General features: G+C 48.8%; 54 protein-coding genes (1 of these 54 running past the window's edge). 44 read left to right on the top strand and 10 right to left on the bottom strand.

Annotated elements, in window-relative coordinates; translation table 11 throughout:
* The 15 genes from IXB50_RS12815 to IXB50_RS12745 form a co-directional block, all read left to right on the top strand.
* A protein-coding gene (locus IXB50_RS12815) for a phage major capsid protein (protein ID WP_215609370.1) crosses the window boundary here: on the top strand, positions 1 to 740 show its 3' portion. It extends 226 nt beyond the left edge of the window; only the last 740 of its 966 coding nucleotides appear in the window; its start codon lies beyond the left edge, outside the window; it ends in the stop codon at positions 738 to 740.
* 17 nt (positions 741 to 757) lie between these two features.
* On the top strand, positions 758 to 1,285 hold the full coding sequence (locus tag IXB50_RS12810; RefSeq protein ID WP_215609369.1) for a hypothetical protein: 528 nt from the start codon (positions 758 to 760) through the stop codon (positions 1,283 to 1,285).
* Positions 1,286 to 1,288: 3 nt separating this feature from the next.
* On the top strand, positions 1,289 to 2,626 hold the full coding sequence (locus tag IXB50_RS12805) for a hypothetical protein (RefSeq protein WP_215609368.1): 1,338 nt from the start codon (positions 1,289 to 1,291) through the stop codon (positions 2,624 to 2,626).
* A 3-nt stretch (positions 2,627 to 2,629) separates the two neighbouring features.
* Entirely contained in the window at positions 2,630 to 3,385 is a 756-nt protein-coding gene (locus IXB50_RS12800) for a hypothetical protein (protein ID WP_215609367.1), read from the top strand.
* A gap of 33 nt (positions 3,386 to 3,418) precedes the next feature.
* A complete protein-coding gene (locus IXB50_RS12795) occupies positions 3,419 to 3,916 on the top strand; it encodes a hypothetical protein (protein WP_215609366.1) in 498 nt (165 codons plus the stop codon).
* Positions 3,897 to 4,127 carry a hypothetical protein gene (locus IXB50_RS12790; RefSeq protein WP_215609365.1) on the top strand — a complete coding sequence of 77 codons (231 nt, stop codon included), beginning with the start codon at positions 3,897 to 3,899 and terminating at the stop codon, positions 4,125 to 4,127. Before IXB50_RS12795 ends, IXB50_RS12790 begins: the two co-directional genes overlap by 20 nt.
* Positions 4,105 to 4,701 (top strand): HK97 gp10 family phage protein, encoded by a 597-nt coding sequence (locus tag IXB50_RS12785; RefSeq protein WP_215609364.1) that lies wholly within the window; start codon positions 4,105 to 4,107, stop codon positions 4,699 to 4,701. Before IXB50_RS12790 ends, IXB50_RS12785 begins: the two co-directional genes overlap by 23 nt.
* Positions 4,701 to 5,447, top strand: coding sequence for a hypothetical protein (locus IXB50_RS12780; RefSeq protein ID WP_215609363.1), 747 nt, complete (start codon positions 4,701 to 4,703; stop codon positions 5,445 to 5,447). The genes IXB50_RS12785 and IXB50_RS12780 overlap by 1 nt, the downstream gene beginning before the upstream one ends.
* 9 nt (positions 5,448 to 5,456) lie before the next feature.
* Positions 5,457 to 8,111, top strand: a complete 2,655-nt coding sequence (locus tag IXB50_RS12775; protein ID WP_215609362.1) for a hypothetical protein — start codon at positions 5,457 to 5,459, stop codon at positions 8,109 to 8,111.
* A 15-nt stretch (positions 8,112 to 8,126) separates the two neighbouring features.
* Positions 8,127 to 8,678: a hypothetical protein gene (locus tag IXB50_RS12770; protein ID WP_215609361.1), complete on the top strand. Its 552-nt coding sequence runs from the start codon at positions 8,127 to 8,129 to the stop codon at positions 8,676 to 8,678.
* Positions 8,679 to 8,756: 78 nt separating this feature from the next.
* Positions 8,757 to 9,203: a hypothetical protein gene (locus IXB50_RS12765; RefSeq protein WP_215609360.1), complete on the top strand. Its 447-nt coding sequence runs from the start codon at positions 8,757 to 8,759 to the stop codon at positions 9,201 to 9,203.
* Between the two features lie 47 nt (positions 9,204 to 9,250).
* A complete protein-coding gene (locus IXB50_RS12760; protein WP_215609359.1) occupies positions 9,251 to 9,442 on the top strand; it encodes a hypothetical protein in 192 nt (63 codons plus the stop codon).
* Positions 9,443 to 9,633: 191 nt separating this feature from the next.
* A complete protein-coding gene (locus tag IXB50_RS12755) occupies positions 9,634 to 10,146 on the top strand; it encodes a hypothetical protein (RefSeq protein WP_215609358.1) in 513 nt (170 codons plus the stop codon).
* 33 nt (positions 10,147 to 10,179) lie between these two features.
* Positions 10,180 to 12,453, top strand: a complete 2,274-nt coding sequence (locus IXB50_RS12750) for a tetratricopeptide repeat protein (RefSeq protein WP_215609357.1) — start codon at positions 10,180 to 10,182, stop codon at positions 12,451 to 12,453.
* A 150-nt stretch (positions 12,454 to 12,603) separates the two neighbouring features.
* On the top strand, positions 12,604 to 16,203 hold the full coding sequence (locus tag IXB50_RS12745) for a M23 family metallopeptidase (protein ID WP_215609356.1): 3,600 nt from the start codon (positions 12,604 to 12,606) through the stop codon (positions 16,201 to 16,203).
* Between the two features lie 34 nt (positions 16,204 to 16,237).
* On the opposite strand, the gene IXB50_RS12740 is transcribed toward IXB50_RS12745, so the two are convergent.
* A complete protein-coding gene (locus tag IXB50_RS12740; RefSeq protein WP_215609355.1) occupies positions 16,238 to 19,990 on the bottom strand; it encodes a HEAT repeat domain-containing protein in 3,753 nt (1,250 codons plus the stop codon).
* A gap of 437 nt (positions 19,991 to 20,427) precedes the next feature.
* Here IXB50_RS12740 and IXB50_RS12735 point away from each other — a divergent pair, with 437 nt between their 5' ends.
* The 18 genes from IXB50_RS12735 to IXB50_RS12650 all read left to right on the top strand — a co-directional run bounded on the left by IXB50_RS12735 (position 20,428) and on the right by IXB50_RS12650 (position 38,533).
* Positions 20,428 to 22,125 (top strand): hypothetical protein, encoded by a 1,698-nt coding sequence (locus tag IXB50_RS12735; RefSeq protein ID WP_215609354.1) that lies wholly within the window; start codon positions 20,428 to 20,430, stop codon positions 22,123 to 22,125.
* Entirely contained in the window at positions 22,112 to 22,771 is a 660-nt protein-coding gene (locus IXB50_RS12730; RefSeq protein WP_215609353.1) for a hypothetical protein, read from the top strand. The genes IXB50_RS12735 and IXB50_RS12730 overlap by 14 nt, the downstream gene beginning before the upstream one ends.
* A gap of 5 nt (positions 22,772 to 22,776) precedes the next feature.
* Complete coding sequence (locus IXB50_RS12725; RefSeq protein WP_215609352.1) at positions 22,777 to 23,220, top strand: hypothetical protein; 444 nt, start codon at positions 22,777 to 22,779, stop codon at positions 23,218 to 23,220.
* Positions 23,221 to 23,238: 18 nt separating this feature from the next.
* Positions 23,239 to 24,387: a hypothetical protein gene (locus tag IXB50_RS12720; protein WP_215609351.1), complete on the top strand. Its 1,149-nt coding sequence runs from the start codon at positions 23,239 to 23,241 to the stop codon at positions 24,385 to 24,387.
* Positions 24,384 to 24,896 carry a hypothetical protein gene (locus IXB50_RS12715; RefSeq protein WP_215609350.1) on the top strand — a complete coding sequence of 171 codons (513 nt, stop codon included), beginning with the start codon at positions 24,384 to 24,386 and terminating at the stop codon, positions 24,894 to 24,896. The genes IXB50_RS12720 and IXB50_RS12715 overlap by 4 nt, the downstream gene beginning before the upstream one ends.
* A gap of 5 nt (positions 24,897 to 24,901) precedes the next feature.
* A complete protein-coding gene (locus tag IXB50_RS12710) occupies positions 24,902 to 25,222 on the top strand; it encodes a LysM peptidoglycan-binding domain-containing protein (protein ID WP_215609349.1) in 321 nt (106 codons plus the stop codon).
* Positions 25,215 to 25,649: a hypothetical protein gene (locus IXB50_RS12705; protein ID WP_215609348.1), complete on the top strand. Its 435-nt coding sequence runs from the start codon at positions 25,215 to 25,217 to the stop codon at positions 25,647 to 25,649. The genes IXB50_RS12710 and IXB50_RS12705 overlap by 8 nt, the downstream gene beginning before the upstream one ends.
* A 43-nt stretch (positions 25,650 to 25,692) precedes the next feature.
* Positions 25,693 to 26,190 (top strand): hypothetical protein, encoded by a 498-nt coding sequence (locus IXB50_RS12700; RefSeq protein ID WP_215609347.1) that lies wholly within the window; start codon positions 25,693 to 25,695, stop codon positions 26,188 to 26,190.
* A 2-nt stretch (positions 26,191 to 26,192) separates the two neighbouring features.
* Positions 26,193 to 29,363, top strand: coding sequence for a hypothetical protein (locus IXB50_RS12695; RefSeq protein ID WP_215609346.1), 3,171 nt, complete (start codon positions 26,193 to 26,195; stop codon positions 29,361 to 29,363).
* Positions 29,360 to 29,533 carry a hypothetical protein gene (locus IXB50_RS12690; RefSeq protein ID WP_215609345.1) on the top strand — a complete coding sequence of 58 codons (174 nt, stop codon included), beginning with the start codon at positions 29,360 to 29,362 and terminating at the stop codon, positions 29,531 to 29,533. Before IXB50_RS12695 ends, IXB50_RS12690 begins: the two co-directional genes overlap by 4 nt.
* The gene (locus IXB50_RS12685; RefSeq protein WP_215609344.1) at positions 29,530 to 29,889 is read left to right on the top strand and encodes a hypothetical protein; all 360 of its coding nucleotides are present in this window, start codon (positions 29,530 to 29,532) and stop codon (positions 29,887 to 29,889) included. The genes IXB50_RS12690 and IXB50_RS12685 overlap by 4 nt, the downstream gene beginning before the upstream one ends.
* Positions 29,886 to 30,977, top strand: a complete 1,092-nt coding sequence (locus IXB50_RS12680; RefSeq protein WP_215609343.1) for a baseplate J/gp47 family protein — start codon at positions 29,886 to 29,888, stop codon at positions 30,975 to 30,977. The genes IXB50_RS12685 and IXB50_RS12680 overlap by 4 nt, the downstream gene beginning before the upstream one ends.
* Positions 30,977 to 33,178: a hypothetical protein gene (locus IXB50_RS12675; RefSeq protein ID WP_215609342.1), complete on the top strand. Its 2,202-nt coding sequence runs from the start codon at positions 30,977 to 30,979 to the stop codon at positions 33,176 to 33,178. The genes IXB50_RS12680 and IXB50_RS12675 overlap by 1 nt, the downstream gene beginning before the upstream one ends.
* Positions 33,179 to 33,247: 69 nt before the next feature.
* Entirely contained in the window at positions 33,248 to 34,054 is an 807-nt protein-coding gene (locus IXB50_RS12670; RefSeq protein ID WP_215609341.1) for a hypothetical protein, read from the top strand.
* A gap of 3 nt (positions 34,055 to 34,057) precedes the next feature.
* The gene (locus tag IXB50_RS12665) at positions 34,058 to 36,301 is read left to right on the top strand and encodes a hypothetical protein (protein WP_215609340.1); all 2,244 of its coding nucleotides are present in this window, start codon (positions 34,058 to 34,060) and stop codon (positions 36,299 to 36,301) included.
* An 8-nt stretch (positions 36,302 to 36,309) separates the two neighbouring features.
* Positions 36,310 to 36,681 (top strand): hypothetical protein, encoded by a 372-nt coding sequence (locus IXB50_RS12660; protein ID WP_215609339.1) that lies wholly within the window; start codon positions 36,310 to 36,312, stop codon positions 36,679 to 36,681.
* Positions 36,682 to 36,685: 4 nt separating this feature from the next.
* Positions 36,686 to 37,627, top strand: coding sequence for a hypothetical protein (locus tag IXB50_RS12655; RefSeq protein WP_215609338.1), 942 nt, complete (start codon positions 36,686 to 36,688; stop codon positions 37,625 to 37,627).
* Positions 37,628 to 37,747: 120 nt separating this feature from the next.
* A complete protein-coding gene (locus tag IXB50_RS12650) occupies positions 37,748 to 38,533 on the top strand; it encodes an FHA domain-containing protein (protein WP_215609337.1) in 786 nt (261 codons plus the stop codon).
* A 398-nt stretch (positions 38,534 to 38,931) separates the two neighbouring features.
* Here IXB50_RS12650 and IXB50_RS12645 read toward each other — a convergent pair whose 3' ends face one another.
* The 6 genes from IXB50_RS12645 to IXB50_RS12620 all read right to left on the bottom strand — a co-directional run bounded on the left by IXB50_RS12645 (position 38,932) and on the right by IXB50_RS12620 (position 45,446).
* Positions 38,932 to 40,782 (bottom strand): hypothetical protein, encoded by a 1,851-nt coding sequence (locus tag IXB50_RS12645; RefSeq protein WP_215609336.1) that lies wholly within the window; start codon positions 40,780 to 40,782, stop codon positions 38,932 to 38,934.
* 12 nt (positions 40,783 to 40,794) lie between these two features.
* A complete protein-coding gene (locus tag IXB50_RS12640; RefSeq protein ID WP_215609335.1) occupies positions 40,795 to 41,814 on the bottom strand; it encodes a hypothetical protein in 1,020 nt (339 codons plus the stop codon).
* Positions 41,771 to 42,364, bottom strand: coding sequence for a hypothetical protein (locus IXB50_RS12635; RefSeq protein ID WP_215609334.1), 594 nt, complete (start codon positions 42,362 to 42,364; stop codon positions 41,771 to 41,773). Before IXB50_RS12635 ends, IXB50_RS12640 begins: the two co-directional genes overlap by 44 nt.
* The gene (locus IXB50_RS12630) at positions 42,361 to 42,741 is read right to left on the bottom strand and encodes a hypothetical protein (RefSeq protein ID WP_215609333.1); all 381 of its coding nucleotides are present in this window, start codon (positions 42,739 to 42,741) and stop codon (positions 42,361 to 42,363) included. The genes IXB50_RS12635 and IXB50_RS12630 overlap by 4 nt, the downstream gene beginning before the upstream one ends.
* A gap of 3 nt (positions 42,742 to 42,744) precedes the next feature.
* A complete protein-coding gene (locus tag IXB50_RS12625) occupies positions 42,745 to 43,806 on the bottom strand; it encodes a ParM/StbA family protein (RefSeq protein ID WP_215609332.1) in 1,062 nt (353 codons plus the stop codon).
* Positions 43,807 to 44,753: 947 nt separating this feature from the next.
* Positions 44,754 to 45,446 carry a hypothetical protein gene (locus tag IXB50_RS12620; RefSeq protein ID WP_215609331.1) on the bottom strand — a complete coding sequence of 231 codons (693 nt, stop codon included), beginning with the start codon at positions 45,444 to 45,446 and terminating at the stop codon, positions 44,754 to 44,756.
* 156 nt (positions 45,447 to 45,602) lie between these two features.
* Here IXB50_RS12620 and IXB50_RS12615 point away from each other — a divergent pair, with 156 nt between their 5' ends.
* From IXB50_RS12615 to IXB50_RS12585, 7 genes are all read left to right on the top strand, one after another.
* Entirely contained in the window at positions 45,603 to 45,809 is a 207-nt protein-coding gene (locus tag IXB50_RS12615; protein WP_215609330.1) for a hypothetical protein, read from the top strand.
* A 200-nt stretch (positions 45,810 to 46,009) separates the two neighbouring features.
* The gene (locus IXB50_RS12610) at positions 46,010 to 47,173 is read left to right on the top strand and encodes a helix-turn-helix domain-containing protein (RefSeq protein ID WP_215609329.1); all 1,164 of its coding nucleotides are present in this window, start codon (positions 46,010 to 46,012) and stop codon (positions 47,171 to 47,173) included.
* Complete coding sequence (locus IXB50_RS12605) at positions 47,170 to 47,877, top strand: hypothetical protein (protein ID WP_215609328.1); 708 nt, start codon at positions 47,170 to 47,172, stop codon at positions 47,875 to 47,877. The genes IXB50_RS12610 and IXB50_RS12605 overlap by 4 nt, the downstream gene beginning before the upstream one ends.
* Entirely contained in the window at positions 47,861 to 49,048 is a 1,188-nt protein-coding gene (locus IXB50_RS12600; protein WP_215609327.1) for a DUF4326 domain-containing protein, read from the top strand. Before IXB50_RS12605 ends, IXB50_RS12600 begins: the two co-directional genes overlap by 17 nt.
* The gene (locus tag IXB50_RS12595; protein WP_215609326.1) at positions 49,035 to 50,009 is read left to right on the top strand and encodes a hypothetical protein; all 975 of its coding nucleotides are present in this window, start codon (positions 49,035 to 49,037) and stop codon (positions 50,007 to 50,009) included. The genes IXB50_RS12600 and IXB50_RS12595 overlap by 14 nt, the downstream gene beginning before the upstream one ends.
* A 5-nt stretch (positions 50,010 to 50,014) precedes the next feature.
* Positions 50,015 to 51,376: a DNA N-6-adenine-methyltransferase gene (locus IXB50_RS12590; RefSeq protein ID WP_215609325.1), complete on the top strand. Its 1,362-nt coding sequence runs from the start codon at positions 50,015 to 50,017 to the stop codon at positions 51,374 to 51,376.
* On the top strand, positions 51,363 to 51,737 hold the full coding sequence (locus tag IXB50_RS12585; RefSeq protein WP_215609324.1) for a hypothetical protein: 375 nt from the start codon (positions 51,363 to 51,365) through the stop codon (positions 51,735 to 51,737). Before IXB50_RS12590 ends, IXB50_RS12585 begins: the two co-directional genes overlap by 14 nt.
* Here IXB50_RS12585 and IXB50_RS12580 read toward each other — a convergent pair.
* Together IXB50_RS12580 and IXB50_RS12575 are read right to left on the bottom strand one after the other, a co-directional pair.
* A complete protein-coding gene (locus IXB50_RS12580; RefSeq protein ID WP_215609323.1) occupies positions 51,730 to 52,914 on the bottom strand; it encodes a site-specific integrase in 1,185 nt (394 codons plus the stop codon). The two genes, IXB50_RS12585 and IXB50_RS12580, sit on opposite strands and share 8 nt — an antisense overlap.
* 379 nt (positions 52,915 to 53,293) lie before the next feature.
* Positions 53,294 to 53,683, bottom strand: a complete 390-nt coding sequence (locus IXB50_RS12575; RefSeq protein WP_215609322.1) for a DUF433 domain-containing protein — start codon at positions 53,681 to 53,683, stop codon at positions 53,294 to 53,296.
* 172 nt (positions 53,684 to 53,855) lie between these two features.
* On the opposite strand from IXB50_RS12575, the gene IXB50_RS12570 reads away from it, so the two are divergent.
* From IXB50_RS12570 to IXB50_RS12555, 4 genes are all read left to right on the top strand, one after another.
* Positions 53,856 to 54,074: a hypothetical protein gene (locus IXB50_RS12570; RefSeq protein WP_215609321.1), complete on the top strand. Its 219-nt coding sequence runs from the start codon at positions 53,856 to 53,858 to the stop codon at positions 54,072 to 54,074.
* A gap of 146 nt (positions 54,075 to 54,220) precedes the next feature.
* Positions 54,221 to 54,772 carry a Uma2 family endonuclease gene (locus IXB50_RS12565; protein WP_215609320.1) on the top strand — a complete coding sequence of 184 codons (552 nt, stop codon included), beginning with the start codon at positions 54,221 to 54,223 and terminating at the stop codon, positions 54,770 to 54,772.
* Between the two features lie 132 nt (positions 54,773 to 54,904).
* The gene (locus tag IXB50_RS12560; RefSeq protein ID WP_215609319.1) at positions 54,905 to 56,455 is read left to right on the top strand and encodes an ATP-binding protein; all 1,551 of its coding nucleotides are present in this window, start codon (positions 54,905 to 54,907) and stop codon (positions 56,453 to 56,455) included.
* Between the two features lie 53 nt (positions 56,456 to 56,508).
* Positions 56,509 to 57,219: a DUF4058 family protein gene (locus IXB50_RS12555; protein WP_215609318.1), complete on the top strand. Its 711-nt coding sequence runs from the start codon at positions 56,509 to 56,511 to the stop codon at positions 57,217 to 57,219.
* Between the two features lie 8 nt (positions 57,220 to 57,227).
* Here the strand turns inward: IXB50_RS12555 and IXB50_RS12550 are convergent, their stop codons facing one another.
* Positions 57,228 to 57,491, bottom strand: a complete 264-nt coding sequence (locus tag IXB50_RS12550) for a hypothetical protein (RefSeq protein WP_215609317.1) — start codon at positions 57,489 to 57,491, stop codon at positions 57,228 to 57,230.
* Positions 57,492 to 57,671 lie beyond the last annotated feature (180 nt).

Raw genomic sequence — 57,671 nt, 5'->3', positions numbered from 1 at the left:
GTCAGCCTGCACCTGAATTCCGGGCACGTATGGACTCTGTTCCCTTGGAGCCAGAGAAGATTATGGCTTGGTTGCCCATTGATAGTGAGGTCTTCGAAGACTCTACCATCAAGGATATTGAAGGCATCCTGAAAGAAGAGATGGCGAAGGAATTCGCCCAGGCAGAAGAGTTAGCCTTTCTTCTGGGTGATACCGACATCCATCACGATGATGGAGATCCCCGCAACGTCTTCGACGGTCTACTCAAGCAAGCTGCGGCTACTCCCCATGTCTACGACGCAACCTTAGACGATACAGAAGGGACGACTCCGGTTTCGAACATCATTCGCGCGATCGCAAACCTGGGTATCTACGGTCGTAACAAGCGTGAGCTGGTTGTGATGGTAGGAACTGGCTGGGAGCAAGCGCTGATCCGGAATAAGGCATTTCAGACGATGAGTGCTTATGCCTTTGGGTCGGGTGCTGGCATCTTCTCGGGTGAGATTGGTCGTATTGGGGGTGCTCCGGTAGTAGCAACGACCTTCCTGGATGCTCAGCCTGGTGAGTCAACCTCAAAAGCCTTTGTGATGCATCAAAGCTGCTTTGCGATCGGTGACTGGCAGAAGTTTTCGATTAATACCTATAACGAGATTTTGAGCCAGACTGACCAAGTTGCGATTCGGGCACGCGAGCGGATTGCGTTCACTGTTCGATATGCAGAGGCGATTTGTGAGATCTTAAATCCGCCTGCCTTCCTGTAATTCACCCTGGCAAAACAATGCATCAGCTAACCATTAGCAGCAACAAATATCCAGGCATTCAAATGAGGGTGCCTGACTTGCCGGGGTTCCCTGGTAAGTCAAAACCCCAAGAAGGGGTTGGTGGTGTAGTAACGTGGCATCGCGATCAGACATACCTTGTTACTGATGCCACCAAGGAAGCGATTGAACGAGAATTTGATCTCTTCCCTGGTCGCGTTTCCAGGCATTACAACCTGGTCTGGACTGCCTTAACGCCAGCACCAGCCGAGAACAAGGAAGCAGCACCGGAACCAGCTGCAGCGAAGACGCCTCCAGCTGAACTATCAGCCGAAGATAAAGATCTCATCGACATTGAAGTTGGTAAGTTGCTGGGTAAAACAATTGCTGAGGCAACACCAGTTCTGACCGCGACAGCCACCAATGTCGATATTGCCCTAAACCTACGGATTGCATACCTGCAAGCTGTCATTGCCCATGACGATATTCAGAAGGGTCTGCAAGACGAAGCTGAGGATCTTCTAGAACAAATCCAACCTGCTGCATAGACGATGGGCATCGAGTTTGGCGGTTGGACTCAAGTCAATTGGTGGGCTGGTTATCCAGTGGATTATCAGCTCTGGCAAGATACCAGCCACTCTCCCGGATCTGAAGTAAGTTTAGTGGCGACCTTGGCCAGAAATCTCACCCTTACAGTTCGGTCTGCGACTACAACAATCCAGGCATGGACTGAAGCGGATGCGGACTTCCCCGCTGTCATTACAGTGCCTGAACGTGGCTTAGTTCAGGTTTCATTGCCTAATGATATGTGGCTGGGTCTGAGTCAGGCTGAGCCATATTGGCTCGATATCTCAGCATATGGTCAGCTGCGGTTAAGCCAGCAGCTTAGATTGTCTCTTCCTGAGTCAGGCAGCCAGATAGTAAACGGGGTGGGGCAGTACGGCTCACCACGACAAGTACTTGAGGTGATTGGCCAGATACCAGGGGCATCAACACGGATTAGTGTTGATATCTCCAATGGGTGGACCCAAAATGAGCAAGGCTATTGGACAAGGACGTTCAGTACCCATCAGCCAATCTTCGGCCTGTGGGTGAATGACCGGCATTCGCTCAAAGTCGACTATGCCGATCTGGCAACGACTCATCGTGGTCATGCGATCGCAGAGAGTTCCGGGTCGTATGAGGTGTTTTATAACGGTCCTGAGGAGTTAGGGGCGTTTGATACGTTTGTCGAGACGGCATTCAGCATCTATGTGTGGCGCTGTTTGAAGGAAGCGACTGCAGAGATAGATCGAAAGACAGGACGGTTCTTTAATCAGCGGTTGATGGTGAGGGATCCGTATCGGGGTCGATACCGGCAGCACCAATTGATTCCAAAGGTTAGCCCGATCACTGCCGACAACCGATTTCGGCTAGATACCTATTCACGGTCCTATACGTTGGTGAGGCGATACACCCAAGAGGATCTGGTGCAGAACGCTGGTGGGCCAGCCTCTGTTCATCAACGGATTCATTTAGAGCCAAAGACCGGGATGATAACGGTCGCTGAAGCCTTCTGGGACTGGTTTGACCATGGGTTTCGGCTGGGCCTGGATGATGGCATTGGCGCTCTTGGACGGATGCCTCAAGGTGAATGGAACCTGGAGCTGACCTATACCGGTGGCTACGAAAAAACACCAGTCGATATTGACGAGGGCTGCGCCAACCTGGCAGCAATTCGGCAGGCGATCTTCTGGCAGCAGGCACTTACCCAGGGCATGAGTGCTATCTCCATTGGCTGTACCAATTTGAATTTTGGCGATATGACGTCACGTTGGTTTCCTTCCTGGCAAGCTGGCGCGGACGCTGCGATCGCAGCACATCAATCTATCTACATAGAGGAGTTTTAGGCTATGGCTTTAAATCCGCAAATCCATCCTTTTCCACCAATCCACCAGTCAGAACAGTCTTGGGACCATAGTCTACGGGCGTTGGCTCAACGGATGTTTCCAGGTGGCCGTATTGGTAATGGTCTGAAGCTGGGCATTCCTGCTACTACGGGGTTACTGCCTACCCTGACCGATGGATATATCAATTCTGGTGACAAGGTCATTGGCCCATTCGGTGCGCGATTGATTTCGACTGCTCCAGCGAGCGCTACTCGGGGACTTTACTATGGCTCCAAGCAGATGCGTTACCTGGCGGCGGCGGATGCCGATCCATCCGATATCTTGATCGGTACCGTAGTCACAGATGCCGACAGCATTGTCTCAGTCGTCCAAACGTTTTATCCGGCTCCGGGTAAAGTCGTCGTCCGGGCGCTACTGAACCTGCCCAAGGTAACAGCGGGAGCAGACGTTAGTCTGGGTACCGTCACCTTAGAAGGCTATGCCGGGTTCCGAGTTGCTCATGCCCACACCAAAACCGCTGAAGTTGCGGCGACTACTGCCGGTGGTGACGATGTAGTGATCAAGCATGGCTCCACCACTCTCGTTACCCATAACCAAGCTGCCCTAGATTCGGCTACCGGCCTTGCGATCGCAAGCCCAGGAGCCACTGAAGTAAGCCCAGATAGCAACAGTGTCGAGTTGTTCTACAACAGCACCCAGGGCACTGCCTTTACCGCAGGCATGGTTGAGGCCTACGTCGAAGTAGAAGGATTAGTGTAGGGCGCGTACTTTCTTGAGATGTACGCGCCCTCGATGAATCTTGGTTTTCCGAGTCAACAAGAGTTAATCGTCGAAGCGATTCGGGCACAGCTGCTCAACCCCCTACTTGCGGTAGATGTTGAGCATTGGGTTGCCTGTCATGTTGATTCGGAAAATTTCGAAGAGGGGCAATATCCCAATTATCTGGGGGATGATCCAGGTGAATTTCAGACTGGAGTGAGGTATGAGATTTCGGAGCACAGCCCGCTCAGGGGTGTTATTTGCGAAGCCAAGTTTAATCCCTGGCAGGCGATTGCGGGCATTCGATATCAGGCTGAAAATCGCCTTTATTTACCTGATCACCCTGGTGAGATATTTAAGCTTCACGACTCTCTTCCCAAGCTCCAAGATAAATTCATTATTCGTGGCCACACTCACTACGCAATGGGGCCTGCTACTCCCTGTCACTCTGGTGAAGTGGTAGCAATGTGGCAGGTCGATTTAGCTTCCCAACGTATCCCCGTCGAAGATCATGGCTATCAAGATTATTGATTCTAAAGGTGAGGCAGATTCTGTTACCCTGCCTGGCTTGGGTCGACTGTCAATCGGAACAGCTCTAAACGGAATTCCCGTCAGACTATTGCAAACAAAGCTCAGTGCTTCATTTGCAGACCGGTTCACCATTGAAGAGGTTGCCGACAAACCGGTAACTCCTAAGAAAACTACTCGTAGCAAGAAGCGTGGCGTACAGAGTTCAGATTAGGCCAAAGCAAGAAGCACTTGATCTCTTCCAGAGCTTAAAAGAAGGGCTTCCGGGTGTTCTTCGTGAAATTGTTAGAGATGCCGCAGACATCACAGCGCAATATGCCAAACAGAACGTTTCGGGCGTTCCATTTGAGAGTGAGACTGGCACGCATACTATCAATAAGCGATCTGGCCAGCTTGCGGCGTCAATTCAGTATCAGCATCCGTACGGGTCTCCCTTCCGGGCTCGGATATTTTCTAGCGCCAAGACCCGATACGCTGATAACCCAGAAGAGTATGACTATGGAGCCATCCTTGAATATGGGCGAGGGGAAATCGTACCTAGATATACACCCTCTGCCAAGGCAGGCAATACCGGGCAAGCAAAGCTTACTATTCCTGGCGGTGCGCATCAGCTCAATAGTGGTACGGGTGGTTTTCGTGGTGTGTCTGGAGGGTATGCTTTTGTCTCTCGCATACCTCCCATGGAAGGTAAATACTGGATGCAAGCCGCTCAGAAAGCCGCTCAGCCGGACATAACAGAAATGGCTCAACAACGGGTCGATAGCTTTATCGAGCAGCAAGGGTTCTGATGACTACCTATCCCGCTCTCGCTGGTCAACCGTCTCCCGTCTTTGGAGAACGGTTCACCTATCCATTTGATGGGAAAGCGGTTCTCCGACAAGTTACCGATGAGTTTGCGCGAGAATTTAATGCAGGTGCGATCGCATCGATTGAAACGTCTGGTGAGAGTGTTCATCAACGGATTGCGCAGTTTCGACGGTTGACGGTAACCAGTGCCTTTCCAACATCTAAAGATGACTGTCCACGGATTGCCCTACAGAGAACAGGGTGTGCGCCACAACCATCTGGCATTGGTCTGGATTACGACGAAGCGCTAGTAACGCTGGATGATGATACTGAAGCAGTTCGGGTCTCGTCTTCTGAGGTGGTCAAGGACACCATTGAAGTGTCTATCTGCACGACGAATGAGCGTCTACGGGATGATCTGTTTACCTGGTACCGGATGTACCTGATCGACTCAGTTCGGCATGTGCTACCGCAATTGAGAGACTATGGGTTCCATGATATTCGCGCCATTGATGCAGCAGACGGCACTGTTGAATATCAAGGTGGTCAAGGGCAGCCAGGGTTTCAGTTTTATACGGCTCAGATTATTGTCAACGCGACTTATGAGCTAACGGTCTTCAGGGATGTTGACGTTTTGAAGGGATTTTTTAATTGGCAAACTGCCTGGCCAGCTGAGCCATTAGCAACTGGTCAGGTTGGTGAAACCGGTGACGGTCAACCGCCAGATTCTGTCTTTCAACCTACATAGGGGTAAACCATGAGTGGTGTTTTATTTGGTCAGCCAAGTTCGCTGATCCGTCAGCCTGGTGCATACACTCGGGTCGATGCATCGGGTCTAGTTCTAAATCAGGCATTTGCCAGCAATATTGTTTGTATTGTTGGGCAAGCGTTGGGTGGAGATCCACTGCAGATCTATAAGTTCAATGATGCATCTCAGTCAGATGCGGTCTTTGGGCCAAAGTCGCCTTTAGCTCAAGCAATCAAGCTTGCTTTTCGGGGTGGTGTTAATGGTGGGGCTCCATTGGTCTACGGAGTGCGGGCGGATAATTCTGCTCAGGCTTCCGGGGTACTGACAGCTGTCAACGGTACCCAGATCCAGGGGACCATGAAAGACTTTGGCGGCTATGGCAATACCTTCTCAATTAACTTTGAGGATGGGTCTGTGCAGGGTACCAAAGCCACCGTCCTGGGCACCAACGTTCAGGGCAAGCCATACCGGCAGGTCATTGACAATGAGACTTCGTTCTCTCGCTTGATCCAGCGTCTATCGGATGAGTCCCCGATGGAGCTGTCCGTTTTGACCGGTGGCCAGAAGGCATCTCAGACGCTAACCATTGCGACATCAACCGATGATGGTAAAGCCACGATCACCGACCAAGGCAATACAACTGTATCGACTGAAGGATACTTCTACCAGTATCCTCAATCCCTTGGCATCGTTGACTCTCAGAAGTCTCTGCTATTTGCCTTTAATGCCACCATTAGTTGGAATATATCGGCACTTGCCACCAGTACATTCACAGCGCCAGGCCATAGCCTGACCGATGGCACTCCGATCAAATTTTCGGGAACCACCCTGCCGCCAGAAGTGAGTACCGACACCATCTACTATGTGCGGGATACTTCCGGGGATAACTTTGCGATCGCAGCCACCAGCGGGGGTGCAGCATTGACACTGACCGGGACGGTGGACAGTGCCACAGTGATTCGTGCCTTTGGGACTACGTTGATTGCGTCAGCGCTGCCAGCGGTTGTTGAAGGATCCTATGCAGCGGCGGCGGATGCGGTCACGGATGCCTATAGCCAGACGCCTACAAACAATATTTCGGTTACAGACACTGCCTATGGTTCGAACATCTACCGCATGCGGATGTCCGGTGTGGACCGGTGGGGGCACAATGCCGGTCAGGGCCTGATCGGTTCCATCTTTGCGGTGACCGGTGGCGACTATGCCGGTACTTACCAGATCATGCATCAGGAATGGGATGGACTCTCAACAGACCAAACACGGGTGGTACAAAAGCTGACCACAGGCGATCTAACACCGGGCACCTTTGCTGGCACGCTCGACTTTTGGCCCAGTCTACGATTGCCCAAAACACAGCCTGCTACCGAAGCAATCGAAACCCAGCTACCGGCCAATGGCAACATCTATCGCGGGGGACAGTTCCTCACTATCTCCTTAGATGTACCCGATGAAGACACAATTGCTGTCTTCTACTCAACCGAACCTGGTGACACTATCGAGTCCATTGGTGAGAAGATTGTCGGCCTGATTAATGAAGATGCTGCCTGGGATGATGTTGCGATCTCAGCAGCTACCTATAACGGGGGGACATTTACCAGCACCATTACCATTACTGCAGTTGATCCAGGGATAGTTGGGAATAGCTATAAGCCAAACATTTTGGTAAATACCCAGACAACGGTGCTCGTAGCTACCGGTGGCCTGACACTGGAAGATGGCGTTGATCCAGAACCGCCAAGAGATGCCCTAGGCAATACGACTGGGGCGCTGATTATGGCATCTGGATTTGATTCGGTGCCTAACTACCAACGGCACCTAGAAGCGTTAGAAGCTATCAAATTTGAGCCGCTACGGTGGATTGTCTGTCTATCGGATGATGCAGCAGTCCAAGCCGCATATTCAGATCATGTGACTCAGATGAGTAGCACTCCCCAGCGTCGAGAGCGGATGGTCATCATGGGCCATGGTCTGGGCTGGACTGATGCGGAAATCAGGGCACGGGCAGAAACGTTCAACAATGAACGAGTCGTGTTTGTCAGCCCTGGCCTGCGAATGGCCGATCTAGCCACTGGGGCCGGTGCCCGAACCTACAGCAGTGCCCAGGCGACAACCGCTGTTATTGCTGGGATGCTAGCCGCTGAAGGCAATGGCATTTCTGATCCCATCACTCATACATTCCTCACGAATGTACTGGCAGCCGAGAAAGAGTATGTCTCTGGCTCGATTGCACTCGATGAGATGCTGACATCTGGGGTGCTGACTATCGAGAAAGATCCCACCCTGGTTCGAGAGTCGCGAGGATACCGGGTGACTCGGGGGCTGACGACTTGGCGAATAGATAACAGCCTGGAGTCAATCACGGTCGTGAACCAGTCAGACTTCATCGCCCAGGTGATTCGCGATCTAGAAGAAACGTTGTTCGTCGGCAAAGCGTTGGTCCCAACAACACTGCCAGTCATTGTGGAGTCCGTTAATTTAGAGCTCCAACGTCGATCCGAAGAACAAATCATTTACGGATTTGAAGCAGGGGCGACGACCGCCACGATCAACCCAGATAACCAGGGTGCTGTAGATGTCGCTTACACCATCTACCCAGCACCCGCACTGGAATTTGTCTTGAACACCCAAATACTGCTGCCTATCCCGTCAGACAGCTCTAATTAGTACAGGATTTAACCCATGGCTTTTAGGCAAACTTATAGTCGAGTAGAAAACTCGGCCCAAACCCGTATTGAGCACTCGCTGGATATGGCAATCATCATCAACGGATTCCGAATGGGCCGAATCCAAGGGTTCTCTGCCTCTGGTCAGGCTTCTCCTAGGCCAGTGACTGAGATTGGATCAGATAGAGCCGTTGAACATGTGCCAGGTATCAAGATGTTCCAGGCGCGGATCCAGTCGATGTCTCTTCGTTACGGCACTCTGCCCAAACGATTAGCCTCAGTGGCAGGGGGTGTTATTGACCAGCGATCGCTGTCATCGACGCTCACCAATATGCCGGAATTTGATATTGGCGTATTCCGTAGAGGCTCAGCAGGAGCACCTGCGCCACAGTTGTATGCACCTGCTCAACAGCCTGCAAATCTGTCTGGGACTGGTGGACTAGTAGAGCTTTATCAAGGCTGCATTATCGATACGTTTGAACGGTCAATCTCCGCCCAAGAAGCAACGATTATGGAGAATGTCTCCATCCGCTATATCGATGTAATCCAAGGTAATCCCGGTGTTTAATAAGGTTTTCCCAAAGTGTTAAATCATTCCTCTGGGCATTAGTTCAGAGGATTTTTTCGTTGTAATCCCTCTAAAGCAATGCCCGACAATAACGAATGCCTGAATAACTCCCATGAGACGATGACGATTACCCATTTCGAGCATTTGGGGTCTGTCACCGTCCGTCCACGCACTAACAACGACATCATGAATGCCGTGCCAGCTGAAACCGATCGGCGGCTTGGTAACAACATGAACCCGTCGATGACTACCCGCTACAACGCAGCATTGCAAGCAACCATGCATATCGCTGTTGTCAGCCCTCCGGGATTGGTCGATATTATCCTGAACTCCGAAGATGTTCGAGATTTACGAGTTGAGGTACCAATCGACGATAGCGGGGATGCCAAAGATACTCGCGTAGTCAATGTATTTCAGCAGTTCTCAGAAGAATACGATGCCTGGTGTGCCGATCGCATTAGTCAGGCATCTGAAAAAAAGTCTGGGCAGGAGATGACGGAAAGTGGGACCGAATCTGTTTCGTAGTTCGCGATCGCTACGGTCTGTTGCCCACCAACCGTGACTGGTTGGCGATGACCGAAGCTCAGGTTATCTGGGAATATCGACAGATAGTAAAAGCAGAAAACGAAAAGGCCAAGGCGCAAAATCCAAACGCCATGACCTTTGAAGAGGAATATAAGGATCCAACCTACGTGGCAGGTGATCCGGGTGAAATAGTTGAGATTGATTACTCTGGATTGAGCTATTCATCAAACTCTAAATAGCAATGGGCTATGCCAATAGTTTGACGGCAATAAGCCCATGTCTGATTGGATATCTGCAAACATCGCGCAAGCAGGATTTTCAACTCAGATTAAGTAACCAGCCTATTTTATAAGTCAGCCATAGCAAATCGGCTCACTGCCGTTAAAGCATCCATAAGATATCCTATGAGGGTAAATTTTCCGCATTCGTCATGGAACCTCTCACTGCGGCGGCCCTCGCCACCCTCCTAGTTACCAAAATGATTGAGAAACTAGGTGAGTCCCTGGGCGAAAAAATACCTGAGCTGGGCAGCCACGTATGGGAGCAGGTTGCCAAATTAAAAGACGTCATGAAGGCCAAGTCGCCTGAAACGATGGCCGTTCTGACTGCAGCTGAAAGTGCCCCAGGTCTAGTAGACGCTCAGCCAGACGTCTTTGGGTTACCGGTACTCACACAAAAGGTAGAAACCCTGGCTACCGCCGAACCCGATGTGGCCGAGTTGATTGAGGCATTGGATGCTGACGTGCGCCCTCAACTCCCGACGGCGTTTCAGGAAAAGCTGGTCCAGCAAGTGTTATTAAAAGGGATCAAAGGGAAATCCATTAAAGCAACTGACTTGAACCAGACCGCTGCCGCATCGGCGACCAAAGTCAGTCAGGAAATGCTGGTGGATGTCGACGTTGAAGGAGGTATCGATGTGAGCAGTGCTAGTCAAACGGCTTAGGGAAGCCGTCACTGGAATGCAGCAAAAACGCCTATGACGTCATCGGACGTTCCACAGCCATCACCAAACCCTGCTCAAGAGGCCTTTAAAAATGTTAGAGCGGGGCGAGATATCAATGCCACGATTAATCAGGAACTCAACTACTACCCCGCACCGCGTGAGAAACCAGCGGGGATTCCCAATAATAGTCCGCCTGGAACGGGGAAATTTGTTGGGCGCACCCAAGCCATGACTGTGCTTCATACCCAACTCATGGAGCATTCGAGTGGGGTCGCGGCAATTGTGGGTATGGGGGGCTTAGGGAAGAGTGAATTAGCAATTCAATATGCCAGTCGTTATCAAAATTCCTACCCAGGGGGGATTTGCTGGTTGAATGCCCGGACGGGAGATGTGCTGACCCAACTGATTCAGTATTGTCAGTTGCAGTTGGGTATGGTGCTGCCCCAGAAATTAGCCCAACAGTCCTTGAGCGTTGTCGAGACCGCCACCTGGTATATCGCCCACTGGCGACTTGACGGGACTGTTCTGGTGGTGCTGGATGATGTGGTTACCCTATCTGACTGCAAACCCTTGCTGGACCTCTTGAAGCCGCCATTTCGGACGCTGATGACCACTCGCGATCAGTTGTTGGATGCGAGCTTCTTTAAGGTGCCGTTAGAAGTGCTCTACCCGGACGATGCCTTGGAACTCCTCACTGCTCTAGTCGGCAATCGGATTCAAGCTGAACAGACCACCGCCCAAACCCTCTGTGAGACATTAGGATATTTGCCCCTGGGGATTGAATTAGTCGGGCGCTATCTGAGCACAAACCCCTTCGTATCGGTTACGGAGGTGAGCCAAAACATATCGTTGCGGAGTCAACAGCTCATGCCTCAACCGGTTTCCATGATGGCAAACCAACGGGGGGTGTGGGCCGCGTTTGAACTGAGTTGGAATCAACTGGATGAGGCTGCTCAACAGTTGGGCGAACTGTTGAGCTTCTTTGCTCCAGGAGATATTTCGTGGGAACTCGTGGAGCAGGTTATGGCTCTAACCGATTTGGAGGAAGCCGCGTTAACAACGGCCCAAACAACGCTGTACCAGCAAAGCCTGCTACAGAAAGCTGACGGAGAAACGCTGCGACTGCATCCATTAATCCAGGAATTTTTTACGGCACAGCGACAGCAGCATCCTCACCAGGAGGACTGGCAGCAAGCTTACATTCAGGGACTGGCGAATTTTGCAAGCGACATTCCCTATGTCTTGGTGTTGGAGGATATCAACCGACTGACACCCGCTATCCCACACATTGTTGCGCTGCTGAGGCACCCCCTCGACTTGATCTCGGATGAAAATTTGGAGCCTTTATTCACGGGGACTACTCGCTTCTACCACAGCCAGGCGATTTATACCGAAGCTCAACACTGGGCAGAACAAGGCTATGCCGTTTTGAAAGAACGCCTTGGCGAGGAAAATCCCGATATCGCCCGAATTCTCAACGATTTAGCCAATTTATACTCAAACCAAAGGTGTTATAGCGAGGCCGAACCTCTCTATCTGCAAGCCTTAGAGATCACGAAACGGACTCTTGATGAGGAGCATCCCTATGTCGCCAGAAGTCTCAACAATTTAGCTATTCTATACTATGAACAAGGTCGCTACAGCGAGGCCGAGTCCCTCTATCTGCAAGCCTTAGAGATCACGAAACGGACGCTGGGTGAGGAGCATCCCAATGTCGCCAACAGTCTCAACAACTTAGCCATTCTATACTATGATCAAAGGCACTACAGCGAGGCCGAGTCCCTCTATCTGCAAGCCTTAGAGATCACGAAACGGACTCTTGGTGAGGAGCATCCCTATGTTGCCAACAGGCTTAATAATTTAGCTATTCTATACTCAAAACAAGGTCGCTACAGCGAGGCCGAGCCCCTCTATCTGCAAGCCTTAGAGATCACGAAACGGACTCTTGGTGAGGAGCATCCCGATGTCGCCAACAGTCTCAACAACTTAGCCATTCTATACTATGAACAAGGTCGCTACAGCGAGGCCGAGCCCCTCTATCTGCAAGCCTTAGAGATCACGAAACGGACTCTTGGTGAGGAGCATCCCAATGTCGCCAACAGTCTCAACAACTTAGCCATTCTAAGACGAGGGAAGCATTTTAGAAGAGCTCTTTCTATTGTTCGCTTAGGTTTGTTAGGGCTACTCCTTGGTATTTCTATTCATATATTGATTGTGTTCTTCGGAACTCTAAATCCAAAGGTGCTGTTTTGGCTTATTATCTTTTTAATAGTGGGAGTTTTCCTATGGAAATGGCATCCCAGATGATCGTGTACAAATCGGAAATGTACATGATCAATGAGATTTTTGTATTGATTCGCCAGACCGCATCTCCTCTCAATCCCAGGATGCAATGTTGGAACAGTCGCGGTTTCATTGCATAGGCGGTCTAATGGGATAGGTCTTGTGTAGTACTTCATGGATAAACGTAAAGTCGAATTAATTTTTGGTATAGATCTCAATTCGTTTGATGCAGATCGCCAGGAATTAGAGAGAAAACATCAAGACACTTTGCAAAAGATGCAGGCTGGCATTGATGTCGGCACTAGCATGAGCGGGGTGTTTCCTCCGACTCCATCACCATCAGCAAGCCATGATGCGTTGCAGGGTGCGTTAGGTGCTGCAGGAGATAATGTCCCGTGGCAAGAATTAATCAATGCAGTTCGTAATCTAACCGAGATTACGTCGCAGAGTGCTGAAACATCTCGTAAGGCGAATGAAACAGCTCAACGTAATCTTGCCTGGCAACAAGCCAATGCACTACTAAATCTGGGCAACCAAACTGTTAATCAAGTCGCTCAGGGTAACTTTTTTGGTGCTGCCGGTGGTGCGATCGGTGGGTTACTCGGTTTACCGTTTGGGCCTGCCGGGATGGCTGCCGGTGCCAGTATTGGCGGCATGGCTGGTAACTTCTTACAGGGGTTATCGACTGGGGCCGGTGGTGCTCGCGCCTACACTGCCGATGCCACGGACTTAGCCAGACGGTTTGGTGGCATAGATCAACTGTCGCCACTGCAAGACTATGGCCTGGGTAGTGAGCAAGGGTATAAGGCAGAAGAGACCCTATCCCAGATGGGACGACTACAGGCAACCCGTATTGCGGGTAGTGCTGGTGAAGCGGCTGAACTGGTCCCCGCTATTCAGCAGCTGACTCGGGCACTGGGCCTGAATGCTGAAGCAACCATAGACCTGTACCAGGGCTATGTACAAACCGGTGGCGATCGCGGGGGCGCAGAGTTCCGTGATTACATGGCTCAAGTGGTGGGCGGTGCCATCTCGGCTGGGTTTGAGTCCAATATCCAGATGTATGGCGAGCTGATGAACTCGGCTCGTACACAGTCGGTGGCTCAATCTGGCTCACTGATGAGCGATCGCGCCTTTGGTCAGCTGCAGGGCATTTTGGCTAACCTGACCGGGACGGATTCACGGGCATCACGACTCTTTAGAGAAAATCCCCAGTTTGCTCAGGCTGGGATGAACACCTATCTGTCCATGGGTGGGGCCGGTGATCCATATTCCACCCAGGCCGGTTACTTACGGCTGGCTGGTGTGGCTGAACATCAAATTGACCGTCGGTTTACTAATCAAGAAACCCAAATGGCCAACGCTGGTAAGGCCATGGATTTCTTGGGCGATCAGATGATGCAGTATTCCGGCATGAGTCGGGAGCAGTTTCAGGCGGCGGCCGACGCTGATCCTAATTTTGTTCGCTCTCAAATGGCCGGTAACGTCAACCTGCAACGGTTGATGGGTACCCAACTCCTACCTGGTCTCATCGGACGAGACGCCACTGCCCAAGATATGAGAGCCTTCGAGCAGCTATCTAATATTGCGATCGCAAACGGTGGAGCTTTACCAACGGGGACAGCCGATGGTGCGGGTCAGGTCGATAAGCTGTTGGCTCAGTTGAATATGTCGCCTGCAGACCAGGCGCGACAGGCTGAAGCAGAACGGCACAATAAGCAACTGGAAGTAATGGCCAACTTCCAAAACTTGATGACTAAGACCGATGAATGGATGGCCAATATCTATGGATGGATATCTGAGAATTTAGACCTAGCGGCCATAGAAGAGACCATCCTATCTGTGATGGACCGGTTTGGTACGTTTGTCGGTGAAACGGCCATACCGTTTATTACCGATCAGGCAATCCCATTTGTTCAGCAAGGACTGGAAGCAGCTCAGTCCTTGGCTCAATGGGCAAAGGATAACAATATTGCTGAGCGGCTTGGCGCACTTGGGAGCGCTGCCGGTGATGCCATTGGCGGCATAAAGAATAGTGCTGTTGGCCAAGTTATCCAGGATGCTAACCTGGGTCCCCTGGATTTTATTGGTGGCCCCATAGGGGCTTTCAATGTCACTCGGAAATTGGGCAGGGCTATTCATGGCCGATTTAATGACACACCTGGTGATGGGGTAACGGCTCAGCCTGGTTACAACACATTCCAGTTTGCCGAAGGTGATCAAGTCTTCGCGGTTCAGGGTGGTGGTAATACCCTGGGCGATCTGCTCCAGGCTTTAGAAAATCTCCTAGGGTTAGGCACTGAATATACAGAACTGACCAAAGAACTGCACGAGGAAAAACAAACCCTGGCCACAGAACAGTTTGATGTACTTGCCCTATCCGGTGAGCATCATGCTCAGATCACCGAATACCAAGCAGAACAAACTGAAAAGATATTTCCGTTAATGGAAGCTCATCTGGGTGCGATCGCAGATGCCGTCAACCTGATGCCATCCGTTGATCAATCACTTCGAGATTTGATTGGGGTAACGGTAGATATCGCCACGATGGTGAACACCCTGCAGAGTAATGGCGGCGGTGGCATGATGGGTGCTGCTATGGGTGGAGGTTCAGGTGTAGCGCAATTTCCCATTAGAGGGATGACCCTGGACGATGCCAGAATCACATCCGGATTTGGGTGGAGAAACATCTTTGGTCGTCGAGATTTTCATGAAGGCATCGACATCGGTGTTAGTGGTGGAACGGATGTCCTTGCCGCTAGGAGTGGTGTTGTCTCGCAAATTAAGCCCCTGGCCGATCAGCTGCAAATTGCGGTTGAGTCAATGGATGAACAAGGCCGAAAAATTGAAGAGTGGTACATTCACACATCGGATTCACTGGTCGAAGTAGGCGATAGAGTGACTGCAGGTCAAAAGATTGCAGAGGTAGCTTCAACGACCGCAGCGGCAAGGGCAGCGCAGGTATCTACAGGAGATCATTTGGATTATCGGGTCACTGTTGATGGTGACTGGGTGGATCCGATGACCATGCTAAAAGGTCTGCCCGCTGGTGGTACTGCACCAAGGTCGATGCCAAATGGTGTAATGCCAGAGGGTCTGACTGTTAAGGGTCAAGCTATCAGTTCCGATCAATTTTCTATTGCTCAGCGCATTTATCAGCACGGCAGTGAACTTGGAGCTAGTGATGATGAGATTAGGGCTGCGATCGCAACAGCTATTCAGGAGAGTACTTTAACCAACCTGAGTGGTGGAGATAGGGACAGCTTAGGAATTTTTCAACAACGTCCATCCATGGAATGGGGCTCAAGAGGTCAGATTCAGGATTTAGACTTTGCGATCGAATCTTTTTTTGAAGGGCGTGGCTCTAATCCAGGAATGATCGACAATCGAGGTCGAGCCGGTGGGGATGCTTATTATCAGTCCCATCTCACTCAACGCAGCGCCCACCCTGATGCTCCAAGACAATGGGATCAAGAAGCACAAAACTTGATGAATGCATTTCAAGGCAACAGCAGGGTGGCTCGTAACAACGCATCTGCCTATGTTCCACCTTGGGAAAGGAGTGGTGGTGGACCTGACGGAGGAACCAGAGGATCTTCCACTGGTGGGCCTGTGACTCTCAATATCACAGTGAATGTGAATGGGGCCGGTAGTAATGCGCGACAAGAAGCGTACGAAGGGGCTACCGCTGCTGTTGATGAGTTTGAACGACAATGGCGTTCTGGCTCTAGCAGAAGTCAACCAGAATCTGCCAGTGACTACAGTTACAGCTGATGCGATCGTGTACATTGCCGATTTGTACTAAAGCTTATTCTCTTCTCATCTCCATTACGACTTCCCGAATGCCTGCGGTAATTTCGCGAAAAGCTTCATCTTGATTAGCCCAAGTAGTGATGGGCTGGTGTTTTTTAGGTAAAACATCAAGCTGGCTAAAGGGAGCACCGGCCCAATCTACAGGACGAAGAAGAATAGGAATGACACAAGCCTTGCCTGCCTGGTGTCGTTCCATGGCTCTTTTGATTTCGAGGGAACAGGTGTCGTCAGCGAGAGAATTGGCGCTAATCAACAGCAGAATGATGTTGGCGATGTTGAGGTGTTGGTTGATGATTTTCGCGGATTCGTCGCCAGGAAGAATTTGACGGTTATCCCAATTTATAATCACGCCCTCTCGTTGCAAAAAACTGAGGTGGTCAATCAATTTATCTTTCAAATCTTTATCTTTTGAGGCATAGGAGAAGTAGAGCAAAATAGCTTTATCTGATTGGACGAAGCCACTGGCTATTTCATAGTTATAGAACTGGAAACGATCTTGAATGGCTTCAATGATAGGTGCAAAATTATCATCTGCTATGAACTGCCGTTGATAAAGAAAAAATAGGGTTGAAGGTGTCCCACTTGTCTTTAACGCTTCTGCAGCACTCCAGCGAACATCGTTGTCTGAGTGTTCCAGAGCTTTGAGCAATCCGGGAATTACGGCCTCACTGTCGCCTATTTGTCCTAAGGCCTGTGCAGCTCTCCTGCGGACATCAGTGTCTGAATCCTCCAGAGCTTTGAGTAATCCAGGAATTGCAGCCTCACTGCCTATTTTCACTAAGGCCTGTGCAGCTCTCCTGCAGACATCAGTGTCTGAATCCTCCAGAGCTTTGAGTAATCCAGGAATTGCAGCCTCACTGCCTATTTGCCCTAAAGCCTCTGCAGATCTCCTGCGGACATCAGTGTCTGAATGTTCCAGAGCTTTGAGTAACCCAGGAATTGCAGCCTCACTGCTTATTTGCCCTAACGCCTCTGCAGCGCACCAGCGGACATCAGTGTCTGAATGTTCCAGAGCTTTGAGTAATCCAGGAATTGCAGCCTCACTGCCTATTTGCCCTAAAGCCTCTCCAGCTCTCCTGCGAACATCAGTGTCTGAATGTTCCAGAGCTTTGGGTAACCCAGGAATTGCAGCCTCACTGCCTATTTGCCCTAAAGCCTCTGCAGCCCACCAGCGGACATCAGTGTCTGAATCCTCCAGAGCTTTGAGTAATCCAGGAATTGCAGCCTCACTGCCTATTTGCCCTAAAGCCTCTGCAGATCTCCTGCGGACATCAGTGTCTGAATGTTCCAGAGCTTTGAGTAACCCAGGAATTGCAGCCTCACTGCTTATTTGCCCTAACGCCTCTGCAGCGCACCAGCGGACATCAGTGTCTGAATGTTCCAGAGCTTTGAGTAATCCAGGAATTGCAGCCTCACTGCCTATTTGCCCTAAAGCCTCTCCAGCTCTCCTGCGAACATCAGTGTCTGAATGTTCCAGAGCTTTGGGTAACCCAGGAATTGCAGCCTCACTGCCTATTTGCCCTAAAGCCTCTGCAGCCCACCAGCGGACATCAGTGTCTGAATCCTCCAGAGCTTTGAGTAATCCAGGAATTGCAGCCTCACTGCCTATTTGCCCTAAAGCCTCTGTAGCTCTCCAGCGGACATCATTGTTTGCATCCTCCAGAGCTTTGAGTAACCCAGGAATTGCAGCCTCACTGCCTATTTGCCCTAACGCCTCTGCAGCTCTCCTGCAGACTGAAGTGTCTGAATCCTCCAGAGCTTTGAGTAACCCAGGAATTGCAGCCTCACTGCCTATTTGCCCTAACGCCTCTGCAGCGCACCAGCGGACATCAGTGTCTGAATCCTCCAGAGCTTTGAGTAACCCAGGAATTGCAGCCTCACTGCCTATTTGCCCTAACGCCTCTGCAGCGCACCAGCGGACATCAGTGTTTGCGTCCTCCAGAGCTTTGAGTAACCCAGGGGTTGAGGCTTGAGATACATCTAAGAACGTTGAAGCATTCTCTGAAAACTCTGAGGAATTCTCCTTCGAGTTCTGAAAGCTCTGAAATTCTCTAGGTCTGGTTTGTTTAATTCTCTCCAAACTTTCATTGGCGGTCCTTTGAACATAAGAAACTGGATGTTGTGATGCTTTAGCTAGAACCTCAATAGCAGCTCTTGAAGAAAGTCTCTCAAGAATATGTGCTGCTTGTCTTCGGATTTCAAACAATTCACTTTCCAGGGATTGAGCAAGCGATTCGACAGCGCTCTCTGGATAGACTTTAGTCAGAAGCTCAGTCTTAAACCAATCAGTTACTTGTAGCTGATTAATGACCTGAATGGTTTGCTCTTGAATAGTCGGTGGAGCACTACCTGCAAGTTTTGCCATTAAGATCAAATCAACAGCTTGAGCTAACTCAATAATGTTGATTGCCCTAGCTTTATCATTTGAATGTTCAAGCAATGCTATCAGAACAGAAAAAGGTTCTGTCCACTTTTGATAATTGAGATACTTCTTTTGCAATTCAGTATTGCTTATTTCTTTACGGTCTAACAGTTGCAGCACATACTCAGCTGCATAGTATTCCTGAATCAGTTGATGGCGAAATTCAAGTTGGTCACCAGTCTCTTGAATCAGATGATGCTCAAGTAAATCATCCAAACACTCTGCCGCCCTGTCTCCTGGATCAGTCACCTTTCCCTGAAAAAATCGCTCGAAAATGCTTCTGGCTTCGTTACAAGGAATAGACACCAAAGCTGACGGTGGTGAAAGCGGGTGAGGGGGATTGGCTTCTGGTTTACCTTCTATCATCACAAATGCTAGATATTGCATTAGCTCTGACCACCAGCGGCGTGACTCCTTCGAAACAGGCACATCTTGCTTCAAGTTGCGCTCATATCCTTGGGTAAACTGGCGAAAAACCATGCCCAAGTTGGATGGAAGCTTCCCCATCTGCTGAAACAGGCTACAAAGCATCCACAACAGTAAAGGGGTTTCTGCAAAGCTGCGCATCCGACCTTTTAACTGATGCAGTAGTTGCTCCCCTTGATTCGGCAAATAAGCCATGACAAACTGCCGCATCTGTGTGTCGCTCAGCGGCTGCATCTCCAGCTTTTTTGTTAGCCCAAAATCGCCACCAATGCTCAAATCACGAGTGGTAAAAATCATCGGGGCTTGGGGATAATCTGTCTGGAAACGGAGTACATCCTGTTTAGCTGCTGTGGAAGGCAACTCATTCAAACCATCCATCAGCACCAAAATGCGTCCCTGCCTCAGAAGGCTAGGCAAAGTGGATTCATCCATCTCCAGGGCTGGATCATGACGTTTAAAGAATGCCAGGATTCGACTCAATACCGACGTATTCCAAAATCGCAGCTCCACAAGTACCGGAATCGGTTCGGAGTCATCAGACCGTTGCTGAACCCGAGATGCTTCTTCTAATACAAGCCTCAGCAACGCTGTTGATTTACCGGACCCCGGACGTCCGACCAGCAATACATGGTCATTTGCATATTTACGAATGCCGTCCAATACAGGTAAGAGTTCCGTTGACTCTCGTTTTTCCTGGCATGAATTAACGTCAGAACCAGCCAGTTCTCCTTCTTGCTGAACTGTTTGCACCATTAACCCAAAGTCGAAAGGCGAAGAAATGACCTGCCCCTTTTCTGTTTGTCTAACTTGCCCAACGGCATCAGTTAAGGCATAGAGTTTCCACCACTGCTTATAAGTCGTGACCAGGGACCGTAAGTAGCACTCAAAATTAACCTTCATGGATTTTAGTAGCCGGATGAGCCACGGCTCCTAAAAGGAGCAGTTTTGATTCCCAGTTTGGCATTACTGCTCACAATTTGCCTAGTTTGCAGACGATGGAGCAATAAGTATTTTCAGTTTTGATATGGATACCACACCCATTTGAAGATCGCGATCGCCAGAAGTGCGATCATTATGAAGCTTGGCAAGTCACCGCTTTTGGTCAACGAAGTCTGACCAATCCGTAGAAACGTTATTGAAAATTGATGCCATAGCGCACATCCAAATTGCCGCGTCAGGGGCTCCCACAAAATCCGCTCCCCAGTTATGGATAGCACCTTCGTTGTAGCCTGTGATTCGTTAGTTCCTTGACGCAGAGCTTACGATATCCACGCTTTTCAGTAGTTGTATCGTAATAATACTGCCGGTGGTGACTACTTGTAAGCCGGGCTGTCACAATGGTAAAAACCGTTCCCCGCTACAATCCATCTACTGACCTGAACCGTGAGCAGCACTCAGCCTCTATCCGGTTCGATATTCGGGTAATGACTCGGGCTGGTGAGGTGCTAATCGACTTTGGTGAATTCGGAGATCTCATCTCCTACAACGATTCGCTATCGGTGGAATCGCCTGCGGGGTCTTTCAACCTTAAGATGCGGGCAACGCTGGCCAATGAGGAGTTATTAAAAAAACTCCATCCTGGCATGTTGGTTGAGGTCTACTGCGCCCGTAATGCAGACCCACTGACTAATGTAGAGGCGTTTGTACCGGCCATTGGAACACCGCGAGTATTTCAGATACAAGAAGATGGTTCAGGGTTGGCTGAGGAATTTAAACCATTAGAAGGAGCGGTGCAACCTCCGCCAGAACCAGAGGAAGCCGACTACCTGGATAACGCACCTTATTTACTAATGCGTGGAGTGACCACTGCCTATGGCCGGTCTACTACCGTGGCGGCTGGTTCGGGTGCCGAGACTCTTCTTACCTTGTCTGGCGAAAGCTACGGCAAAGTCTATCGAGACGCTCAGATCCTGGTGGATGAAAAAGCGCCAACGGCTTTGGGTAAGGCCCTGGAAGTACGCAACAGCACTCAGGCACCGTGGACGGTGGTCCCTCTCTATTACGGTATTCTTCGCCATTGGATAGAAGATTTTTGGGATGAACCAACCGGATGGGAAGCCCGCACCAGACCCATTCCGGTCCCCCCTGACATCATGGCCAAAATTTCAGAGGGATCCGCCTGGGCTGCCTTGCAGTATCTCAGCGTTCAGGGCCTGTTTCACATGTTTGTGGACCACACTGGTGCAATCTGCTGGGAGAAGTTACCCTACTCAGCCAAGTGTGATGCCCTAATTGATGAGCCACTAAAGTCTTTTGGCTCCGGTGAGCTACGAAACTGGGAAGATTTACCCCTAATCGAAGTACCCAGCTGGATGTTAACGACCTGGGCCGATCGCATTAGTGTAGACCGGTTAGCCAACTACATTCGAGTGCAGCTAACTCAGTATGGTGGTGCAGCTGCCGGTGGGTCTAGCCTACATGCTGGGCAGGTATACAACATGGGCTCCATCCGACAGTATGGTGGGCCACGGAAAATGGAACTGCTCTACCCTGCCAGTCGGGGCACCATCGCCCTAGAACAAGTCACTGACCAGACCGATAGAGATATTCGTTTGCGATCGTTTATGGACCGCTGCGCACTGGAAATTGTAAGATGGTACGATAGGCCAGTCCAGCGATGCATCCTTGGCTTGAGAGGAGATGCGGTCTGGCGAATTAATACCAAAATTTCAATAACAGAAGATTGGGCAAACCGTCATGCTATCCCTGGCGAGTACTATGTTCTCTCCCGTGCTCACAATATCAATCTGCAGGCTGGCAATTGGACCACTCAGCTAGAATGTGTTCGCGATCGCAGAACTCGGTATCTAGGGATTGGGTTAGAACCCGTTGAACCGGACACGATGGGCACCGAAGAAGATGGACTGGAGCTACCCACCGAACCAGATGAATACTGGTGGTTTGACGTCAATGCCCAAGGTGGTAGCAACATTGTTCGAATTGAAGATTGGGAAGCATTGGTAGACCCACTAAGGCCAGTGTGCGAAGAAGAATCAACTGAGGAAACAACCGAGACGCCAAGTGAACAACAATAATAGCCAGCACTACACCGTACTCACTTATGATCCGGTGTTACGTCTGTGTAGCTTGCAACCATCCTCTGAAACACCAGGGGGCATCCTTCGAGATGTCCCCATTGCGTGTTGGTGGGGTGGTAGTTGGCTCAAACAGGCTCAACATCAGCCAACCTTAGACGCTACAGATGTATCGAGTTGGCCTCAATTACCGCATGGGCCACAGTGGGGTGAAGCTTACCCTGTGCAGCCTGGCGACTGGGCCGAAGTTGTTTTTATCAATGGGGACCAGTCCGCGCCAATCATTACAGCCTTCACCCATCAAATCGGTTGGTGGGGGGTTCCCGATGTTGCGCGAGCAATGGGGGAGCCGACAGAAGATAGATACGACTTGCTGCATCCATCCGGGGCATGGATGCGGATCCAGGGCGATGGCACATGGGTGATCACAACACCCAGCATCGACACACCAAGTTGTCGTATCACCATCAGTTCATCAGGGGACATCACCATTGATGCTGGCTCAGTCACTGTCAATAGTGATGCATTCACCGTTAACGCGAGCGCCATTGATCTGAACGGCCTGACAAAGGTCTCTGGCAAAGAAGTCACCGTAATTGGTGGCACAGATTCAGCAGGCCATCCAATTGTTAATTCGGGACAATAATCACCATGGTTTTAGGATTCATCAAACCGCTAGCTAAAGCATTTGTTGATGAGATCGACTCACGATCGCTTGTTGAGCGTGGTGTCGATGCACTGGCTAACCGACTTCTGGACAATGATACGGTTGCCAAATATCTAGGAAAGCTCAATCAGGTTACTTCTGTCATTGCTGCTCGGTTTGATGGCTTGGGCTATAAAGGGGTTCTCCTGAAGAACCTTGTAGCAGCTCAGCTCAGCGATATGACAGACGACATTCCAGGGCTAGAAGCCGCATTAGCGCACGGTGACAAATTCCTGGGACTGATCTTTAAGCAGCTAACGCCAGAAATCCTGATCGATGCCATCAAACCTGTACTTCGTCGGGTTGCGATCGCAGCGGTACAAGAGCTGAATGACCTGGTTGACGGAAATGAAGGCAGTACGGCAGTTGATCAAGGGAGTAGCGTATAAAACCAAGAAGTACGCGACATGCCACGTAACAGAGCGACATCACCTATCTTCTTTCGCCATGTAGGTGCGACAACTCGTGATGTGTATCTGAGGGTAAATCCTCAGGCTATTCGAGTTCAGCAAGGGAATAAGGGATCTGTTGTGGATACCCTTGGCGGATATTTCCGAGAGGTATTGCACAGCCCTAACCCAGAGAGAAATGGGCTGATGTTGCCCGATCTCACCATTGAGTGTGAGACGGGTGTAGGGTATCGGGATGAGCTAGCAAAGATTGCCTGGATCTGGCGGCATCATGCCGACTTGAAGGAGGACGGAACGCCAGCCGATACCTATTTCCTTGATTTTGTTGATGAAGATACACTGGCGTTTGCTGGTGGCATCTTCTCAGAGGATTTGCAAAAGGCATCCCTGAAAGCCAATGTGAATTCTCCGTCTCCACCTCGGTTGCCTACTCCGCTAACTGCCATTTCACAGTTAGCTAAGCTCAAACCGCTTTCCAAGAGTCTGGGGGCAAATCGATATAGACCAAGGGCATTTCTGATCGAGATTCTTAGCTTTGCCTGGGATGAATCAGTGAGCGATCCATATCGCATCCGATTCAATTTTCGGTGTAAAGTCCTCCAGGATCTGTTCTGGAAAATCGATGACAAAGTTGGCTTTACCCCCAACAAAGGATTTGCCGCTGCTCCAGGGTTTGGTCAGGGTGCTAGCGTTGGCGGGAAGTCTGTTCCCAGCATTGATCGCAATGGGGCCAATTATCCGTTAAATATATCGGCTCAGGTTGGTCAAATTGGTAGGGTATTAGAGAATTTTTTTCCTTCTTTACAACAGCCTACTTATGCCGAGCAAACCAGTTATTCTGGATCAACCAACAGTGTGCTGAACACTGTTTTAGGAATGACCGGCCTGGGACAAAATCAGGTGGCTCAGAAGCTTCTGAATCAAGGACAGTCGTTGTTTTCTCGTCAATCAATTCCGATCTATCCATCGGGCACCGTTGAGCAACGAGATGATGTGGTAGGAATACTCACTGATTTGCTCAATGGTTCCATTGTTCCTCAAGCGCCATCAGGGGGTCAGACAGTGGAGGTGGGCGGTTTTTCGGTCCCCGTCCTCTCGCTATCTCAATCGGTTCAAGACATCAATTTACAGGATCTAAAACTATGACTCAGAACTACATCGGTACCAAGTTGATTACAGCCTGGGAAGAGATTGCTAGCAAGAATACTGGAACCAGCAAGACAGGCGATCCTGGTTATGCCGTTAAGTATTCGGATGGGTATATCAGCTGGTCTCCCAAGGCTGTTTTTGAAAATGCTTACTTACCCATTGGTCCAGATGAGCCGACTGGATTTATTGGCCATGATGTCGTTGAAGATTTCATTGTCAGTCATGAGGTACTGTCAACAGATGATTCAGTGACTGTTCAGGCTACCTTGGTCAATCAGATAGTGATTGCACAAACAGTCGAAAAAGCCTCGCTCACTACTTTCAGCAGTGGTGATTGGGCTGAAGTAGCAGCACAGCGAGCGTCACAATTGATCGAGGCAGAGGTCACTAAGCATCTAACGTTTTTGTTGGCTTGTGCTCAGAATGGGATCTCATTTCCCCAGATTAAGGATGAGGACATTGAATTCTCAGATATGGATACAGAAGAAATCTTTGACGAAGAGTAATCTAAATGCCTCTGCTTGTAGAGTCTGAATACACAGTTGAAGCGCTGCAGGCGGATATTCCTCTACAGCGCTCAGCTGCCAACCTGATTCAGCTGCAGCTAGTTGCCCTGTCTGAGGGGTTAGAGCTGCAGCTGAATCCATCTTTAGCAACCGGTGATGCAATCTCAAATGAACATGTCTGTGCTGCATTTGAGACGCTTCCGATCATCAGTACTCAATACTATGGATCGCCAGACCGATGGCAGGCGATCGCAGCGGAAAACAATATTGAGTATCCCTATACCGTAATCCCTGGCCAGGTGTTAAAGATTCCGCCAAATGAGTAGCCTGATTGAGCAACGCTTGGAAGAGATCCATGGCCTGGATCTTGCCTTTGATGCAGCGACCAATGGTCCCCAAGATGTGTTGTTTTTGGAGACTGATTTTGAATATGCCACTGGGCTAAATGCGCTTGTTCAAGAGATATACCGAATTTTTCTGACTCCTCTGGGGTCTTTGGTTGATGACCCTGGTTATGGCATTGATTTATCGATGATCGGCCAGGCAAATGACCCCAGGATCACGATTGGTCTGACTCGGGTGGCGTTTCTGAATGCATTGCAGCACTCAAGCTTTCAGAATCGTTTCACAGTGGCCCAACTGGATGTGGAGTATAGCCAGAATCAACCCAATGCACTATCCGTTACTGGGCGATTAGAGGTAAATGGTTTTGAGGAGTTGCTAACCTTCCAGCAATTAGTTTCATCAAACTAGCACAGCAGATAAATTTCCATGGCATTAACCGTTTCCATCCCTCATGTCTCAGCCAACAATCTCCATCATCAATTTCCCAACCGGTGCCACCGTTGCACTGTCACAAGCGGGCAAAACACTGGATGTTCTTAACAATGCAACTTCTCCCTACACCTACCTCACCGACCCGTCCGAAGATGCTGTTTATCAGTTTGTTGTTAGTGCCAGCGGATTTCAGGATTTCGTTACCACATTAGATATATCTCAGATCTTAATTGCTTCCTATGTGGGTATTCCAGCCAATAATGAGCAAACGATTGATGGTACATATATCGACTTCTACGAGTTGATGGCAGCAGATGCGGCATTCTTACGAATAGTAGGGACCGATATATCTTTGAATCGTCAAGGGTGGAGTCTTGCCAGCTACAAATCAGAATGGAACACAGCTGTCGTTGCCGATGGCCCATTAGCAGCCGAGATATCAGCCTGGTCTGGGTACCTGGTGACGACTGGGTACTCATTCATCTCGTTTAATGCCACCACAGGGGAGGTCGCGTAACGATGGCTCCTCCAACGTTCACCGGATACACCCAAATCCTAAACATTCAAACTTTAAGTGGCGCACAGATAACCACAGATTCTACCTACGGGTCTGTCACGTTCCAAAGTAACCAGGGTCGTGTAAGGATCTCAGGGATTACGAATGTCGGGGTTAACGGGTATTTAGAAATAGATTTAGATGCACCAACGAATCTTTCTCAGTCTGTTGTTATATTTGGAGTTGAGCATAACTTTGATGGAGATAGCCTTTTAAGGCTTGGGTTTAGTTCAGGAGTCACCCCAGATCTCAACTACAGGGTATGGGATATTAGCCCAGAACTGAGGTTAAACCGGTATCAGATAGTCCTCGATCCAGGTTTAGCGACGGGTGCAACTGATACGGGAACTTTTGTTCCAACGGATGTGAGGAGAATCCGGTTAGAGTTTTTTGATGCGTCGAATAAACAGTTCCAAATTTACTCAAGCCCTCTTGTTGCCCCGAAAAGCACTGGATTGATTGGTGTGGGTGGGGATGGAGTGACGCCCCTAACCCTAGCATCGTTTGTTGAATTCCTCACAGAAGGTTACTACGGAATACTGGCAACGGGCTCATCCGATGTTTACAGTATGGAATTCTCACCCGTGAGAGAACTGGGTAACTATGTAGACATGCCAGTTCCCATCACCCTTGGCGATGGTGGGGTCACCCCAACGTTGATTAGCGTCGTTGCAGCTGCGATCGTCGCCGATACCCCCAATCAGTCAGGAGGCTTAAATCCTCCTAAGTTTGTCGGAGCATTAACGTATCGAGTAAATTTAGCGACCGCTCAAACCTTTACTTCGTTTCAAATCCTAGGGTCAAGTGCAGGCACACGATTTGAAGATAATTCCAGTGTCGCAAACACTTACCAAGCTTTCTACACAAAAGCGCTGTCTGGGGCAGACTTAGGCTTATCGACCTATGATGGCCTAGCTGAAAATTCAACTGGATTATTTTCGAGCCGGGGAGCTTTGTCGTTACGTTTCAACAACGTAACAGCTGCACAAGTATTGGAGTGGAGTTCAGCCACATTAACCTCTCTGGCAGGAACAATCTTTAATAGCCCATTAGCGACGAACTATATATCCTTCCTCTCAAGCATTCCAGATGGGTCTAGTCTCGACTTAACAGGGATTTCAATCACCAATCCTGCAACTGGAACTGCATTTTTAACGGACGTTCCTGCCAACGAAATTTTGACGTTACAGGTTAGCGCGAGTAGTGGATTTTCTCTATCTGATGTGACCAATAATGGGGCTGGAACCGTAGTGGTGTCAGCCCCAAGTGTCACATTTGCAGCGCCAAATTTGACGAATGCTGAATTCAACAATATTCGTTGCCGTGTTTCCCTGGTACCCGGTGGAGCTGTAACCCTGAATGATAATGGTTCCATTGCCACGGGTAGGGACTCATTTGAACCGAGTGCCGTAGATCTGGCAAACAATCACATAACACTTACAGGTATCGCAGGGAAGCTAAACAATAACAGTGTCATCCGTGTCTATGGGACCGACGTGCCCGCTCCCTTGGATGTGAGAGCGGTTTACTATCCATCGACCGATTATGACGGGAGCAATAACTTAAAACTTGCTGCTAGTCCTGGTGGAGTCACCATAGATCTCACAGACCAGGGTTCTAACCCGGTCCCGGATAACGGGTTCGGCATGGGCATTAGCCCATGGACTGAATTAGATATCCAGCTCATCACATCAGGAGCTTATACGTTCGATCTAACTGCTGCTGCAACATCAGCAGGGGTGACGCTTGCGACAAACGATATTCTCGTATTTCAGGCCATTCATCATGACACCCCAGGCACAGGTGGTAGTGCAGCGATATCCCACTACGCAGAGGAAGTTTTTAGTTATCAGGGGGTGTCCATTAAATCGCTGCGGTCATTATCCGAGAATTCTCAGGCCATGGCACTGCTCTCTGAAATTGGAGCTGACGGTAGCCAAGTGACGGGTTATGTATTCGATGCTGACACCCCTGGTAAAGTTCAGATCGATGCTTCAAAGACAACGATTGATACTCGCGAATTGGTTGCTTATTACTACTATGTCCAGTGGTTGGAAGCTGGTATACGAAAAATCAGAGGTAATGTAGAAATCAACAATCTCAATAGCATCGCGATTCGAGGGGCTTTCACGATTCAGGCTCTAGCGAAATCAACTATTTCAGGCCCCTATATCGAAAGGCTTGATGGTAAATCATTCATTGCCGATGAGAGTGCTCAAATTACCCCATTCTTTGAAGATACTCGGGCTGCCATTGTTGAGAAAGAAGTCGCGATTAATCTTCCAGATGAGTTTGCTGTGGCCATCCAATCCATTTGGGCGATCGCAGCTCAATTATTGAATAAGTCGGGTGGCGGATCAGGGTCGGGGGCTTCGGCAGCAGATATTTACAATTATTTTGCGACCGGGGTTCGACCGGATATCTTCAAGGCTAATGTTTCTGGTCTGAGTACCCATGGGCCAGCAGACGTATGGACTCAGCCTACCCGATCATTGACGGATAAGGTTGGATTCGGTCTTTCCACCATGGAACGGTCCACCCTAGCCACACAGATAGAAGCTGCTCTACTAAATGAAGGCGATGGCCAACAACTGATTGACGCTATCTTGCAGGTCATTAATTCTAATCTTGATTTACCAGCATTGGAGCTAGCTGCGATCTCAACTCAAGTACGGACAGAGTTGTCCCCTGAATTAGGTCGGTTAGATGTAGCGGTATCCAGTCGTCTAGCCAATGCAGACTACACAGCGCCATTGAGTTCAGCTGGGATTCAATCTGCCTTAACTTTGTATGGTGCTGCAACGTCCACAGATGTTGGCAATGTGATTACTCATGGGGATGTAAATTGGTCTACTGCGACTGGGTTTAGCACCCATGGGCCAGCAGACATATGGACTCAAGCAACCAGAAGCCTGACGAACGTCGTATTTCCATCTAACTTCGATGGGTTAATCAATCAAATTTCTATCGATACAGCAGCTGTTGCTCGGGGCAGATTCAAGGTTAATGCCACTGGGACTGGCACTCAATACAGATTTGATGGGGATCCATTGCAGGCATTTAACTTCTTGAATGCAGATGGAGAGCTAGCTAATCCGTTAGAAGAACAAATTTTTGAGAGGGTACCTGTATGATGTTTCCGTTTGGAATTAATCTTGGTTCTGTTGGTGCTTCGTCGGGCTCAACAACAGTTGTCAAAGAGGTTTCTTTTGAGATCAACCTTGCTAAACCCGTGATTGAGATAGAGCTATTGAAACCCTCAAAAAGAATCTCTTTTTCTGTTGATTTCTGTTGCGAAAAATGAGTTTTAAGGTTGCTCCTAAGCATGATTTCTATACAGGCAGTAGTTTGCCTGTATCTATAAAAGCGACTGTTGAAGGAGATCCCTTATCAACATCAACTACGCTTAAGGTTGCACTAATAGATACGAACGATTCGAAGAAAGAGAGCAAGCAGCTAACTGATGCTGTCGAGCTGACGTACAATTCGCAGACCAAAGCCTGGGAAGGTGAATTCCCTGAGTCTGAAACAAATAAGCTACTCGCCAATCCTTCAAGCCCTGGCAGTGTCTTGAGGTATGAGCGTGTTGTTTTAGAGATTAGAGCAGGCAGTATGACGGCACATAGAGCACTCACTGTAGGGAGAGGAGTAATCGAGTGAGCGATCGCGTTGATTTTCTGACCTGGCAAGAGATCTTAGATAAGCTACTTAGCCTGCTGCCTCCACAATGGAGAGCAAACTTCACGGGTAAAGTACTAAAGCGATTACTGGTCGCATTTAGCCTTTCCCTGGAAGCACTCTATGCTTTGTTGGCCAAGGTCTTGAGGCTTGCCATTATTTCTACCTCTGAGGGGCAATGGCTGAGGGCTCTAGTGGCTGGGTTTGGAATGGAGTCTTATGCCGGTGTAGCTGCAACCGCTCAATTGCAATTTAGTCGATTTGGCTCAGTCGATACAGATGTAGTGATACCGACAGGGACAGAAATCCAGGCAGGTAATGGGGCCAGGTTCACGACAGATCTGGAAATCTCGTTAGTGGCTGGCCAGAGTGAGGTACTTGTTCCGGCTACCTGCACACTACCTGGAACCATAGGCAATATTGCGACCGGTGAGGCATTAGAGCTAAAGACCGGCATCCAAGGGATTGACGAGGTTAGCAATCCCTACCCAGCTATAGGTGGTGTGGCGGCTGAGTCTGATGCGTCTATCCGTTCTCGAGTTCCGGTTTACCTGGCAATGCTGCACCGGGCAACTATTCCAGCAACCGAAGGTGCGATCGCATCAGATCCGGTCACTTATCCAGACGTGATTGATTTTCAGACTGAGCGCAATGCTGGGGTACCTGGCTACTTTCGTGGGGTAGTGACTGAGGCAACCAATGGTGATGCTTATCAGCCTGGGCAATGGTTCGCCGCGACAGGCTTTACCCAGGTTTGGTACACGGTCATTAGCTGGCCTGAGATAAACGGCTTGGTCAAAGTGGGCTGGCCATGTAAGCGATTTGGTGAGGTAACCAGGGATGAATCTGGCAAAGAGGTATGGTCAGCATCAGCCAGTATTGCCGGTGTGGAGCAAGGGTTTTATCGGTGGTTTTTTGATGCCCCTACTCAACGGCTCTACATTCGCACCCAGGGGCAGGATCCAAACACCCTGGAACTAGTGCTCTTAACCGGTATTACCTGGCGCGTGCTGCAAGACTTAGAAAATTCCTGGGCTGCTAATGGGGTCCATGTGGATGTGATTGTCTAATGGCTGACCAACTGCAGGCTTATACCGAATTATTTGATCACCTGCCGTTCAAATGGTTCAAAGAAACTCGCCTTACCCAGTCGGGACCCTTTCATGACCTGATCTGGGCCTTGGCCGGTGCGATCGCAACCGCACGATGTTCAATTGAAGCGGCAAGGGGTCAGGCGATTCCATCGCTCTCGTCAGATATATGGTTATCGCTCCATATGTTGGGCATCGGTTTGGACCGGGGTGCCAGCGAAACAGATGAGCGGGGTAGGGCTCGATATGCACTGGAATTTAGCCATACTCGCAATACCCGTGAAGGACTACTGAGGATTATTGAGTTCTACTCAGGACTGGAGCAGGGGGAATTCAGGTTAGAGACGGATTTTGCTGCGGGACAGTACGGGGCACTCAGGACCGTCATTGATGCCCCTACAAAGGCATGGCCTGATATTGATTTTGGCTGGCTTGATACCCTGGGCCAGCACTATGTAGCGAATGGGATTCAGGTATCGGTTGATATCGATCTTAAATGCCTGCGATCGCTCAGGTTTCCGGTGTATGAATATGTGACTCCGTTTCCAATGGCTTGGGGTCAGTTGGGGCCACTGTACGAAAGACCAGCATTTATTGATGAGCGTCGGCTGCGAATATCAAGAAACCAGCTCGCCTTCATGCAAGACTCAGCCTGGGCCAGTGAGAAAGCGTTAGCGACAGACCGATTTGAAATCACCCATAACCAAGGTCAGCCTGGCAATCAATATTTCTATTTGAGAGGAGACTGCGAGGAAGTAAACGGTCAATGCACTCCGTATATTTGCATTGACTATCTTCCTAGCGTGGTGAACGACGCGGATTTTGTATCCAGTCTGGCCAGGCCAATTAGATTGGATGGGTTTGATTATTGGGATACCTTTCCTCGGTGCGGTGCCCAAGTGCAGATTCGCCAAGAGTCCAGCACGATTGAGATTAATGGAGCACCACCGCTTGATGTATTTTCAACCTTGCCAGAGCAAGAGAACTACGAAATATCTCCCGTCTCCCTGGATGAGGCAATAACACTATTGTCAGCTGATGACTACAGCTTGCCTACATTAACAATTGAGTACTCGTCTGTTTTGATCGCTGGCCAGCAATTTGGACAACTATCGAGATTTACCTATTGTGCAGAGACGATTGTATTGCCGGTCAACGAAGAAATAGAAATACCCGACTACCTGACCGTTTCATTTGAGGAATATAGACCGGTCGTGGCTCAGTTTGAGTCATCCTGGCATGTTCGGGGAAACTACCATGCCATATCTCTTTACAGCCTGGAACCAGTGGAAGAAGTGGCGGCGGCGGATATGTTGCTGGATTCAGTTGATGATTCACCGCCAGGCATTGAGTTTAAAGATACGCCTCCATTGGTGGCTGATTTTCTTGAATATCAAGGCTATTGGTTTGTCTATGGCGCGGATCTGTCTACGGTCAGCCAAGTCTGCGACGACACCACTCAGCTGGTGAAATCTGGCTTTATCCCTAACGTAAATGCGATTTTTACTCGGGGTGAAATTGCTGAGTTTCTAGAAGTGATAGGGGTTACCATCACGGCCCAAGAAAATAGTGCTTTAGAGCTATTAGGTGCTGGGCCATGGGAATTAAAACTAGGGATCGGTGATGCTCGCTGGGGTGATATTCCCCCAGCAGGGACATCCCGCATCACCCAACCGATCGCAACTCACTACCCAAGCTCAGTCTGGTGGTTTGATCCAGATTCAGGTGAGAAATCACAAGCCCCGATCATTGGTCTCGACGGGAATGCTTATTTGGCGGTTGAATTTCTCTTTGAGTTTAAAGATACTCAGCTGATCAGAGAGCTGGAGCTAACCATCGGCTATGCTCCACCAGTTTTTTTGGTTTCCTTACCGGATCCAGATGCTGTTTCCTTACCGGATGCTATGTCCTTACCGGCCTCGGACAGCCTCTCCTTGGTAGAACCATCATCTGAGTATGAAATAGAACAATTTCCAATCCTTGATGTAGCCGATTATCGGCGTATGGCGAAAGTGGATGCCAGTGGCAACCTTGGCATTATCTACAAGATTGCTGCCAGGCTATCTGATAGTAATGAGATTATCGATCCAACTGAGCAACTATTGTTGCCTGCCTTCAGAGCTGGGCAGAGTGCGACTGGAGATCCACTCCGAGATCAGGATTATCTGATTGCTGCATAAAGCGCACTATAATACCGTTAAATACTTTGATCGATAATTGTTGCCTGGCGAGATTGCCGGGCATTTTTTATGAGATTACCTGATACTGATACCTCGCTATTTGTCGATGGCAATCCAGATGGCGGGACAATCGTTCGTGCTGCCTTTATGAATGCGGTGCTTGGCGAACTACTTGCCATACTCGGAATCGCCAACCTTGAGCCATTGGAAACGGGAGATGAACCAGGAGACCACAGTCAGATTGCGGCTATACTGCAGAGTCGCTTTCTACAGCAGCTCACATCTACCGACTATCCAGAATCAGCAATAACAAATCAGGTATTGATCGATCCATCCTTGGTCGATCAAGGTGAATACCCATTTCGGATATTTCGCAACAATGCATGGGAGCAAGCTGAAACGCCCTTTGTTACAACTGAGCAGCCTGGGGAAGAAAATGATTCTTTTGCAGACACTGATCATGGTCAGCGTGGTGGTGGCAACTTACACGCACTTGCTACTAGCCAGGTGGCTGGATTTATGGCACCTGAAGCAGTACAGGCCATCAACAGCTTGTTACAAACTGCTCCGTCGGTCTATCGCAGCAATTGGATCGACACTGCAGCCAATGAGATAAAGTCCTTTACCCATGGCCTGGGGGCTGCACCAGACCAGCTCTCTATTCAGTTTCGAGCCAACGAAACCTCCCCTGCCAGGCAGGTTACTTTCTTTGTCAATGAGTTAAATCGCACAACCGGTGCGATCGCCTACGACATAGGAGAAACGGTTGTACGGATATCGACAGGTGATTTTTTGTGGTCTGGTTCGACCGATAGTGGAATCCAGCGATTTTCCACAGGCCAGATCAGACTGATTGCTATTCTCTACGGTGGTTAACCGATGCCTATCCAAGTAGATCAAAAAACAAACGATGCACTAGTACAGTTTGTTGCGCCACAGACTGACACAGATGCACGGGTACCGACAGCTGAGGAGTTATCCGTAGCAGGTAGCCTTTTGCTCAATCACATCTATGAGTCTCGGAAGCTCAAGCCATCAGGTATAACAACTCGGCCTATATTTGCCGCAACGGTAGGGTCTAAGGGCGTTGTCATCCCAAGCGATTTAGGGTTTTATTCTCAAAAGCATCCAACACTAGGCATCTTGGGGGGCAACCACACGCTAGTGCTCCCATCATTGGCTGATACGGTCTCAGCGGTTAGCCGATACGATCGCATCTACTTGATGGGATTCCGTGCAGTCGTGACCGCTGACATCGATCCAGATATTCAGCTGGAATTTAGCTGGCGAGATCAATCGTCCACTATCCAAACTCAAACAAAGGAAAATACCCGTAGAGAGCGAGAGTTTTACGCCTTTGTCTGGGGCAGTGGGGAAGTAACGGCTAGTGCTGTGTGGGCTGTATTACCTGAGGTAAGTGGTGAGCGACAGTTGACCGCGAACAAAACGGCTGGCGGCATTGAGACAGGCACCCTGCAGATATATCCACTGGATAACAATTTAGTTGCTGATGCAACTTATACGGTGGTCGAAGACTCTCTTGAAATGATCGAACTCTTGCGTGTCTGGCGCGTTCAAAACACGATCCAAGATGGATATCGATGGGGCAGAACAGGGGAAAGTGATTTTCAAGAAAGATTCAACCTACAGCCCAGTTATCGGTATGTGGGGCCTGAATGGGATCTTTGGCAAGCAAGGCTATCAGAATCCATCCATCGGCTGTTTAGGGGGCTATCGCTCAGCGATACACCAACAGATAACAGGATTGTTCTGAATTTAGTCAATGGACAGGTGGCGTCTACGCTGGATGCTCCAGGTATTGCCACAGCTAGCCCTAATGGCAGCACAGCCCTAGCTAATGAGCAAAGAATGATTTTCACAAATCAAGCAATCCTTCAGCAAGAATTTTGCCTCCCGTTAACATTGGCTGACAATGGCGGTGCTGCAGAAGCTACCGTAAACTTCGCTGGAAATAGCCCATCTGGCGCACGTTTTGGGCCAAACAACACTGACCATAAGATATATAGCAAGAATGGAATTGAATCCAGTGATAACGGGTCTTACACCGGGGAAGGTGGAACAGGAGCGCTAACCTGGTTAGACACGAACGATACTGAAATGCAGCCTGGCGATATTGCGTACTTGGTGCCAGGGATTGAGTATCCTGCTGGGTCTGGTTTTCCAATTGCAGGTAAAGGGCTGGAAGCGGTTTACCTGAACTCTGTTGCCATTAACGCCAGCAACATCAAAAGTGCTGATCTAACAGCCTACGAAGAACCGGCAAATAGTGAAGATCACATCATTGTCTTTGATCAGGCCCGAGGCTCTATCAGGATCTACAAAAAGTACACGGTCAACTCAAACGGTTCCGGTATTGCTGCCATTCCTTCTACAGCCAGAGGAGTCATCGCCTTTATCGATGGTCCAAGCGCTCCCTCTGCCAGACAAGATGTTCCGATCCTTAGCGGGCTCAGCAACAATTCAACTTACAACTTACTAGTCAGCCATGCTCCACCAGGGTCAGAGCAGTGGCAGTTTCAATTTATAGAAGCGAGTTATGCCGGTCTATCATCTACCGGCATAATTGACGACTCAATTGTCTTGGGCGATCCCATATTTTTTGGTAATAGCCAAGGTGGTGGCAATGCCAACGATGGCGGAGATGGGGAACTCGGTCGTGAGTTAATAGCACTGCGCTTGCCAGTCAATACGGATGCAGGTGCTCAGGATGCATACTTGTTCAACACCAAAATCCAGCCAGCTGGAACAGCTGCGCTACCAGATAGCGCTACCTTCTCGCAACTTACCCATCACCTTGCTTCGAACGGCAATACCTTACCGAAGCAAGGTCAAACTCTCACTGCGATCGCCGCTGCCTCGGTTCAATCACAGGGACTAGCAATTCGACTGGAATCTGATGGGGTTTCACTTGGAGTACTTAAGACTCAACTTGAGTCAAGTTCAGCCTACCAACTAATAGTTGGCTTTTTGATTGAGAAGAATGAGCAACGCTATATGGTCGTATGTGCATTAAACGCTGGGGATGGCTCTACGTATGAAAGTACTCAGCTAAATACTGATGGACCGAATTACGCAGCCATAGATGTCTTTAACCTTTACTAGCTAAAACAATGGGCCAGTTTATTATTCAAGACGGTCGCAAGCTGTATCAGTTTGACGACAATTCAACCTGCGAAGTAACCGCAATTCTCAACCTTGATAATGGGTTGACAACCAAGCTGGTCGATGTTCAACAGCAGTTGTTGCAAGATATCAAGGCTGAGCTGGAGACATTAAATGCAGGCCAATCCAGCAAGCTTCAGAGGATTCAGGCAGGAGATGACTATGCTGTCACTTACACATATCTAGATCCTGGTACAGCTGACGAACGAGTTCAGACCATAACCTACACGTCAGTCAGTTTGTCGTTGTCAGTCACAGACACCTATTCATATGCTGGGTCAGCCGGAAACTACCGATTGACCGGTATTCAGAGGGCATAAAAATATGAGTTTTGATTTTGGTACCGTTGGCTTAATTCGCCAAGCACTGAAGAAGTTTTTTGCAACTGCAGCTCAAGGGGGGCTGGCTGATACTGCATTACAACCTGCTTCGGTCGGAACGATCATCCAGGGAATCAACCCTGGAATATTCCAAGGAAGATTATCGATTCATCCGTCCAATCCAGACTTAGAGAATCCGTCAGCAGGGCAAACGCTGTACCTACATCCCTGGGGCGGAAACCTAGCAGCACTCTTTTCTGGGGGGCAATGGACACTGGCATCGTTTGATGTCATTCCACTATCATTCTCTGGTCAAACAGCCAACAGACTGTATGACGTATTTGCCTTTCTGAATGGTTCAGATGTCAATCTAGAGTTTGAGTTATGGACGGCTGGTGGGGACAGACAGAATCCGCTCGAAAGAGAAAACGGGATTTTAGTCAAAAATGGTGACATCACCAGACGATATCTAGGCACTGTCTACTACGACGGATTATTAAGAGACAATGCTATCAACCGGTGGGTCTGGAATTTATACAATCAGATTGGCAGAGTGTCTGAATTTATCCTGCCAGGGCTTCAACAGCACGCTTATACGGGTGAAACTTGGCGGATATTTAACAATGATGCGTCTCAAAATACTCAGATTGTTAGCGGTTTACCTTTGAAAATTGTTGCCAACATAAACTGTGATGTTGGTAACAATGGCTGCATTGGCTTGGGTGTAAATTTTCCAGCAACTTCCCAATTAGCCAAATTCCATTACGAGCAGGTTGCAGGGGTGGAGATATTATGCAGTCTTGGTGGTAGCCAGGTTGTTAGTCTGGAACAAGGATTCAACGAATTTCATCTGGTCCAAAGAACACTCACCAATTTTGCAGAGGCTAATTTTGCAGCCGATTCTGTTCTCCAGACGTCCGGCATATCTTCGTTGCTTCAAGGGTAGTCAAGCCGAATTGGATCTGCAGATTTGGAATCTAGGGTTGATTTTTTTTGACCTGCGAGTTGAAACGAACTGGCTACACGTTTCTGAAAAGCAACGAAGGCCTCCTTTAGATTGACAATAATGGAACCCAAATCCTCAAGCAAGATCGCATTACTGTTTTGGGACAATGCTCCCTGCGATCAAGCTGGAACCTGTGTTGAATTTGAGCCAACTGTTGAGAAGCACGTTTGGCGAGCAGGAAGAGATGCTAAGCAGTGTGATCCAGGGCTTCATATCAAGAATGCTCTGATCTCGCGCATCCACTTTACGTTGTTCTTCCATCCAGAGGACAAAAAATGGTTTCTAATTGATGGTGGCGTCTACAAGGACGGTGGACAGGCTGAGCACTTTGTTCGACCGTCATCGAATGGCATTCGGATTAAAACCAAACGCGAATGGGAAAGAATCTCGGGCCAGGCTGAGATATCAGTTGGAACATTAATCTGGTTAGGGCCTGATTTTCGAATTGCGGTAGTCGAAGATTGCTCCGATATCACGGTCGGGCAGTTTTATTGGCTTGATGAAAACTGGCCAAACTTCGACAGAGTGAGCAAGGTCAAGATTGAACCAAAAATTGAAGAGGAACTGATTAGCCAGGCTGAAGTCACCGGATGGGCCATTGTCCTAGATATTGTCAACTGGCTTCAAGAGAAACCCGCTAACCGAACAGAGCTGCTGTACAAGCTAGTCGTCATTGCCTGCATGCTTCAGGCAATGATCATCCTTGCGGTAGCTGTCGTCGTCTGGAAAATCTATCCATCGCTGCACAAGAAACAAAATGACAGTCGCGTTAGGGTCGAACTAGTACGCGACATGCCAAACTTGGATCGTGTACATCTTCGGTTCCTACGCGACCTACAGAAATAACCTGACTGAGTCTGACTCGACTTGACTTAACCTGACTCAGTCTGGCTCAACTTGGCTGAGATTGACTTAAGTCCCTGTATTTGGCTTCTGTCTAAGCTGTCGATCCTTATATATCGGTATGTCTAGCGTTTTCAGCTGAAACCCTAGACATCGAGACACCTGATCGAGACAAACCCTAGACATCGAGACACCTGATCGAGACAAACCCTAGATATCTAGACAAATCCTAGACATCGAGACACCTGTCTAGATTCCTGTCTAAGCTGTCGATCCTTATATATCAGTATGTCTAGCGTTTTTTAGACATCGAGACAAGACATCGAGACATTAAAAAAGAGCGGTATATACCGCTCTACCCTGTGCCCTTATTTTTTGTCTAGCTGTCTCGATTCTGAGTATCACTTGAAGGTGACGGTGTATTTTGAACCGTCCTGATCCAGGAACTCTGCCTTGACGAGGGCCTTCAGAAAAGGCTCTGCTCGCTCTCCTTTTTTATCGGCAAAGTACCCATTTCTATGTCCATCGACCCCCCAGGCCGATGACATCAACTTAGCGGCAGTGAAGGTTACATGGTCTGTGCCATAGGTGCCCATCAGTTGCTCTAACAGCCGTACTAGCATTTGATGCTGCTCTTTAGTTGCTTGACCCCATCGTTCTAGCGCTGCCTCCATCTCGGGCATCGGTGGACGGACAGGCTCATCGTCAAACAGAGCACCTAACTCGGATTCGGCATCCGCAGGTGCTTCAAACAAACTGTCTAGCTCATCAGTTGCTGTCTCAGCTATCGGAGTCTTGTCAGCATCCTGCTGCGGTTTTTCCTCAACTGGCGATCGCAGGGTTGAGGCAGTAACGGGAACTGCCTCAGTCTTCTCCTCCTCGGGGTCTGATGGCATGGGCAGCTCACTGAGGATGATACCGTCCAGTCCCACAGGCAACCATGAGTCTTCGGCATAACCGATCCTGAGTTCTCCGACTGGTGAATTAGATACGGTTGGTTTGGTAATTTCAAAGTTGCGCGATACCTGGTCAAATAACTGCTCATCGAAGGTAACTGTACTTTTACCCCAAGCGGTTGACTTGCCAGGTGCAATGGACAGATAAAGCAGTTTGCATGCTTTGACGTATCGGCCTTCGTCGGTCATCTCGCCTGCCACTATCTTGGGGCCAAGGCAATAGATAGACTGCTCGCGCTTTACTCCACCACTAGTCAAGGTACTAATCGCATTTGCAATCGCACGATTTAGAGGAAGCACAACAGCGGGGTATTTATTCCCCTTTGAGGTCATCTCAGGCCACTCATCAACCCAGAGGATGGCTCGTTCTGTGCTTTGCCATTCATTAAATAGCGCCAGGGCCTCATCAACAGCTACCTTCGCCTCACGCTGATTGATGGTGAAGAAATCGGCCTTGACCGATTTGTAACAGTGCCTGGTGTACTCAATATCTTCGTTAGTCCCTGTCTCAGGCTTGGTGTAGCTAAGCAGGTTGATATGAAAGATTTTGATACCTTGGGCAGCTAGTAGCCGAGTTGCGATCGCAACGAAGTAACTTTTACCAGTGCGCTGCGCACCGGGAATGAAATAGGAATCGAAGGGAGAATCAAGAATTACTCTAAGAGCTGTTAAATTCGCTGCTCTCTCGCGAGCAGCCGACCGAGGGATTTGATCCTGAGCCATCCGCTGAGCATCATGAGTGCCTGGCTCAGCTTGAGCCAAACTGACTGGGGCATCATTAGGTTGATCGACCGCCTCTATCTCTGAAGATTCGACATCGATCACGTCCTCTTTCGGTTCTAGTTCCAGTTCTTCTTGGAGAATTTTTCGAACCAAGTAGATTGATTCTTCAATCTGAGGGGTGGCAGGCTTAGGCATATCCTTGATGACCGACTCCATCTCATAGAGCTGATCGTCAGTTAGCAAATATCCCCACTGACCATCTTTGATAGCCCGATTAGCCTTCTTCTTTTGTTTGTAAGCTTTAGAGGCTAGAAAATATCCAGCTGTACCGCTGACAATCGCTAATAGAACAACTGGAGCGCCAGGAATCGCAACCAGAGTTACCACTCCTGAGAGGGCAGTGCCCCCCAAAGCAGTCAAGATACCATTGCGGAATCTATCATTCACTTGGTTCCGCACTTGAGCACGGTAGAACCGGCTAACGTCTAGTGTCCCGTCCTTGATCTGGGTATTGATAGTCTCGATGGCCTGTGACTGTTGACCTTCTGGGATTCTTTCAAGGTATGACTGCATCCTTCCTGCTTCCTAACTAATTATTTTCCCTGAGAGCAGCAAATATTCTCGGCGGATTTTTACGAACCGCTTAACCACAAACGCAAACCCGAAAAGCGAGATACCGACTCGCATGATGTTGGCCCAGTCCAATAAGTTAAGGCCGAATGCAAACCTAATTGCATTCCAGACCACGTTGGTATAGCCTCCGACAAAGATCGGGGCATAAATTGCACAAACAAAAGCATCGACGATATAGGCCCAGAGCTGACGATTCTTGATGTCTTCGAGGTACGAGTCGTAGAACTCGTTTCTCTCTTCTGCTAAGTCCTTGACGACCTTTGGGTCGTTTGATGCGGTATTCACATACTGTTGTTGACTCAGTGAGTCGATCAGTCTATCCATTATTCGGATGTCGCCTTTTAGAAGGATGGGTGCGACTTCGGCGTATTGGATGTAGCCGTAGCAGATAACGGCTAATGTGCCGACTGCCGTCATCTCCATTGATTTCAACATTGCTGCAACAACCTTTAGAACAGAGGCAACCATCCATCCAATCAAGGGAAGCTTGCTAACGGCTTCGGCTCCTAGATCACCAAATTGGATGATTGACTGATCTGGGAAGATAGCCCGTGCCATAGCTGTATAAATATGGGCAGACTGCCAAAAAAGGATCAGCAATACTAAAATTGCTATCCACTGCCCTAACCACGAAATCCATGCATCTTTGTTGCCAGGGAATATCTTTTTTTTGGTTGTCCAGAGGTCATAGATACCTAGACCCACTCCACCCCAAGACAGAAGCTCTCCTAGCCATTGGTAATTGGTTCCGTTGTATACCAGGATGCCGAGCACCATTAGGCCAACTGATCGAATCCAACCAGGGCTCTTAACGGAGTCCCATAGTTCTTTGCCTTGCCCTTTCAGGGCTGTCACTGGCTTGGAGTTAGTGAATCGTTGAAATTTACTCTCTTTGGGTAGAGGAGGTGGGACTGGAGGTGTGGTTGGATCAGGGACGGGTGATGGTGACGGTGGGTGAGGGGTTGTTGTCATTGTTTGAGATTCCGCTATTTGATCGAATTACGGGGACTCCTGCTTTATCAAAAGAGTCATGAAACCTTTTGTTTATCAGCTTTGAGTCAGATGCACGGTAGATTTTGCCGATGTATCCAGGTTCCTTTGTCTCAGGGTGTAGGATCGCTTTTCCGACATTGCCGTTGTCGTCGCATAACAACTCTCCTTCAGCTACGGGTAGCCCAGTAGCACTATCTGTGTACTGAGTATTCTCGGTAACGGCCACTACCCTATAAAAGCCAGCCTCATCTCTGATCGTCAGCATGGTGCATAGCTGCTGATACATTTGATTGCCGACTTCAGCACTCAACTCCAACTCTTTGAGTGTGCTTTCAGCATCAGATACCAAAACAGCCTGCTCTGCACCAGCTTGGCTAATGGCATGGCCAGTTTCTCGGCCAGCCTTACCAGCTGGTGAAATCGCATATAAGGTAGCAATTCCTGCGATCGCGAAAAGCACTAAATGTTCAACACTGATGGGTAATCCGCCAAGAGGTTGTTCTTTTTTGCGACGTCTACGCTTAGTCATAGTTCACTCATGTCAATCTCTGGTATGCCAGGAGATTCAGTTGGAGGTTGGGGCTCTGGTTTCGTTTTATTTTTTTGGGGCTGGCTAGTGGGCTTGGGTAGCTCACTAGCGGAATTGAACTGGGGTGTTGCGGGTGTTGCGGATCCTGTTGGTGCTTGCCCTACCAATGCAGTGGCCATGTCTTGAGCCAGCGTTAGGTTTATAGCTGGACTTTGAGCTGCAGCCTTTGCGAAAACCATCAATATCCGCTTGGCCGTTTCATTAACGCTTTCCCCGTTCGAATTAGCCAAGTTCTGTAAAACTTCGGCCACCTGTTTTTCACGAGGCTTATCCGCATAAAGCCGCAATTGCACCCTTAGATCTTCGCCTTGATCCACGGGTTACATGACCTGCATAGACAACACATTCAGCATTTGAGCATCAACCTTGTCAACCATGACAATCACGTTGACATTTTTGATGGCATTCGCAAATTGCCGACAGTGGTAAGCACCACCACCGAAAAATATGCAGCCTGCCAGTCGAGCAGTAATGACACCTGAAGCCATTAACTCTTTCGCAATACTTTGCCGCCATTTAGAGGCAGCTTTTTCATATGGCTCTCCAAAAGGAACATAATCAGTGCTGCTCGCGTAAATGTACTTGTCAGGATCACCGTGATGCAAGGCTTTGAGTATTTCAGATACTTCCGGAGTGCCGTGACACTGAGACTGAATGGTAGAAGCAATCCTGGCTCCTAAAGCCTTGACTCCCAACTTGTCGAGAACTCGTCCTCGCTCGTAGTCGATCATCCCTGTACGGAGGTCAAATACACTTAAGGTGGTATCTCCGCCACCAACATCAACCATCACAACATCGGTATAGCGAGGTTCCGCTAACCAAGCTTGGAACACCTGCTCATTCCGCAATGATTGAAATACAGGTACACCCTCAGGAACAAACCGAACGTCATCTACTCTTGGACTGCACTTTTCTCCATTAATCACTACAGATGTAGTGCCTTTAATTTTGTCAGCGACAGAATTCCATAGTGCATTAAGGCGATTTTTACGAGCATCAGGAACCAAAAAACGCAACTCACCAATAACAGGATGCTTGTTTTCCTTAATGATTGGGGCGATCGCAGCGAAGAACAGAATATGTGCAATGTTTTCCTTGCCAGCCACAAAAGCTGGATCTCCTCCTGATTCAGCAATCTCACCAACAGCATATGATTTGCCATCGACGTCAACAATTGCACTCCCAGCGGGCAATAAACGTGGATCAAACTCATCGACGTCTGGATCCAGCTCCTTCACAAAAGAAGGCATTTTCCAGCTATGGCCATCAGTACAAAACTTGGTGAATGTATTGCCGGGGTCAAAGGATCCCACCCTAATCAATCCACTAACTTGAGCGGCTGATGAAGCCTTGTCTGCCTTAGCAGCACCCTTCATATCCATATGCACTCCTTAGTTAACGAAGGTTGACTTAAGCTGACTTAAATTGGCTCAACTTGAGTCATGTACATACAATAGAAAACCCCTCACTAAAAAGCAAGGAGTCTATTCACTCTTAATGAGTAAGTTTTTTATTCTATTCTTGCGGAGGAATAAGCCATCCATTGGCAACTGTATTGAGTAGGTCGGCCATATGACAAATCCGTTTGGCCTGGACGGGGGCATCCTCAAACCCATCTCCCCAGTTATATATAGATCCTTCTGTATATAGCGTTATTTTAGATAGCTCTTGTACGCATATCTTCTTATATCCTCTCTGCTCAGGTTCTTTCCCGTAGAGTCTAGGGATCCATTTACTGCAATAGTCGGCTGGCTGCACTGGCAAAAAATATTGAAACCAACTACACAGCTAACCAAAATAAGACAATAATGCAAGTCAGCCCACGACCATTCATTCATTAATAATGAGCAATATAAATCATGGAGAATGGGCATTAATCTCAAGCAAATTTACCTAATCCATTTAAAGCTTGAAATTCGTGTAAGCATTTACTGACACTCATCAAAGAATTCAAATACATAGATATAGTATTAGTCCCACTCTATGAAGATTCAAAAAATATAGACTTTAGTCTATATATGCGTTTAAGTCGGCTTCCGTGCATCTCCTGAATCGCTTGCTGCTCGTCACTGTGTTGAAATGGCGTCCCGTCGGAAGAAAAGAAGAAAAGGCAGATCAAAGCTGTCTGTAGGTGCACTTATGCAAAATCTTGGGGTAAACCCTAGACGCTGCAATATTTTGGAGGGTTTGCTGGTAGTTCGATGTAAAGACCCTTCTGAGTGTGGAGTTGTTTGGCGAAGGTACTTCACGTTAAGGCCAAGAGGCTGGCATATCGCTTTGTATTACGGTCCCACTTCGGCTTTTTACGGCTCGACTAAACCTCCTCCTCCTACTCGTTAGCTGCCTCAGATTCTTCAGCTTCCTCAGGCTCAGATCCTTGCTCCATTCGTTTCAGACTTTCCTTGGTTTTGGCAACCTCAGATTCCATTCGACCATTGGGCCATTCTCCAGTGATCTGGTTTAAGGCAAATCCTAACGGGTGAATCTGCTCCTCACTAGGCATCATTACCCCTCGGAGGATGGGCAAGACCATTACCCTTGTCCATTGGCCACGGTCATACTTTTCTAGGTAGCTCATAACCGTGGCAATACCCTCTTCTGTGCGCCAGTCAATCCCTGCTTCACGCAAGGAGTCTTGGATACACATACCAACCCAAAGCATCGGCCCTTCCAAAAGGGTCGCCATGGTTGCTTGCAGCTCCAGCACCTTTTCTTCAAGTACTTCGATGCGGAGAGACACAATCTCGTCCGCATCAGACTCAAAGTCAATATCGACTGCATGTAGCCAGGCTCTAACTTTCGCTGAACTCCATCCTCTGTATCTAGCGATCTTATTGATGGAATCGTCCTGCAAGGGAGAGCTAATCAGCTTCTTTAGCCATTTCTGGACAGTAGTGTAAGAAACGCCGACCACTGAACCGAAGTGGCGTTGACTTTCTATTTCAGGCTTTGCAAGTTCCTCTTCAACCCACTGGGCGAGCCTCTCTTTATACCCTTCAGATACTTCAGATCTTTTTGCCACTTGCTTTTCCATCCACTGCTATGGCAAAGATACCAAAGCCAGCACGGAAAGTCCTGGTCATTTACTGACATTCCCAGTGTGGTTACCAGGGTTGTCAACTGCGGAAACCAAAGACTATGATGTCTTTAGTTGTCAATAAGTTGTCACAAGTGTCAGATGGAAACCTCAAAAAAGTATTGGCCAGTGCGCCTAGATCGTTCGTATAAAAAGCCTGTAGACAGTTTTTGTACGAGGTTCGGCAGTAAGTATGGAGCCGCTGTTAGCCTCGTCCTAGACATTGCGATCGCGACAGATTGGAAAATTCTTCAAGTAGATAAAGAAAGCTTAACAAGCTGGATCGATAGTCAGTTTCAAAAAAATTAGTCAATGCGATCGGGTGTGTCTTGGATACAAGCACTTCATCTTGAGAAATTTTGAAATGGGGAAAATCGTCTTTTTAGTCTGCGATCCAGCAGGTCAGGAACTTAGCTCCAGGATGTTCAGCAACGAAGGATTGAAGGGGATAAGCTCATGAGCAAGTCACTTTCCAGCTGTCTGACGCCTTTTTGTCAGGAGGTGAGCTGATGATTGAAGTTAACGACGCTCGAAAACTTCCTTTTATCTGGCTCAACCTGGCCTTAGACGATGCTGGTTTAAACCCTTACGAGTTCCGCATTTATGTACATGTCGTCAGGCGAGCGGGCAAAAATGGGGAATGCTTTGAGACAGTCGCTAATATGGCTGCTAACTGCAACATGTCTACGGGTTCAGCTAAGCGAGCGCTTAAGGGTCTGATAGATAAGCAGATGCTAGCTAGAGAGTCACGCTCTGGCACTACCAGTATTTACCGGATTGAGGATATCGAGCAATGGGCGACTGAGGGGGATGGCCAAAATAGATCCACCCCCCTACCTGGATCTGAGGGATCCAGGGGTGGATCTGAGGGATCCAGGGGTGGATCTGAGGGATCCAGGGGTGGATCTGAGACGACCCACAAAGAAGATCCCTTTAAACAAATCCCTCTAAACAAATCCCCTGAAGAAAATTCCCCCCTAACCCCCCAAAGGGGGAACGGTGTGAGTGAGTCAAATAAATCTTTTGGAAAGCGGATTGATACACCAGAACAAACCGCCGAGGTTTTAGGAGGCACAAACATATCCCCTTCTGATCAGGGTGGTCAGGCGAAAAGTGACGGTAGTAAAGCGAAAAATAATAAATCCGCCGCGCCCAAGAACAAAGGTACTAAAAAGAAATCTGTCAGTGCCCGCAAAAGTCTGGCCGGTCAGACTGAGCAAGCCGTTATTGATTGCTTGGTTCATGATCCTGGCTTTGAGGATAGAGTCTCGCGCATGTGGGATCTATGGAATCCGTTTTTCAAGCTAATGAGAGGGACAGAGACTCCGGACAGCCCAATAGGATTTAGGTCTGGATTTGCCTGGATAATCAGCCCTTATGCTGGCAAGTATCGAATGAGCCCGGAAGAGGTAGAGGAAGCTGTTGAGTACTACGTAACGAATAAAACCAAGGCAGTAAATGCTGGTCAGAGTACTTCTCAGCCTCCAGCCGCGATCCGATTTTTTCAAGGCAAAGATCCGAAGCAGGCCGATCACCCAGAGCCATATTGTTTATTAGCCCTTCAGGGCAAGCGAGATAAGGAGTCTAGCGATATGTCAGCCCCAAGCAAGGCTGAGCGGATGGCCCAAGAAATGCTCAATGATTTGAAAGAAATGTCTCAGGAGGTGGCATGAATAATCCATTAGACGGAATGAATCCACACGCGATCGCAAAGGCGGAGACCAAGCGACCGGAGGTAGCAACGGGTAGGTTAACGATGGAAACGTTTTCAATGGGCTGGACTTTAGTTTGTGAGCACTACAGACGAGATAAGCCGAGTAAACAGTTGCTGAAGTTGTACTTCAGGATTTTGGCACCAAAGCTCAGTGATGATCAGTTCCAGATAGCTATTGGTACTGTGCTTGAAAAGGAACGTTTTTTTCCACCACTGGAAAAGTATGTGGAATATGGCAAAGATGAGGGGCGATCTTTGCCGCCAGAGCAGCGGCTGTTCATCGTGCCTGCTGAGGACAATTACGATCCTGAGTCTGCAGCAATGATTGAGGCGAGAAACCGCGCCAGAGGCATTGTGCAATCTACCGCCAGTCCAGAGACCGATCGCAGTCAAACCCAGGCCCAACCAACAGACATAACGCTAGATGGGCTAGCTGATTTGCTAGAGCGCAGCGGTTCTGATGCGGTTCAGCAGCAGTTGGAGATGCTGAGCATCCAAGGCATCACTATCAAAATGGCTGATGTTGTAGAGCGACACACGCAGCGATATAGCAATACTGCGAACTTGGAGAAGCTGGGTAATATGCTGGGTCAAAATTTTTTGGCCTCAATGACAACCAAGAATGTCAATAAGGTGTCGAAAAGTGATGGCGAAGTTAACTAAATCACCATGGCTAAACATCCCACCAGTGAGCGGGGTAACCGTCGATCGCATTGAGAACGCGATCGCATGGCTGCGGGGTAACAAAGTAGCTATTGCGTCTCACCTGCCGTTAACAATCAGTGGCAGTTACTTTGGCGCTGACTGGATAGACATCTTTTTTCGACAGTTATGGCCGTTATGGGAAGGCGAATGGCGGCATCATGAGTCGCTGGGGGCTGCCACGATTTACATATTTTCTGCTATTGGCGAGCTGCGCAAAGAGCTTGGAGCTAAGCCAGAACTCAAAGGTATTGAGCCAGCGTTGAGCCCATTGCAAGTTTTGAACGTAAAGCATGATCCAGGCTTGTTTGACCGTACGGATGTGGAATACATCGGCAGGCAATATCGAATGAAAAGCGGGCGAGTAATTGAAGCATCGCCCTTGGCTAATGATTTCGTGATTGGTCGTGATGGCAATCGTGCCGATGTCTGCCGCAAATGTAGAGAGCATCAAATCCAGCCTGCCATGGTTAACCGGGTGGGCATTACCTATGGCGAATTAAAGCGGTTGGCTAAAAAGTATTTGGCTGGAGAGCTGACAGCTGTCGCCTGTTGGTGTACGCAACCTGACCAGTTTGTTGAGTGCCACGGTCATGATGTGGTAAGCGCAATCCATACCCTAGCGAAAGAGATAAATGGAGTGGTCGCGTACAAATCAGAAAAGTACGCGACCCCTGAAAAGAGTCCCCTGAAAATACCTAAGGTGCGATTCGCAATTACGCTCCATCGGCCCTGGCCATATGCGATCGCATCCCTCAATAAGCGATTGGAGAATCGTGGTTGGCAACCATCTGGGGTGGAGGTAGGCGATTGGTTCGCTGTTCATGCTGGAGCGAAGTGGGATAAAGACGGGGCTCAATGGATTAAAGAGAGCGGGCTGGGTGAAGTCCCACCAGAAGAAGAACATCCACGGGGTGTGATTCTCCTTGCAAAGTACGGGGGCATCTCTGAGGGGCTTCTAGCGACATCTGATCCATGGTTTGTTGGGCCACTAGCTTGGCAGATTGATGACGTGATTGTTTTTCCAGAGCCTATCCCTCATACCCAGGGAAGACAAAAACTATGGGCATTGCCGGTGCATATCCAGAGACAGATTGCAGAGATGGAGGTACCGACATATGCAGCAGCTTAAGACACCGTTTCCATGGGCTGGTAACAAAACTCGGCAGATGTCGGAAATCTGGGCGCGACTTGGACATGTGGATTTGTTTATCGATCCACTCTGCGCCACATTATCGAGTCTTTTGGGTAGACCTGGCGGTGCACAGGGTGTGGAACGAGTCAACGATATCTGCTGCAATATCACTAATTTCTGGAGAGCGGTGATATGTGACCCTAACCAGGTCGCTCACTACTGCCAGTGGCCGGTCAATGAAATTGATTTAAATGCACGGCACTACTGGTTATGCGACAGAAGCTGGGGTGAGAACAGTATCAAGGCTCAGTTGATGGCCGATCCAGACTGGTTTGATGCAAAACAAGCAGGTTGGTGGGTTTGGGGCCAGTGCTTAGCGATGGGAACTCGGTGGTGTGCCGATCCTGCTATTTCTTCTCGTGGTCATGCTCGTCCCAAGGGTGCTAAGCCCGTCCACCAGAAGCCACGCACGATTGATACCTGTCCCGGTGTGGCCTCACCTAATGTTGATGCCTATGCCTGGCTGCAGGCATTGCAGCACCGATTGCAGCAAGTGCAGGTGCTAAATGGAGATTTTGCGCGGTGTTTAACCGCTGGTTCGACATGGAAAGCGTTCAGGACAGTGGGTATTTTACTAGACCCACCGTACTCTCAGGCGATGCGCTCTCGCATGCTGTACCCAACAGACTTGGGGATTGATGACCCTAACCAAAAGGAGTCTGCTGTCAGGACGCGGCAGTGGGCCATTAATAACGGGGAAAATCCCAAGCTTCGAATAGTCCTATGTGGTCTCTCGGGAGAGCATTCCATGCCAAAAGGTTGGATTGCTTATGAGTGGACCAATAATTCTGGCTATTCGTCGATTGGTGGCAAAGACCGCACATCCAATGAGGTGATTTGGTTTTCCCCTCATTGTCTAAAACGTTCAGTTCAACTTGATTTAGACCTAGCAGGGTAAAAATAATGGCCGAAGCAACAACTTTAACGAAAAACGAATCGATCGAAACATCTGTAGTGCTTTCTCCAGAACAGATAGAAACTTACTTGGAGTTAAAACAGGTTATCCAAGATAAGTTAGATGCCTTTATTGATGTGGGTATGGCGCTTGCTCGCATCAGGCAAGAGAAGCTGTACAAAGCTGACTTTGGTACCTGGCCAGACTTTTGCGCCTCTTTCAAATCATTACGGTATCCAGAAGGTCTTTCCAGTGGCCGAGCGGATCAGCTGATCCGGGCAGCTGAGGCTTCTGTATTGATAGAAGATATTGAGCTGCCACCACTCAATGAAGCAATTCTACGCGAGCTGCAAAAGCATGATAAGGAGAATTGGAAGGAGATTACCAGCCTTGCTAAATCCGTTTCTGATTCGACCGGCCATAAGATTACCGCTCCATTTATCGCTGCGATCGCACAGGAGATTGAAGTAGCGCCATTCTCTGAACTGCAAGAGATGTATGCACCGTATGGTGGCATCCAGCGAATATTTCCGAAGAATACGACTGAGCGTCCGTTTATGTATCGAACGGTGGATCATCCTGAAAAAGGGAGTGATGCATGGTTCAAGACAATGTTGGATGCTATTTCTTGGCACCAGGTAAACAACTTACCAGCAGGGGCAAAACTTCCTCGTGAAGAAGCAGAAACCCAGGATGATCCGGTGCGCGGTGCGGGTGGGCCTGCCGGACAAACCCTGGAGCAGATTGACCGTAACAGTAAGTTGATTGATGAGATAAATGATAGTGATGCATCGTCTGGGTTAGAGTCAGGTGTGGAGCCTAATAAGAAAGCTAACTTGTGGACAACATCGGCTAACGATGAAGACGATCCAGGTAAAGAGCGTGATGAGCGCTGGACTCCTGAGAAATATTGGTTGCCTGCACTGGATATGCATAGTCGGGCTGCATTTGACTTGGATCCAGCTACCTGTGATGGGGCCACCGTTCCTGCCCGATGTAGGTACACCAAAGAGAATAATGGGTTACTCTTACCTTGGGACGCTGATCTACTATGGGCCAACTGGCCGTATTCTGAAAACAGAGAATGGACCGACAAGTTCATTACCGAGTATGAACGGGGTGCGATCGCAACAGCATTTATTTTGGACAAGACTGATAACAGAACCTATTGGTACCAAACGTTAATCAGGGCTGCAGATGCCTATTGTTTGGTGGATCACGGCATTAGACACCTGAATACAGATGGTGGGGCACAGTTTGGTTCAACAATCTTCTACTATGGGCCTGATCCTGTGGCATTCGCCAAGGCTTATCAGCACTTAGGGTTTATTGGTCAAACGCTTCGATTGGCAACGGATGAACAATTTTGAAGAGTTAATTGCCAGATTGGACAGAATGGAGCTGCAGTTGGGACGAATCCAGCTGCAGCAACAAGAGATTCTTGCTGCCAGACAAGCTGAAGCACCAATACCAACTCAATGGCTTAAACCACAGGCGGCTTCAGTTGAGTGGAGCCTTAGCGAGAGTACTTTAAGAAAGTATAGATACAAGCAATGGACAGATGGTTCCTATGGCTGGATCAAGGGAATTCACTGGAAGGCCCGTATCGGTTACAATCGGGCGATCGTGGAACATTGGTTTACATACAGACACGATCACAAAACTCACCAAGACTATATAAATAGATGGCTTAAGGCGACGAATCAGTTACCCAAAAATCTCACTAGCTGATGACTGATGACCAGTCTTTACCCTTCCGCTCGAATGTTTCTATCGTCTTCTGCGGCTCTGACATGTGATTTGATGTATAGGGCATCTCTGGAACTTTTTTTCGGCCTTGGATACCACCCAAATAATGCCTAATTAATATCTCTGGATCATGTCCAGTGATGTCAGCGATGTCTGCTGGACTCCATCCCATAGCTGAGCAGTGACTAATAAATGTGCTTCGCATGATGTATGGGCGACGATAAGTTATTTGGCAATCTTCGAGCACTCGCTTCCATGCTCGATTCCTGAAGTTGCGATCGCTCATATAACCGCCATTGGGCGCAGGAAAGACTAGTTCAGTAGGGGGTGAATTTCCTTTGCGCTGAATAAGCATTAGAGCAAGAGAGTCAGGCAGATCAAATTCTCGTTGCTCGTTAGTTTTAGTAGCTCCTAGTTCACCACGTCCATAAGACTCTCCAATCCATACGTGGTCACACTCGGGTGTGAAATGTTCCCAGCGCAATGCAGCTGTTTCTCCAAACCTGGGGCCGCATCCAAACTGAAACCGTACGAAATCGGTATAGAAGTTGTAATATCGATTTTTTCTGAAACCAGCAATAATTGCCTGCACCTCAGCCTGAGTGAATGGAGTCGGTGCTTTTTTGGGAGGGACTTTGATGAGCTCCAGTGTTGTGCGCCACGGATTTTTTTCTACTAACTCCTGACCTAACGCCCACTCCCACGCTCCTTTGACTAAAGACAAGCGCTGCTTGGCCGTCAACTCACTTAACCCCTCGGATTCCGTCAGAAACTTAGCGAAGTTATCCGCATCAGCTTGGCTAAGCGTTTCAACCGTGCGATCTCCAAAAAACCTAGCGAGATTAGGTCGAGTGTAGTCATATTTTTCAAGACTTCGAGCAGTAACGCGCAGTGCTTTGTAATTCCGGTACTGATCCCAGATAGCTAGGATCGGTCTATTATTTGCCCGTGCATCTGCAGGACGATATTTGTCAAGGGTTACATCAAAGTTACCTGTGACAATGTCCCCCTCGATTTGCCGGGCAGTCACCTCGGCCATGGCACGGTTAAGTGGGCTATCCTCCATGCCTAAGTACAGAAACTTACGCTTCTTGGAACCAGGCGGTGTGAACACTAACCGCAATCGATTATTGTTTACATTTACTGAAACCTTTGCCATGACTGGTGTTCACAGTGATTGTCACACGTTAGTGGAGTCGCACACTCGTGTCACACTCCTGTCACAATCATCTACGAAAAACGGTCATTTGTGGGCCGAACTAGGATCGAAACTGGGTTCTTTTTTGGGCACCAAAAAACCCTTGCCCTCAGCCCTGATGACTGTATGACAAGGGTTTCAGCTGAATCGGAGCGGCGGGATTTGAACCCACGACCCCTACTACCCCAAACTTGAGCAGAGCCTATCAAAAGCCTTGTTTTACAGTAGCTGCACAATTTCCCTGCCAATCAACTACCTAATCACTACCTTCCGTCGATTTATTTCCCAAGCTGTGTTTAGTGCTTTGATGAATGTATCAGCATCCAGATGCAGCTTCAGCTTAGGCATGGATAGCTGCTGCTTCTAAGGCAACTCCAGATGAAATTGCATCATTTATCTCAGCCTTATGTGCCTCGTAAAACCTCAAGGCTTCTGCAACTTGTGCTGGGGATAGGTCATATTCCTCAGCAATTTTATTCACATCCCAGGCCCACTCAGTATTTGCGATGACAATTGTTTGTACTCGAATGCCCGTGCCTTTGATGCTTGCATTTGCCTGGCCACTGGTGCCAGTCCAGTATTGAATCTGGGGAAAAGCTTGCTCATCGTTTAAGGGTAAGCCTATCTCTAGCGTTTCCTGCTGAATTGAACCTAATAACTGCTGCACTAATTGCCAGCGGTCTTGAAGAGGTAACTGTAATACTCGCTCTTGAAGTTCTTGCAATGTCATAGAGTACCTCCTCCTACGATACACATGTTCCATTGTAAGTCGGTTTTAGTCTGCCTGAGACGGTTGTCTAGTCAAGCGAGCAGTTGCGCTATAAAGATCATATGCAGGTGCAGCTGAAGAATCCAGTGGACTGGCTAATGACCATTCTGAAAGCAGAGGGGGGCTCCGAAAAATGATGCCGATTGAACTAAGGGAAAAAGGATACCAAGCACTCATGGCTTCTTTAGGACCGATTAATGCAATCCGATTTTTGCAGTTAGCTGACTGGGGTACAGGTAACTACACTGCAGAGCGTCATCAATGGCTTGGTTCAGCTTCCCGAGAAAGCTTCTGGCAGGATATCCAACGTATTCGCGCCCGAAAAAACGTACAGCAGCAGTCAGAGACTTGAAGCTTCGCCTAAATTCTTTGAAAGAGATGAAGCTCTGACTTTAAGCAGGCCTATTGGGAGTAAATTACCCCATAGAAGAATCTGAAGGTAAATTTGCCATACTAAAATCACTGATACATCAGATGTTTTCCCGTGTGAGGCCTTCTATGACCGTCACCACCTACAAATGGACCATAGACCGTTATCACCAGGCTATCCAAGCTGGCTTGTTTGACGATCAGCCTGTTGAGCTGCTACGCGGAGAAATCATCATTATGCCGCCAGAGGGTGAACCCCACGCCTACTACAATCGAGAAGCAGGCGACTACCTACGAGGCTTGCTCGGCAATCGTGCCAAAGTCAGCGAAGCCCACCCCATCACCCTCAGCGACGACTCAGAACCTATTCCCGACCTGGCCATCGTCAAGCCCTTGGGCACCGTCTATCTGGAGCATCACCCCTATCCCAGTGATATCCACTGGCTGATTGAATTTTCTAACGCCACAGTTACCAAGGACCTGACCACAAAGAAAACCACCTACGCCGCATCAGGGATCCAAGAATATTGGGTCGTCAATTTGAAGGATAAACAGCTACATATTTTCAAAAATTTGCAGAATGGGCAATATACTTCGGAAGATATCCTGAAAACTGGCACCGTATCACCTGAGGCTTTTCAGGATGTGCAAATTCAGGTAAATCGTCTGATGACCTCATAGAGTAAGACTCACCCTATGCTCGGTCACGACAGATAAATGATGGTTTACCTCATAGTCCGACCCAATCCAGCTGGGATAGCAATTGTCTAAGGTCTCGTAAGATAGAGACGATCACGATAGCTTAGTTGTCTGATGCCCAAATGGTTTAACGTTGCGGGTCCTTGTAAAGCAGATATTCACTATATGCTCTCCCCGCTGGCTCGGGTGCCACAGTTAGAGCAACTGATTACCCAGCAAGGATATTTTGTGATCCATGCCCCGCGACAAACGGGCAAAACAACTGCCATGTTAGCGCTAGCCCAGCAGCTTACGGCCAGTGGTAATTACACAGCCATTATGGTGTCTGCTGAGGTAGGGGCTGTTTTTCCCCATGATCCAGGAGCGGCAGAATTAGCCTTGCTAGGGAGCTGGCGAGATCGGGCTGAAAATCATTTACCCCCTGAACTACATCCACCCATTTGGCCAGAGGCAGCACCTGGTCAGCGCATACAGGCTTCCCTAAGGGCATGGTCACGGGCATCTAAACGACCCTTGGTAATCTTTATTGATGAGATTGATAGTCTGCAAAATGAAACATTAATTTCTATCCTCCGGCAACTGCGATCAGGCTATCCTGATCGGCCTAACCACTTTCCTCATGCCCTTGCGCTGATCGGTGTGCGGGATGTGCGGGATTACAAGGTTTCCTCGGGAGGGAGTGATCGCTTAAATACAGCCAGTCCATTTAATATCAAGATTAAGTCGCTGACTCTTCGGAATTTTAATGCTGATGAGGTGGGGCAACTGTACTCTCAACATACGGCTGAGACAGGCCAAGGGTTTGAACCTGAAGCGGTTAACTATGCCTACGACTTAACGCAAGGGCAGCCATGGTTAGTCAATGCCCTGGGGAAAGAAGTGGTGGAAGAGTTGGTGCCTGACCCGACTGAAACAGTTACAGTGGCCCACATTGAAACCGCTAAGGAAGTCTTAATTCGGCGGCAGGATACCCATCTGGATAGTTTAGCCAGTGTTTTGAGAGAAGATCGGGTGAGGGCGATCATTAGTCCCATGCTGGCTGGTCAAGAACTAGGGGTCATCCACAGTGATGATCGTCAGTTTTTGATAGATCTGGGTTTGGTGGTGCGCAATCCAGCAGGTGGGCTAATGCCAGCCAATCCAATTTATCGAGAAGTGTTACCCAGAGTATTGGCTAGCGGTCCTCGGGATAGTTTGCCAGTGATTCGTCCCAGCTGGTTAGATACTGACAGTACCCTCAAGGCTGATCGGCTATTGGATTCATTTCTAAGTTTTTGGCGACAGCATGGTCAACCGTTACTTAAAAGCGCTCCTTACCATGAAATTGCCCCCCATTTGGTGTTGATGGCGTTTTTACATCGTGTTGTGAATGGAGGCGGTACCCTAGAGCGCGAATATGCCATTGGTACGGATCGGATGGATCTTTGTCTGCGCTATGGGGACGTTGCGATCGCAATGGAACTGAAAGTTTGGCGCGATAACCGTCCCGATCCACTCAAGGCTGGATTAGAACAGTTGGACCGTTATCTGTCAGGCTTGGGGTTGTCGACGGGCTGGCTGGTCATTTTTGATCAACGTGAGGGGCTACGACCCATTGCAGAACGGACGACAACGGAACAGGCGATGACGATAGGGAATCGCCCCATTACGGTCATTCGAGGATAGGCTAAAAGTACGTCCACAAGGTTATCGAGCCGTTCGTATTTTGGACACGCGCCATGCCCTCACCGTTTCCAGGGATGGATCCTTATCTAGAGCAGCCTAGGTTTTGGTCGTCTTTTCATAGTCGATTGATTGTCGCGATCTCAGATACCTTGGCCCCTCAACTTAGGCCCCATTCTTTCGTTGAGGTTGAAACTCGAACTTACAATGACAACCCTGATGCTGAACTGTTGGCATCAAGCGAACCCCATCAGCCTCAAACCCTTACGCTACCAATGCCAATTGAAATCAAAGAACGCTATCTAGAGGTGCGCGAGGTTGGTAGTAATGCCGTCATTGCGGTGATAGAAGTGCTTTCGCCTAAAAATAAACGCAAAGGTAAAGGCCGAACGATCTATGAAGCAAAGCGGCAAACGGTTTTAGGAAGTGCGTCACACCTGATTGAAATCGACCTGTTGCGGAGCGATCCGCCGATGCCGATGCAGGAAGCTACACGGCTGGCGCATTATCATATTTTGGTAAGCAGGGCTGAGCAACGCCCCCAAGCCGAACTTTATGCAGCTACCATACGTGAGCCGTTGCCTGAGTTTCCAGTGCCGTTAAAAACAGCTGATGAGGCAGTACTTGTTAACCTTCAAGCTATTTTTACAGGCCTATACGAGCGGGCTAGCTACGATTTACGCATTGACTACTCACAACCTTTGCCACCGCCTAGTTTCTCAGAAGCGGATCAAGCTTGGATCGCTTCATTGTTCCAGTCTACATAATCTGTTGTCTACTTAGCCCCCTGATCGATGAGCGCCTCATTCACGGCCCTGAGAACCTTGAACTCGGTTTCAACGGTATCTAATCGGCGTTCCAGCTCCGTATAGAGGGTGTTGAAATTACCTGATAACGCCTTGTAATCTTTTTTGAGGTGATTAATGTCCCGCTCAAGGCCGTAACTCTTTCTCACCCTGGATATACCCCATCCAATCAGGGCGCTAACCGCAGACACGATGGTGATGATCAGGCCTATGTTTTTGATGATAAATTGCATAGCTCGCTCTTGGAAAATAGAAAAGGCCGGTGTTACCGGCCCGACCTTTGGTTGAAAACGCTAATCTCCTGTTGTCCAAGGAGTCACTCTGTTTATGCGGTACGGGTGTAACCGGTGTTCCGCTCTAGCCCATTTGAGGGGCTGAAATATTGAATGGGCAAGGATTGTAGGCATTCAGAA

The organism is Leptothoe spongobia TAU-MAC 1115 (assembly GCF_018739885.1).
Lineage (GTDB): Bacteria > Cyanobacteriota > Cyanobacteriia > Phormidesmidales > Phormidesmidaceae > Leptothoe > Leptothoe spongobia.
The sequence above is the reverse complement of the archived record's forward strand: the minus strand, read 5'-3'. Positions and strand labels throughout refer to the sequence as shown.

Bases quoted from the DNA above. Each gene is read 5' to 3' on its own strand.
- IXB50_RS12810 (WP_215609369.1), top strand. From the start codon at position 758: ATGCATCAGCTAACCATTAGCAGCAACAAATATCCAGGCATTCAAATG.
- IXB50_RS12805 (WP_215609368.1), top strand. From the start codon at position 1,289: ATGGGCATCGAGTTTGGCGGTTGGACTCAAGTCAATTGGTGGGCTGGT.
- IXB50_RS12800 (WP_215609367.1), top strand. From the start codon at position 2,630: ATGGCTTTAAATCCGCAAATCCATCCTTTTCCACCAATCCACCAGTCA.
- IXB50_RS12795 (WP_215609366.1), top strand. From the start codon at position 3,419: ATGAATCTTGGTTTTCCGAGTCAACAAGAGTTAATCGTCGAAGCGATT.
- IXB50_RS12790 (WP_215609365.1), top strand. From the start codon at position 3,897: ATGGCTATCAAGATTATTGATTCTAAAGGTGAGGCAGATTCTGTTACC.
- IXB50_RS12780 (WP_215609363.1), top strand. From the start codon at position 4,701: ATGACTACCTATCCCGCTCTCGCTGGTCAACCGTCTCCCGTCTTTGGA.
- IXB50_RS12775 (WP_215609362.1), top strand. From the start codon at position 5,457: ATGAGTGGTGTTTTATTTGGTCAGCCAAGTTCGCTGATCCGTCAGCCT.
- IXB50_RS12770 (WP_215609361.1), top strand. From the start codon at position 8,127: ATGGCTTTTAGGCAAACTTATAGTCGAGTAGAAAACTCGGCCCAAACC.
- IXB50_RS12765 (WP_215609360.1), top strand. From the start codon at position 8,757: ATGCCCGACAATAACGAATGCCTGAATAACTCCCATGAGACGATGACG.
- IXB50_RS12760 (WP_215609359.1), top strand. From the start codon at position 9,251: ATGACCGAAGCTCAGGTTATCTGGGAATATCGACAGATAGTAAAAGCA.
- IXB50_RS12755 (WP_215609358.1), top strand. From the start codon at position 9,634: ATGGAACCTCTCACTGCGGCGGCCCTCGCCACCCTCCTAGTTACCAAA.
- IXB50_RS12750 (WP_215609357.1), top strand. From the start codon at position 10,180: ATGACGTCATCGGACGTTCCACAGCCATCACCAAACCCTGCTCAAGAG.
- IXB50_RS12745 (WP_215609356.1), top strand. From the start codon at position 12,604: ATGGATAAACGTAAAGTCGAATTAATTTTTGGTATAGATCTCAATTCG.
- IXB50_RS12740 (WP_215609355.1), bottom strand. From the start codon at position 19,990: ATGAAGGTTAATTTTGAGTGCTACTTACGGTCCCTGGTCACGACTTAT.
- IXB50_RS12735 (WP_215609354.1), top strand. From the start codon at position 20,428: ATGGTAAAAACCGTTCCCCGCTACAATCCATCTACTGACCTGAACCGT.
- IXB50_RS12725 (WP_215609352.1), top strand. From the start codon at position 22,777: ATGGTTTTAGGATTCATCAAACCGCTAGCTAAAGCATTTGTTGATGAG.
- IXB50_RS12720 (WP_215609351.1), top strand. From the start codon at position 23,239: ATGCCACGTAACAGAGCGACATCACCTATCTTCTTTCGCCATGTAGGT.
- IXB50_RS12715 (WP_215609350.1), top strand. From the start codon at position 24,384: ATGACTCAGAACTACATCGGTACCAAGTTGATTACAGCCTGGGAAGAG.
- IXB50_RS12710 (WP_215609349.1), top strand. From the start codon at position 24,902: ATGCCTCTGCTTGTAGAGTCTGAATACACAGTTGAAGCGCTGCAGGCG.
- IXB50_RS12705 (WP_215609348.1), top strand. From the start codon at position 25,215: ATGAGTAGCCTGATTGAGCAACGCTTGGAAGAGATCCATGGCCTGGAT.
- IXB50_RS12700 (WP_215609347.1), top strand. From the start codon at position 25,693: ATGTCTCAGCCAACAATCTCCATCATCAATTTCCCAACCGGTGCCACC.
- IXB50_RS12695 (WP_215609346.1), top strand. From the start codon at position 26,193: ATGGCTCCTCCAACGTTCACCGGATACACCCAAATCCTAAACATTCAA.
- IXB50_RS12690 (WP_215609345.1), top strand. From the start codon at position 29,360: ATGATGTTTCCGTTTGGAATTAATCTTGGTTCTGTTGGTGCTTCGTCG.
- IXB50_RS12685 (WP_215609344.1), top strand. From the start codon at position 29,530: ATGAGTTTTAAGGTTGCTCCTAAGCATGATTTCTATACAGGCAGTAGT.
- IXB50_RS12675 (WP_215609342.1), top strand. From the start codon at position 30,977: ATGGCTGACCAACTGCAGGCTTATACCGAATTATTTGATCACCTGCCG.
- IXB50_RS12670 (WP_215609341.1), top strand. From the start codon at position 33,248: ATGAGATTACCTGATACTGATACCTCGCTATTTGTCGATGGCAATCCA.
- IXB50_RS12665 (WP_215609340.1), top strand. From the start codon at position 34,058: ATGCCTATCCAAGTAGATCAAAAAACAAACGATGCACTAGTACAGTTT.
- IXB50_RS12660 (WP_215609339.1), top strand. From the start codon at position 36,310: ATGGGCCAGTTTATTATTCAAGACGGTCGCAAGCTGTATCAGTTTGAC.
- IXB50_RS12655 (WP_215609338.1), top strand. From the start codon at position 36,686: ATGAGTTTTGATTTTGGTACCGTTGGCTTAATTCGCCAAGCACTGAAG.
- IXB50_RS12650 (WP_215609337.1), top strand. From the start codon at position 37,748: ATGGAACCCAAATCCTCAAGCAAGATCGCATTACTGTTTTGGGACAAT.
- IXB50_RS12645 (WP_215609336.1), bottom strand. From the start codon at position 40,782: ATGCAGTCATACCTTGAAAGAATCCCAGAAGGTCAACAGTCACAGGCC.
- IXB50_RS12640 (WP_215609335.1), bottom strand. From the start codon at position 41,814: ATGACAACAACCCCTCACCCACCGTCACCATCACCCGTCCCTGATCCA.
- IXB50_RS12635 (WP_215609334.1), bottom strand. From the start codon at position 42,364: ATGACTAAGCGTAGACGTCGCAAAAAAGAACAACCTCTTGGCGGATTA.
- IXB50_RS12625 (WP_215609332.1), bottom strand. From the start codon at position 43,806: ATGGATATGAAGGGTGCTGCTAAGGCAGACAAGGCTTCATCAGCCGCT.
- IXB50_RS12615 (WP_215609330.1), top strand. From the start codon at position 45,603: ATGGAAACCTCAAAAAAGTATTGGCCAGTGCGCCTAGATCGTTCGTAT.
- IXB50_RS12610 (WP_215609329.1), top strand. From the start codon at position 46,010: ATGATTGAAGTTAACGACGCTCGAAAACTTCCTTTTATCTGGCTCAAC.
- IXB50_RS12605 (WP_215609328.1), top strand. From the start codon at position 47,170: ATGAATAATCCATTAGACGGAATGAATCCACACGCGATCGCAAAGGCG.
- IXB50_RS12600 (WP_215609327.1), top strand. From the start codon at position 47,861: ATGGCGAAGTTAACTAAATCACCATGGCTAAACATCCCACCAGTGAGC.
- IXB50_RS12595 (WP_215609326.1), top strand. From the start codon at position 49,035: ATGCAGCAGCTTAAGACACCGTTTCCATGGGCTGGTAACAAAACTCGG.
- IXB50_RS12590 (WP_215609325.1), top strand. From the start codon at position 50,015: ATGGCCGAAGCAACAACTTTAACGAAAAACGAATCGATCGAAACATCT.
- IXB50_RS12585 (WP_215609324.1), top strand. From the start codon at position 51,363: ATGAACAATTTTGAAGAGTTAATTGCCAGATTGGACAGAATGGAGCTG.
- IXB50_RS12580 (WP_215609323.1), bottom strand. From the start codon at position 52,914: ATGGCAAAGGTTTCAGTAAATGTAAACAATAATCGATTGCGGTTAGTG.
- IXB50_RS12575 (WP_215609322.1), bottom strand. From the start codon at position 53,683: ATGACATTGCAAGAACTTCAAGAGCGAGTATTACAGTTACCTCTTCAA.
- IXB50_RS12570 (WP_215609321.1), top strand. From the start codon at position 53,856: ATGATGCCGATTGAACTAAGGGAAAAAGGATACCAAGCACTCATGGCT.
- IXB50_RS12565 (WP_215609320.1), top strand. From the start codon at position 54,221: ATGACCGTCACCACCTACAAATGGACCATAGACCGTTATCACCAGGCT.
- IXB50_RS12560 (WP_215609319.1), top strand. From the start codon at position 54,905: ATGCCCAAATGGTTTAACGTTGCGGGTCCTTGTAAAGCAGATATTCAC.
- IXB50_RS12555 (WP_215609318.1), top strand. From the start codon at position 56,509: ATGCCCTCACCGTTTCCAGGGATGGATCCTTATCTAGAGCAGCCTAGG.
- IXB50_RS12550 (WP_215609317.1), bottom strand. From the start codon at position 57,491: ATGCAATTTATCATCAAAAACATAGGCCTGATCATCACCATCGTGTCT.